Raw genomic sequence first — 56094 nt, 5'->3', positions numbered from 1 at the left:
ACGGGCAGCCCACCGTCAGCTTCGACGGCGGTGACTACCTGACCAGCAGCCTGTGGATAGGCCAGAACTACTCGCTCTTCGTTGTCGGCCAGATGACCGGCACGCAGAACGGGCGGCTGGTGTCCTCGTCCACCGACAACGCACTGATTGGCTGGCACAGCGGTTACCAGGACCAGCTCTACGGCCAGAACTGGGTCTCGCAGACCAACGGCACCATCCAGCCCGGCACGCCCATCCAGTACACGGCCAATGACCAGGTCGGCTCGGGCACGCTCTACAAGAACGGCGTGGCGATCCCTGCGACCGGCAGCACCAGCGACGGCTGGCTGGGCAAGATCCAGCTCTCCGGCTACGGCGGCACCAACAACGAACTCAGCCGCGGTGCGGTCTCCGAGTTGCTGGTGTTCGACCATGTGCTCTCGCCCGGCGAGCAGCGCGTTATCGAGAACTACCTGGCCACCAGATGGGGCGTGGGCACGCCCGCCAACCTGACCGGCGGCGCACTCGGCACCGTCGGGCTGGACGCGATGTGGACGGGCGCCAAGATCCAGTTCGGCACATCATCTGCTGAGACGATGACGGCCACCTACAACGGCGCGTCGGCACGCGGCACGGGCCGGGTCGATGCGGTTGTCTTCGGCGGTGACGGCAACGACACGATGAACGGTGCCGCGCGCGTGGATGCCCTCTTCGGGGGCAATGGCAACGACACGCTGGACGGCAAGGTCGGCGCCGACTGGATGGCCGGCGGCGCGGGCAATGACACCTACACGGTGGACGACGTGGGCGACACCGTCGTTGAGGAAGGCAGTGCCGGCACCGACCTCGTGCTGACTTCGGTCAGCCACACGTTGACCGCCAACGTCGAGAACCTGACTTTGACGGGGACCGGCGCCATCAATGGCGCCGGCAACGCGCTGGCCAACGTCATCCTCGGCAACAGCGGCGCCAACCGCATTGACGGCGGCGCCGGCGCCGACACCATGACCGGCGGCGCCGGCAACGACGTCTACTTCGTCGACAACGCCGGCGACCTCGTCAACGAGAACGCCAGCGAGGGCACCGACGCGGTCTACGCCTCCTCCAGCTACGCGCTGGGCGCCAACGTCGAGAACATCTACTACGTCGGCCGCTCGGCCGGCACCATCACCGGCAACTCGGCCAACAACCAGCTGTACGCCAGCGTCTACAGCGGCATCGCCACGACGATGGCCGGCGGCACCGGCAACGACGACTACTACCAGCAGGCCGACAGCTTTGGCAACTTCTCGCTGAACCTCGTCGTCGTCGAAAACGCCGGCGAGGGCACCGACACCGTCTACCTGCAACGCACGACGAACAACGCGACCCTTCTCAACTACACGCTGGCCGCCAACGTCGAGAACCTGGATCTTCAGTCCTCGTACAACATCAACGTCACCGGCAATGCGCAGGACAACGTCATCACCGGCCCCTCCAACGCCGGCAATCCCAACGCCACGTTCATGGCCGGCGCGGCGGGCAACGACACCTACAACGTCTACCTGCCATTCACCACCGTCATCGAGAACGCCAACGAGGGCACCGACCTCATCCAGGCCAACATCGATTTCCGCCTGCCGGCCAACATCGAGAACCTGAGTGCGCTGAGCCAGAACAACCTCAAGCTCCTCGGCAATGCGCTGAACAACACGCTGACCGGCACCGTGGCCAATGAACGCCTGGACGGCGGCGCCGGCAACGACACGATGGTAGGCGCGGCCGGTGACGACACCTACGTGGTGGACAGCGCGTCCGACGTCATCACCGACACCCTCGGCCTGGACAGCGTCGAGACCTCGCTCGCCACCTTCACGCTGGCCACCGGCCTGGAACGCCTGAGCTTCACCGACACCGGCGCCCACACCGGCACGGGCAACGCGCTGGCCAACCTCGTCGTCGGCAACGGCGGCAACGACGTGCTGGCCGGCATGGACGGCAACGACACGCTCTACGGCGGCGGCGGCGCCGACGCGCTCAACGGCGGCAATGGCGACGACATCCTTGTCTCCGGCAGCCGCCCGAACTACTTCGCCGGCCTCCAGCAGGCCGGCCTGCGCGCCGAGTACTGGAACAACACCAGCTGGCTGGGCAACCCGGTGCTGACGCGCCAGGACGCCAACATCGCCTTCAGCTGGGGCTCCGGCTCGCCAGCGACGGGAATCGTGAACACCGACAACTTCTCGGTGCGCTGGAACGGCTACCTCAACATCGCCGCAGCGGGCAACTACACCTTCCGCATCAGCTACGACGACAACATGGCGGTCTACATCGACGGCCAGTACGTCGTCGGCATGAACGGCTACATGAGCAACATCGATTCGGTGTCGTTCGCACTCGGCGCGGGTTTGCACAGCATCGTCGTGCAGATGAGCGAAGGCGGCGGCACGGCGACGGCGCAACTGGCCTGGCTGACGCCGGGCGCGCCGTCCTTCGTGGCGGTGCCGTCGACGGTGTTCAGCTTCGGCGACGCGGCGGCCACCGACGCCGCCGGCGACACGCTCAACGGCGGCGCCGGCAACGACACGCTGATCGGCGGGCCGAACGTGGACACGCTGGCCGGCGGCACGGGCGACGACACCTACGTCGTCACCAACACCGCCGACACGCTGACCGAGAACGTGGGCGAGGGCACGGACACCGTGCAGTCCAGCGTCAGCTACACGCTGCCCAGCCTGCCCAACATCGAGAACCTCACGCTGACCGGCAGCGCCGCCGTCAACGCCACCGGCAACGCGGGCAACAACGTGCTGACCGGCAACGCTGCGGCCAACACGCTCGATGGCGGCGACGGCAACGACACGCTGATGGGCGGCGGCGGCGCCGACACGCTGCTGGGCGGCAACGGCAATGACACGCTCACCGCGGACGGCGGCAGCACGCTGCAGGGCAACGACGGCGACGACGTGCTCAGGCTGGGCAACGTCGCAGCCTGGACGCCGACCCAGCTCTCCAACCTGACCGTGTGGCTGGATGCCGCCGACCTGGACGGCGACGGCGTGCAGGAAGGCATTGCCGAGAGCGGCCACACCGCCGACGGCCGCGTGACCGTCTGGCGCGACAAGAGTGGCGGCGGCCGTGACGCCACGGCCAGCAACGGCAGCTATGAGCCGACGCTGGTGCTGGACGGCATGAACAACCTGCCCACCGTGCGCCTGGACGGCCAGGACGACCGCCTGAGCATCAGCCTGGCCACCATCGCCTCGGGCGGCAGCCTGTACTGGGTGCAAAAGTCGGGCGACAGTTTCTCCATGCCCATGTCCACCAACGTCAGCGGCAGCAGCTGGCTGCTGATTGCCGGGCAGGGCGACAACGGCACCGACGTGGTGGGTGGCTCCAACACCAACCTCAAGTCGGCCTGGACCGTCGACGGCACCTTGCAGGTCTGGAACACCCGCGCCAACGTCTACACGGCGCTGGCCGAGGCCACGCACGTGGTGTCCACCGTCAACCAGTCGCTCAACTTCAACGGCGCACTGACGATCGGCACCGGCTGGGGCAGCCAATGGAACACCAGCGCGGACTACAGCGAAGTCATCGTCACCGGCACCACGTTGTCGGTGGCCGACCAGCAGCGCCTGGACGGCTATCTCGCCTGGAAGTGGGGCACCGTCAACCAGCTCGCCGCGGCCAACCCGTACAAGACGGCGGCTCCCACGGTCTTCGTCGTGGCGAACACGGGCGGCTCGCTGTTCGGCGGCCTCGGCAACGACACGCTGACCGGCGGCAACGGCGACGACCTGCTCGACGGCGGCGCCGGCAATGACACGATGGCCGGCGGTGTGGGCAATGACGTCTATGTCGTCGACTCGGCCACCGACACCGTCACCGAGGCCGTCAGCGAAGGCAGCGACACGGTCCAGGCCAGCGTCACGACCACACTCGGCCTCAACGTGGAGAACCTGACGCTGACCGGTGCCGCCGCCATCAATGGCACCGGCAACACGCAGGACAACGTGCTGACCGGCAACGGTGCCGCGAACGTGCTGACCGGCCTGGGCGGCAACGACACGCTGGATGGTGGCGCAGGCGCCGACACGCTCATCGGCGGCGCGGGCAACGACAGCTATGTCGTCGACAACGCCGGCGACGTGGTCACGGAAGCCTTTGGCGAAGGCACGGATTCAGTCGCCGCTTCCGTCAGCACCACGCTGGCGGCCAACGTCGAGAACCTGACGCTGACGGGCAGCGCCAACCTCAACGGCACCGGCAACGCGCTGGACAACGTGCTGACCGGCAACATCGGCGACAACCAGCTCGACGGCGGCGCGGGCGCCGATGCGCTGGCGGGCGGCGCGGGGAATGACACCTACTTCGTCGACAACGCCGGCGACGTCGTCAGCGAGGCGGTCAATGCCGGCCTGGACATCGTGCAGGCGTCCATCAGCTTTGCGCTGCCGGTCAACGTCGAGCAGCTCATCCTGACCGGCTCGGCCGACCTCAACGGGACCGGAAATGCCTTGAACAACCAGCTCACCGGCAACGCGGGCGACAACCTTCTGGACGGCGGCACGGGCGCCGACGCTATGGCCGGCGGCGCGGGCAACGACAGCTACGTCGTCGACAACGCCGGCGACACCGTCACCGAAGGCGCGACTGCCGGCACCGACAGCGTGCAGGCCTCGGTCACGCACACGCTGGCCGCCAACGTCGAGCACCTGACGCTGACGGGTGGCAGCGCCATCAACGGCAGCGGCAACGCGCTGGACAACAACCTCACCGGCAACAGCGCCGCCAACACACTGACCGGTGCCGACGGCAACGACACGCTGACCGGCGGCGGCGGCGCGGACACGCTGCTGGGCGGCAATGGCGATGACACGCTGATCGCCGCCTCGCCTGCCGATCTGACCTCGGCCGACGGCGGCGCCGGCATCGACCTGCTCAAGTTCACGACCAGCGGCGCGAGCTTCGACATCGCCTCGCTCATCAACGTGGCCCACAACATCGAGGCGCTGGACCTGCGCAACGGCGGTGCCGGCGGCATCGACCTGTCCAGCCTGGGCATCACCAGCATCACTGACGCCAACCATGCGCTGACGCTGAAGCTGGACAGCGGCGACGTCATCAACGTCGCGGCCGACACGCAGCTGCAGCAGCTGTCCACCGGCAGCGACGTCTACGGCAATGCGCTCACCGACTACGCGGTGATGGAGCAGCAGGGCGTCATCTGGGTGCAGACGGCCACGCTGCACGTGGTGGTGGGCGGGGGCGGCTGAGGGCACGCCCTGGTGCTGAATCTAGGCTGAGGGGTCCGGCGTCTTCACTGGTGCTGGCATGGCCTCTTCGGTGACCGCCGGCGTCTTGGACAACTTCCAACGCCCACCACCCAGCAGCTGCAGCACCCGGCGGTGGAAGCCCGCGACGGCGGCGCGGTGGGCGATGCTGATCAGCGTGGTGCCGCGGTCGCGCAGGCGCTCGTACAGGCGCTGCTGGTTGGCGTCGTCCAGCGCGCTGGTGGCCTCGTCCAGGATGGCCACCTTCGGCGCATGCACCAGCAGCCGCGCAAAGGCCAGGCGCTGCTGCTCACCGCCGCTGAGCAGCTTCTCCCAGTCCTCGCTGCGGTCCAGGCCGGCATCGGTTTCGGCCAGGTGGCGCAGCTGCACGTCGTCCAGCACCTTCAGCAGCGCCGCATCCTCCAGCTCGGTGTGGGTGCTGGGGTAGATGAGCTGGCTGCGCAGCGAGCCCACCTGCAGATAAGGGCGCTGCGGCAGGAAGAACACGTCTTCATGCGGCGGGTGGTCGATGCTGCCACTGCCCTGCGTCCACAGCCCGGCGATGGCGCGCAGCAGCGAGCTCTTGCCGCTGCCGCTGGCGCCGGTGATGAGCAGGGACTCGCCGGCCGCCACGCTCAGGGACAAGTCCTTGACGAAGACGCGGTCGCTGTCTGGCGCCTTCACCGTCACGTGGGAGAGCGTCAGGTCTTGCGCCGGCTGCAGGTTGATGCCGGCGGCGGGCGGCGCTTCCTCCAGCTTGGCGGCCATGACGTGCAGGCGGTCGATGCCGGCCACGAAGCGGGAGAGGCTCTCGAAGTTGTCAACGATGAGGGACACCGCGCTCAGCACCGCCGCAAACGCGCCGCCGGCCTGCACGGCCTGGCCCACTTCCAGCTCGCCCGACAGCACCTGGCCAGCCAGCACGACGAAGGGCACCAGCAGGCTCAGCTGGCTGAAGGAGCGCTGGAACAGGTTCAGCATGAACTGCGCGCGGATCATTCGCTTGGTGTTGAGCAGCGTCGCGCGCAGGCGCTGGTCCAGTTGGTGGCGCTCCTGCTTCTCGCCGCGGTAGAAGGCGATGGACTCGGCGTTCTCGCGCAGGCGCATCAGCCGAAAGCGGAAGTCCGCCTCGCGCTTGAGCTGCCAGAAATTCAGCCGGATCAGCGGCCGGCCGAACAACAGCATCGACAGGCCGGTGCCCACCACCGCATAGACGATGAGGAAGCCCACCAGCATCTTTGACAGCCCCCAAAGCACCGTGCTGAAGGCGACCAGCTGCATGGCCGAGCCGAGCAGGATGAGCAGGAAGTTCAGCGAGCGACCGGTGAAGGTGTTGACGTCCTCGGCGATGCGCTGGTCGGGGTTGTCGACGCCGACGAGGCGGAAGTAGGCGCGGTCGCCGAGATAGGCGTCCAGGAAGCGGTGCGTGAGCCAGCGCCGCCAGTCGTTGGCATAGGCGTCGCGCGAGGCGTAGTAGATGGCGTAGACGGGCACCGCGAAGCCCACCACCCACAGCATGTTGCGCACGGCCTCCCAGAAGCGCTCTTCATCGCGCGCCGACAGCGCCGAGGTGAGCTCGCCGGTCTGCCGGTTGACGAGCACGGCGAGCTGCGTGTCCAGCAGCATGAGCACGACCAGGCCCACCAGCACGGCCCAGGCGACACGTTTTCGGTCGCCCATCCAGTAGGGGCGGGCGACGATGAGAAAGCGCCCCCAGGCCGAGGGGCCTTTGGGGGCGGTGGCGACTGGGTCGGCAGCAGTGGCGGCGGCGGTGGGCGGCATGGTCGGGACGCAGAAGATGCGTGTAGACCAAGCCTAGGGGGCACCGGCCGACGCTGGTGTCGGACGGCACGCCGCTTGCCCGTGGCCGCCGCTCCGAAGCGGCGGCCTGCGTCAGAACTGGTAGCGCGCGCCCACCAGGTATTCGCGGCCGGTCACGGTGTTCTGCACGGGGCTGTTGCGCTGGCTGCTGGTGTACTGGTCGTTGGCCTGGTTGGTCAGGTTGACGGCCTCGAAGCTGAAGCTGAGCTGGGGCGTCCACTTGAACGACATCGAGAAGTCGACATTGGTCGTGCCGTTCTTGCCGTCGACGTCGTTGGTGGGCGTGGCGCCCGGCACGGCCTGCAGATAGCTGGCGCGGTTGGCCACCGACACGCGGGCGCTGAAGCGGTTGTCGTCGTAGTAGAGCGAACCGTTCCAGGAGCGCGGCGACATGTTCACCAGGTCGGCCACGATGGGCGTCGGGTTGGTGGCCGACGTGACGTAGCTGATCTTGGACTTGATGAAGGTGTAGTTGGCCACCAGGCCGAAGTTCCTGCCCCAGGCGGGCAGGAAGCTGAAGGGCTGCTGGTAGTTGATCTCCACGCCCTTCAGCTTGCCGCCCGGCGTGTTGAAGCTGGAGCTGAGCGCATAGGTCTCGTCGCCGGTGAAGTTGGCGGGCAGCAGGCTCAGCGGCAGGCCGGTGTCGCGGTAGCGGATGTTCTGCGTGGCGCGCTGGATGTAGGAGCTGATGTCCTTGTAGAAGAAGCCCACGCCGAGCAGCGCGCTCTTGGCGAAGTACCACTCGGCGCCGAGGTCGAAGGTCTTGGCGCGGAAGGGCTGCAGGAAGGGGTTGCCCGTCGTGATGGCAAGCTGGCCGACCGAGCTGACCGAGCCACCGGGGTTGAGCGCGCCCAGCGTCGGCCGCGTCATCACCTGCGCGGCGCCGGCGCGCAGCAGCAGGTCCTTCGTCAGTTCGGCGGTCACGTTGGCCGAGGGCAGCATGTCCTCGTAGCGGGTCTTCACCGTTACCTCGGTGCCGCCGCCGGTGGCGAGGTAGCCGGTCGTCGTCACGTCGGTCTTCACGAAGCGCGTGCCGAAGTCGGCACGCACCGGGATACCGCCGACGCGGCCGTTGACGTCGACCTGGAAATACCAGCCGCGGTCGACCTCGGTGACCGAGCGGTTGTTGCCGCGCGCATTGCCGTTGGTGGTGGAGGTGAGCGTGAAGTCACCCGGGCCGCCGGCCGGGCCGCTCTTCAGGCAGTTGCAGTAGATGTCGTAGGCGGCCGAGATGGCGTCCAGGTTGGGAATCACCCAGGACGTGGCCGTGCCGGCCGGCAGGCTTTGGCCCTTGCCCACGCCGCTGATGGTCTGCATCAGGCTGGCCGCCGTGGTGCCGGCGGGCGGCGCGTACATGACCTCCGTCGCGCGGCGCGACTCGAAGGTGCGGAAGTCGAACTTCTTGTAGCTGGTGCCGCCCTTGAGCGTGACGGCGTCTGACACTTCCCAGGCCAGGTTGACGCTGAACGTGTCGCTCTGGTTGTCCGTGCCGTTGGGGCGCAGGCGGATCTCGCTGGGCAGGGCGTTGGGGATGGACGTGGCGGCGCCGTTCTGCGGCACGCCGACGAAGCCCAGCGCGCCGCCCGGCTGGGTGACGTCAAACGGGTAGGTGATGAGCGGCTTGCGGTCGTCGCCGCGGAAGTCGATCTCGTAGCCATTGACGTTGGGCGCGTCCAGCGTCGTCGTCGTCTGGATGGGGTTGCGGAACTTGGAGTCCGCGCGGCCCAGCAGCGCAGTCAGCTTGACCGAGTCGCCGATGTCCTGCTCCAGCGTCAGCGTGGGCTGCTTGAAGACGGTGCTGAGCTTGTCGAAGCGCTGTTCTGAGCGGATGTCCACGCCGTTGAACTTGCCGTATTGCAGGCCGCCGTTGCTGTCGAACTGCGCGGCCACGACGCTCGTCTGCGGCTTGCCGCCGGAGCTGAGCGCGCGGCTGAAGGAGATGGCCTCCAGGTAGTTCTCCTCGCGCGTGGCGTCGAGCTTGGCGTAGAGCAGGTCCAGTGTCAGCAGCGTGCTCTGCGTGGGGCGCCACTGCGCGGCGGCCGTCACGCCCAGGCGCTCCTGCTCGTGCTCCAGCCGCATGTAGCGCGGCAGGCGTGGGTGGAAGTTGGTGGCCAGCGACGCGGTGTTGTAGGCGGCGATGTTCTCCGGCGTGTTGGGCAGGCGCGCCACGCCCTGGGCAGCCGGACCGCAGGTGGTGGCCGTGGTGCCGGCGGGGAGCGTCGTACCCGGGGCGATGGCAGCGCCCTGCGGCGGGCACCAACCGCCCGAGGACACGCCGTTGTCGAAGCGGCCCGAGCCGAAGCCTTCCTCGAACAGGCTGCGCTTGGAGTAGGCGCCCGACAGCAGCAGGCCGAAGGTCTTGTTGGCAAAGGTGTCGCCCACCAGGAAGGACACGCGCGGCGTCGTCTTGCCGGAGAGGTCGTTGTACGAGCCCTTGGCCGAGACCATCGCGGTGAAGCCCTTCCGCAGGTCAAAGGGGCGGCCGGTGGTCAGGTCCAGCGTGGCGCCGAGCGAGCCCTCGTCCACCTCGGCGGCGGCCGTCTTGCGCACGGTGATCTGGTTGAACAGCTCGGAGGCGAAGACGTTGAAGTCCATCGTCCGCGAGCGGTTGTTGCCGCCGGAGCTGTCGGCGCCGCCGGTGGTGGCCACGCCGTCGATGCCGTTGATGCGGGTGCGGGTGAAGTCGCCACCCAGGCCGCGGACGGTGATGGTGCGGCCTTCGCCGGCATCGCGGTCGATGACGACGCCGGGCACGCGCTGCAGCGACTCGGCCAGGTTCGTGTCGGGGAACTTGCCCAGGTCCTCGGCGCGGATGACGTCGACGACGCCGGTCGCCTCGCGCTTCTTGTTCAGCGCGCTTTCCAGGGAGGCGCGGATGCCGGTGACGACGACGGTCTCCAGCGCCTGGGCAGCGGGGGCTTGCTGCGCCTGAGCCTCGGCCAACAGACCGAGCACGGCGATGGCGATGGCGGGACGGACAAAAACCGGGGTGGCGCGGCGATGCGTCGAAATCATGGTGGGTCTCCGTGTCAGCGGTGGAAGCGGCCGGCTGGCGGTCCTGCGGCGCGGGCAGTATAGGAATCAGAATTAGAAAACGAAACACTGGTTCACTAAATGGAAACCATGATTCCAACCTTGGGATGGCGCTGCGCGGCTGACCTTCGTCAGACCGCTGTCAAGGCCGGATACTGGTCGCCCCCACACCGGAGACAAGCCCCATGAAGACCTGGCTCATCGCCACCCTTGCCCTCGCCGCCGCTGCCGGCGCGCATGCCCAAGCCGCCGACCCGCTGAAGGCCGCCGTCGCCGCCGACCACCGCACGGTCGGCAACGTCGCCCGCGACGCGCACCGCCACCCCTACGAGACACTGGCCTTCTTCGGCATCAAGCCGACCGACACCGTCGTCGAACTCTCCCCGGGCGGTGGTTGGTACACGGAGATCCTGGCGCCCTATCTGCGTGAAGGCGGCCAGCTCTACGCCGCTGCCGGCGAGGGTGGCCGCTTCAAGGCCAAGATGGACTCGATGGGCGTCTACGGCAAGGTGAAGCTCACGGTGTTCGACCCCGCCAAGGGCCTGCTCGACATCGCGCCGCCGGCCAGCGCCGACGCCGTGCTGACCTTCCGCAACGTGCACAACTGGATGAGCATGGGGCCGGAGAAGACCCAGGCCGTCTTCAACGCCGCCTTCAAGGCGCTCAAGCCCGGCGGCGTGCTCGGTGTGGAGGAGCACCGCCTGCCGGCATCGCGCACGCAGGACCCCAAGGGCGGTAGCGGCTACGTGCAGGAAGCCGTCGTCATCAAGTTCGCCGAGGCTGCCGGTTTCAAGCTCGCCGGCAGGAGCGAGGTCAATGCCAACCCGAAGGACACGGCCGACCATCCGGAAGGCGTCTGGACGCTGCCGCCCTCCTATGCGCTGAAGGACAAGGACCGCGCCAAGTACCAGGCGATCGGTGAGAGCGACCGCATGACGCTGAAGTTCGTCAAGCCTTAAGCGGCCGCATGACCCACGCCGTCATCGGCCATGGCCGCCTGGCGCGCGCCTTGGTGCCGGCGCTGCGGACGGCCGGCGAGGAAGTTCTCGTCGGCCGCCGCTCACCCGGTGACGGCGAGCTGACGATGGCCGCTGCGGCGCGGCAGGCCGACTGGGTCTGGCTGACCGTCCCCGACGACCACATCGCCGCCACCGCTGCCGCCTTGCCCTGGCGGCCTGGCCAACTCGCGCTGCATTGCAGCGGCGCGACGCCGCTCACCGCCTTGGCTGCAGCGCCGGCCGCAGCCGGCTTTCATCCACTGAAGCTGCTTGCCGGTGACGCTGATCTTGCCGGCGTGCATGTCGGCATCGAGGCCGATGCGAGGCACCGGCCCGAATTGCAGGCGCTGGCCGGGCGCCTCGGCCTCATTCCGCTGGCCCTGCCGTCGCCCATGAGTGCGCTGGCCCGCGCCGCGTATCACGCCGCCGCCAACCTCGCCGCCAGCGGCGTGCTCGGCGTGCTGGCTGAAGCGTCTGCGTTGTGGGCCGCCGCTGGCCTGGCGCCAGACGAGGCCTTGTCCGCGCTGCTGCCGCTGACGCGCGGCGCGCTGGACACGGCCGCTGTACGCGGGCTGGCTGGCGCCGTGGCGGGCCCCATTGCCCGGGGCGATGCCGGCGTGCTGGCCCGCCACCTGGACGCGCTGGACGCAGCCGGTTTGAGCAACGATCTGCTGCTCGCCCTTGGCCGGCGCCAGCTCGCGCTGGCTGAGGCTGCGGGGCGGCTGGATGCGGCGCACGTGACCGCATTGCGTGCCCTGCTGGCGCCGCCATGAACACGTTTGCATCGGCCGTGACAAAGGCCTCGCTCGCCTCAAGCCTGCATCTCAGCCGCGGCGAAGGCGCTCCTAAACTGCCTCGGCCCTGTCGCTTGTGAACGGGGGTCGCCAGGGAGCCCCCAATGTCAGATGCGTCCATTCAGGCCTTGATCCGAGCCGACGCCGCCCAGATCCTGCACACCGTCGTCGAGGAACTGCCTGATGCGCGCGAGCGTCTGGCCTATGTGCGCAGCATGACGGAGCAGGCCGCCACCAAGGTGCTCACCCTGGTCGAGGCGGCGCAGGATGATGCCGAGGCCGTGCGCAAGAAGGGCCGCGAACTGTCTGACGCGCTGAACCGCCTGGCCCTGTCCAGCAACATCAGCCCCGACCGCGCCCGTGCGCTGATGAAGATGTGCGCCGCGTACGCGGCCGACGCGGCCAGCTTCGCCGCGCGTGAGAAGTCGCTGCACACCGAGATCATGATGTCGCAGGACTTTCAGGATCTCTCCGGCCAGGTCATCAACAAGGTCAGCAAGATGCTGGAGCGCGCCGAGCCGCCGCTCAAGGATCTGGTCGCGTCCCTGCCCAGGCCTGCCGCGGCCGCGGTGTCCGAGGAACTCGGCGGCGTGCAGACGCCCGACAAGGCGCTGAAGCAGGACGACGTGGACGACCTGCTCGCCAGCCTGGGCTTCTGAGCCGGCCCAATTCAGCGGCTCAGGCCCAGCCCGCCGGATCGAGCCGGTAGTAGCCGCTCAGCTCGCCATACAGCGCCGGGTGCCCGGCCGCCAGCTCGATGGGCCGCTCGAAGAACAGCTCGCTGATGACGGCGAAGAACTCCGCCGGATCGGTCGCGCCGTAAGGGTCGATGAGGCCGGGCCCGAATTCATCCGGGCGCGCCAGCCGCCAGCGAAGCGCATCGAACTCGTTCTGCATGACCGTCGACCAGCGCCGGTAGGCCTCGGCGGTCGGCAGCGCGGGTGCACCGTTGGCCGGGCCACCCGCCTGGTCGAGCTGATGCGCGAACTCATGGATGACGACGTTGTGGCCATCGCCCGGCGTCGACGCGCCGCGCCTGACTTCATCCCAGGCGAGCAACACCTGGCCCTGGCTCCAGCTCTCGCCAGCCAGCACGCGGCGCTGGTCCGACTGCACACCGCCCTCGGTCACCGGCCGGTCGACGACAAAGGCGCCGGGGTAGAGCAGCACCTGGCGCAGATTGGGGTAGACGCCGCGCGCCGCGCCCAGCAGCGGCAGGCAGGCCAGCGCGGCGATGGTGACGCGCATCTCGTCCGTCACGCGCAGGCCGCCGCAGCCGAGGATGGGTTTCTCGGCCAGGAAGACCTGCATCAGTCCCTTGAGCTTGAGCTGCTGGCGCGCCGGCAGCCGCGACACCAGCGGCACATGGCGCCGCAACAGCCGCCGCCAGGCGCTCGGGAAAGGTCGGCCGGCGATGCGCTCGCGCCGCCACCGCACCCACAGCGGCCACAACGCGATGGCCGCAGCGGCGAGCAGGACGAGAGCGAAGCAGATGAGCAGCGGCATGGCGGGAAGCTGGGCCCGGCGGTGCGCTTTGCAAGGCCGCCGGCAACAAATGAAACCCACCGGGATGCAGGGTGCAACGGCGTTGATACGGCGGCTGCGGAGACTGCGCAGCGTCAACAGCCAACACCCCGAGGAAGCCATGATCCGTCCGCTGATGCTCGCGCTCGCCCTGTGCGCCAGCTCCTTTGCTCACGCCGCGCCGCTGTACGTCCAGGCGCCGGTCGAACCCAATGTCGGCTACGCGTGGAACTCGCAGCACCGCGTCAACGACGGCGGCTGGCTGGCCCATGACGATTTCACGCTGGCCAGCAACGCCAGCGTGCAGCGCGTCACCTGGCGCGGCATCTACCTGACCGTCAACGACGCCGGCCAGACCATCGACGGCAGCCCCAACACCGACACCTGGACACTCAAGTTCAGCAGCGACAACGCCGGCGCTCCGGGTGCCGATCTCTACGCCAGCACGGTGGCCGCAGCCCAGGTGACGCGCACCGAGTCTGGCGACGTCGGCTACTTCGGCGCGCTGCCGGTCAAGGTCTACGACTTCTCGATGGACCTCACCAGTGACTTCGATGCGCTGGCCGGCACCCACTACTGGCTGAGCCTGGAGTCCACAGTCGGCCCCGGCGGTTGGTATCCCGCCTTCGCTTGGACCATGGGGGAGGGTGCAGCCGACGCCACCAGCTACCAGCAGCGCCTGGCTGCCGATCACAGCGTGGCCTTCGGCACCGAGCGGGCCGGCAACCGCGCCTTCGCGCTGTTCGGCGAGGCGCGCGACCTGCCCGAGCCGGCCAGCCTGGCGCTGGTGACCCTGGCGATGCTGGTCATGGGCATGACGCGCCGTCGCGCGCGCTGAACGGCGGTTAATCTGAGGGCATGCCCGAGCTCGCTGAGTCGCCCTCCCGACCGTCGCGCCTGCAAGCCTGGCAGGTGCTGCTGGGCGGTGTCTGCGCGCTGGTGCTGACCATTGGCCTGGCGCGCTTTGCCTACACGCCGCTGCTGCCGCAGATGCACGCCCAGGCCGGGCTCGGCGTGGCCGACGGCGGGCTGCTGGCGGCCATCAACTACGCCGGCTACATGAGCGGCGCGCTGTTCGCTGCATGGATAGAAAGCCCGACCTGGCGCCAACGCCTCTACGTCTGGGCGCTGCCGCTGGCCCTCGTCATCACCGTGTTGATGGGGCTGAGCACGTCATTCGGCACCTGGGCGCTGTCGCGCTATGTCGGCGGCCTGTGCGGCGCGGCCGGCATGCTGCTGGGCTCGGGCCTGGTGCAGGGGTGGCTGATCCGCTCGGGCCGCCGGCCGGAGCTGGGCCTGTACTTCATCGGCCTGGGCCTGGGCATCGTCGTGTCGGCCGTGGGCGCCATGGGCATGACGGGCCTGAACCTCGACTGGGCCGCGCAGTGGCAGGGCTTTGCCTTGCTGGGCCTGGCCTTCCTGATTCCCGCTTGGGTTTGGCGCCCGCCGGTGCCGCCGCCGCTGATCAAGTCTGCGGCCGGTGCTGCACCCAGCCGGCGCTGGATGGCGCTGATGGTGGCGGCCTACTTCTGCGCCGGCTGGGGCTTCGTCATCAATGCGACCTTCACCGTCGCCATCGTCGAGAAGCAACCGCTGCTGGCTGGACAAGGGCCGTGGGCCTGGTTGCTCGTCGGCCTGGCGGCCACGCCGGCGGTGTTCGTGTGGGACCGAATCGCCCGGCGCACCGGCGACGTCGGCGCACTTCTGATCGCCTTCGGCGTGCAGATCGTCGGCGTGCTGCTGCCCGCGCTTGTCGAAGGCCTGGCCGCAGCGCTGCTGGGCGCGCTGCTCTACGGCGCGACCTTCATCGGCATCGTCAGCCTCACGCTGGCCCTCGTCGGCCGGCGCTCACCCGCCAACCCGGGCAAGGCGATGGCGCGCCTGACGCTGAGCTACGGTGTCGCGCAGATCAGCGCGCCGGCGCTGACGGGCCGCATGGTGGAGGCCAGCGGCAGCTTCAACGCAGCACTCTGGTTGACCGCCGCTGTGATGCTCGTCGGCATGCTGCTGCTGGCGGCCGTGCTGCGTGAGTCGCGAGCGACGCGCTGATCAGGACCCGCGCCCGGGTGTCGTCGCTGCACCTGGCTTGACGTTTTCTCCGATGGCCTCGGCGGCTCGCCGGTCGGCCTCGCGCTGCGCCGCGGAGCGGCAGCGCGTGGTCGGCAGATTGCTGCCGACGCGCGTCTCGCGCTCGCAGGTCGTGTCGGCCGTGACGGCATCGTGGGTCTGGGGCGCCGCGACGCAGCCCGCCAGGCCGGCGAGCAGCGTTAGCAGGACCAGTTTCATGCTCAGCTGCCCCCCGGCTTCGTGACCGCCGCGCCGCGTCGCGACACCTCTTCCAGGTCGCCGACATTGCGCTTGTCCTGTTCCCGCTGGGCGGCGGTGCGGCAGCGCATGCCGGTGAAGCGGGTGCCGGTGGGCTCGGAGCGCTCGCAAATGGTGTCGCCCGCTGCGGCGGCCGCCTTTTCTTCGACGGGCGGCGGGCCGGCGCAGCCGAGCAAAGCGGCGGGCAAGAGGATGAGGAGAAGTTGTTTCATGATGCCCTCAGGAATTCGAAGCTTGCAGGATATCGGGGTATGAACAGGGCGTAACTCTCTGTGACCCCGTCATCCAGGTGACGCGCCAGATGGTTAAGGGCAGGCGGCTGCATCCTTGCAGCCTGGAGTTGCCTCATGAAACGACTGGCCATGGCCATTGCCCTCATCACTTCCGCCGCGCTTCTGTCGGGCTGCATCATCGTGCCGCACCGCCATGGCGGCTATCGCGGCGGTGACCGCCACCACTACAGCGACTCGCATGACCGCAGCCCCGGCTACTACCAGCCCGGCCGTCGCTACTGATTAGGGCCTGCTGCCGTCGTGTGAACAGGCCCTAGACGCGCTCGATGACGGTGGCGATGCCCATGCCACCGCCGACGCACAGCGTCACGACGCCGGTCTGAAGATCGCGCCGTTCCAACTCATCCAGCAGCGTGCCCAGCAACATGGCGCCGGTGGCGCCCAACGGGTGGCCGAGGGCGATGGCGCCGCCATTGACGTTGACGCGGTCCATGTCCAGCCCGAGGTCGCGCGCTGTCTTCATGGGCACGGCGGCAAAGGCCTCGTTGATCTCCCACAGGTCGACGTCGCGCGCCTGCATGCCAGCCTGCTTCAAGGCCTTGAGGCAGGCCGGCGTCGTGCCCGTCAGCATGATGGTCGGCTCGCTGCCGGTGACGGCCGCGGCGCGGATGCGCGCGCGCGGCTTCAGGCCCGCAGCCTCGCCGCCGGCCTTCGATCCGACCAGCACAAGCGCTGCGCCGTCGACGATGCCCGATGAATTGCCGGCGTGGTGGCGGTGGTCGATGGCTGCTGCGTGCGGGTACTTGCGCAGCGCCAGCGCGTCGAACCTGGCACCCAGCTTGATGAAGGCCGGGTTCAGCGCGGCGAGCGTGTCGACAGTCGTCTGCGGGCGGATGGTTTCGTCCTCGGCCAGCAGCAGCGCGTCGTTCTCGTCATGCACGGGCACCAGGGCGCGTGCAAAGCGCCCCTCGGCGCGTGCGGCCGCTGCGCGTTGGTGGGACCGGGCCGCGTAAGCGTCGAGGTCGCCGCGCGAAAAGCCTTCCAGCGTTGCGATCAGATCGGCGCCTATGCCCTGCGGCACCAGGCCGATCGCCTGCACGACGCGCTCGTCCAGCAGCCAGGCGCCGCCGTCGCTGCCCATGGTCACGCGGCTCATGCTCTCCACGCCGCCGGCCACCACCAGCCGCTCGAAGCCGCTGGCCACCTTGGCCGCCGCGAGGTTGACGCTCTCCAGCCCCGACGCACAGAAGCGCGACTGCGTGACACCGGCGACGGACTCCGCCCAGCCCGCGTCCAGCACGGCGATGCGCGCGATGTCGCCGCCTTGTTCGCCCATCGGCGTCACACAGCCGAGCACAACGTCGTCGACCAGCGCCGTGTCCAGTGCGTTGCGGTCGCGCAGGGCCTGCAACAGCGTGCGCACCAGCCAGATCGGCGTGGCTGCGTGCAGGCTGCCTTCGGGCTTGCCCTTGCCGCGCGGCGTGCGGCAGTGATCGAAGAGATAGGCGTCGAATGTCATGCGATGCCGACGGCTGCTTCGAGCGCAGTGATCTCTTCGTCGACATAGGCAGCAAGCCGACCGAGATTGGGCAGAGCATCGGTGGCAATGAAGCCAAAGGACAGCGTGCCGGCGTAGCTGAACAGCGTGATGTTGAGCAGGTGCGTGGCCGGCAGCGTGGACACCGGGTGCATCTCCGTCAGCTCCGCGCCCTTCAGGTAGAGCTTGGTGGCCGGTCCGGGCACGTTGGACACCAGGGTGTTGCCCAGCGGTGTGACGACATCGGCGAGCTTGAGCATGCCGGCGATCTGGCCGAGCAGCCCGGTGAGGATGGTGTAGGTCTCGACCGCCTCCGGCGAGACCGAGTCGATCATGGCGCGCACATTGCGCAGCGAGTAGCCGACGTTACGCAGGCGCACGTAGGCGTCGTCGGTAGGCGGCGACAGGTCGACAAGGATGATGCCGATCTTGTTGCCACCGTCCTTCTCGCCTTCGCGGCGCAGGTTGACCGGCATCTGGATGGTGATGGGCCGGTCGAGTTCAATGCCTTCATCCGCCAGGTAGCGGTGCATGGCGCCGTCCAGGCAGGTCAGCGCGACATGGTTGAGCGTGGCGCGGGCCACCTTGCGGATGCCGTCGATGCGGGCCATGGGCACGGCGGCGGTGGCGAACTGGCGGCCCGGTGTGGCATTGCCGGTGAAGGGCGTGGCGCCGCTGGCCATGAAGGGCAGGGCGATGGCGTTCTTCGTCAGCTTGATGGCCTCCAGCGCCAGCATGGCCGTGAGCCGGCCGATGCCGACGGCGCGCTTGCTGTTGGCGGTGAGCTGCTTCCACACGGTGCCGGCGACGGCCTGATCCAGCCGCTTCTTGCGCCCGTGGCCGCCACGCCGCGTGTGATCAAACGTCCAGACCGGCGTGACCGTCAGGTCATCAGGCGTGGTGCGCAGCGAGCCCATGCCCCAGCGCATCATCGTGATGCCGTCGGCGACCGCATGGTGCATCTTGTAGTAGACGGCGAACTGCCTGTCCCACAGCCCTGAGATGACGTGCACCTCCCACAGCGGCCGGCTGCGGTCGAGCAGGGGTTCGTGCAGTTGGGATGTCAGCGCATAGAGGGCGTCGCGGTCGTTGGCGCCGGCTTTGAGCTTGTGAAAGAAGACGTGCTTCTTCAGGTCCACCGCCTCGGCAGCGGACCAGCTCGGCATCAGCCCGGCTGACAGGAAATGGATGACCTGGTCAAACGGCGGCTGGACGTCGGTCTGCTCGAGGAACTCCTCATACAGCTGCTTCGCAAAGCTGGCCGTGCCGCCTTTCGGAATGCGGTGGATGTGCAGCCCGGCCACATGCTTGGGGCTGGCCTCGCTCTCGGCGATGAAGAAGGCGAGGTCCAGCAGGGAGAGGCGCGTCATAGGGCCAGCATAGGCCGGCACCCGGGCCGGTCAAACCCGGGAAATCACGCCTCGCCGCTGGACGCCTTGCGCCGGCCGCTGCGCTTGATCTTCTCGGCTGCCTGCGCGGCTTCGCGCTCGTCGGCCTTGCGGGCTTCCTCCTCGGCGGCCTCACGGCGCCAGGCGGCCATCTCGTCGGGCGTCTCCAGCGTGATGCGGCCGAGCAGCCCCTGCCGATAGTCGATCAGCAGCGCCTCGGCGGCCTTGTGCATCTGCACGCCGCCGCCGCGCACCTTGGCGCCGCGTTTCAGGCCGATGGCCTCCAGCACGGCGTCGTCGGCGCCGAGTTCGGTCAGCCCGTATCGGGCCTGGAGCTGTTCGGGGTAGCGGCGCTTGAGTGTGGCGATCAGCTCCAGCGCCACCTCTTCTTCGTCGAAGGCATTGCGGCCGATGGCGCCGCTGGCGGCGAGGTTGTAGCCGCTCTGCTCGATGGCGATGCGCGGCCACAGCATGCCGGGCGTGTCGAACAGATAGAAGCCGTTCTCCAGCACGAACTTCTGTTCGAGCTTGGTGATGCCGGGCTCGTCCCCGGTCTTGGCGGCCTTCTTGCCCACCAGCGTGTTGATCAGCGTGCTCTTGCCCACATTGGGAATGCCGCAGATCAGCACGCGCAGCGGCTTGTGGATGTCGCCGCGCAGGGGCGCCAGCTCGCGGCAGGCCTTGATGAGGGCGCGTGCTGGCGCCTTGTCGCCCGCGTCCAGCGGGATGGCGCGGGTGTGCGGCTGAGCGTTGTAGAAGGCCAGCCACGCTTCCGTCTGCACCGCGTCCGCCAGGTCCTGCTTGTTCAGGACCTTCAACGACGGCCGGCCGGTGGTGAGCGCCGCCAGCAGCGGGTTGCTGCTGGAGCCAGGCAGGCGCGCGTCGAGCAGCTCGATGACCACGTCCAGCCCCGCCTTCACGCGATCCTTGATCGCCTGGCGGGTGGAGTTCATGTGGCCGGGAAACCAGTTGATCGGCATGCGTGCAAGGGTTGAGAGAAGGCCGGGATTGTCGGGGGCTTACATCCGGTTGCCCGCCCTGCTGCCGTTACCCCCAAGATCTTGGGCTTGTGCGGCAGAGGTCTTTATGCGATTCGAAGGTGTCTTGAGTGCCTGGAACCCGGATGCCGGCTACGGCAGCATCCGCCCGGTGGGCGGCGGGGACGAGGTGTTCGTCGGGCTGGGCGCTTTCCCGACCGACGGGGAAGGTCCTCGACTGGATGAGCCCTTGAGCTTTGAAATTGTCACGGGCCGTGACGGTCGCAAGCAGGCGGTGGGCCTGAAGCGTCTGGCGTCGGCCACCCGCGGCTCGGCCCTGCGGGAGGCCACGGGCTTGGGCCAGGCACGCGTACAGCGCGCCCAAAGAAAACGGCGCCTGGGCCTGGTGGCCGGCGCCGTGGTCGCGGTGATGCTGGTGCTGGGCGGGCTGTACGGGTGGCCTGCGGAGAAGACAAGCGCCGTGCCGTCTGTGGCGAGGCGCTGAGCGTCAGACTGCGGGCCGAGCGCCGGGCCGCCCCCAAGCCGGCCCGCAGGCGATGTGCTTGCGGCTCAATGCAGCGAGCATCGCCGTCCCCTCGGGGGACAGACCAGGCCTGCCGCGTTCAGCGGTGCAGGACTGGGCGAGGGGCTTTCAATCTTCAGTCCTCGTTCTTGAAGACCAGCTTCACTTCGTGGCTGGCTTTTTCGCCCGGCTCGAACTTCCATTCCATCAACGCCGCGATCACCGCGCGGTCGAAGACGCGCTTGGGCTCGGCTTCGATGATTTCGACGCTGCTGACCTTGCCGTCGGCTTCGATGTTGAGCTTGGCCTTGACGGAGCCGGTCGAGATGCCTTTCTTGGCGGCCTCGTTGGGGAACTCCGGCGGCACTTTCTTGACCACCTTGGGCACGGCGTGGGCGGCCATGGCCAGCATCAGGGTGGCGATGAGGACGGTGGCGGAACGCAGGAAGGACATGGCGAACCTTTGCAGTTGAGAGTGAGGTTCAGGCCGCGCGGAAGAAGCCGACAGCTTCGATCAGGCGGGTGGAGCTGTCGCGCAGCGCGTCGGCCGAGCGGCTCAGGTCGCCGACGAGCGTGGTGTTCTGCTGCGTGGCGCGGTCCAGTTCGTTCATCGCGCCGTTGACGACGCCCACGCCCGTGGCCTGCTCCTGGGCCGAGTGCGAGATCTCCTCGATCAGCTGGCCCATGTTGTTGACCTCGTCGACGACGCTGCGGATGGTCACGCCGGCGTTGTTGACCAGCGTGGTGCCGTTCTCGACCTTGACGGTCGATTCCTGGATCAGCACCTTGATTTCCTTGGCGGCGCCGGCCGAGCGCTGGGCCAGCGCGCGCACTTCGGAGGCGACGACCGCGAAGCCGCGGCCATGCTCGCCGGCACGGGCGGCTTCAACGGCCGCGTTCAGGGCCAGGATGTTGGTCTGGAAGGCGATGCCGTCGATGACGCCGATGATGTCGCCGATCTTCTTGGAGCTGGCGCTGATCTCTTCCATCGTCTCGACGACCTTGGAGACGACGGCACCACCGTTGCTGGCGGCCTGGCGGGCCGTGATGGCGATGCCGGCGGCGCGGCGGGTCAGGTCGCTGGCGCCCTTGAGCGTCGAGGCGATCTCTTCCACCGAGGCAGCCGTGTTCTGCAGGCTGGCGGCGGACCGGTTGGTGCGGTCGGCCAGGTTGGTGTTGCTGTCGGCGATGGTGCCGGAGTTCTGCGCCACCTCGCTGGCGGCGGCCGACACGTCGCGCACGACGCCGGAGAGCGCTTGCTGCATGTCCTTCATGGCCTGCAGCATCTGGCTGAGTTCGTCGCGGCCGTCGACCTGGATGTCCTGTGTGAGGTCGCCGTCGCGGATGGCTTCCGCGGCCAGTTGGGCGCGGCGTGCCGGGCCGACGATGGAGCGCGAAATGACGAGGCCGCCGCCAATGCCAAGAGCCGCTGCAACGATGACCAGCACCGCGGTCACCATCACCGAGAAGCGGGCGCGTTCGTTGCCGGAGATGGCAAGCTCCTTGCCGCTGTCGAACTGCATGTCGACAAGCTTCTTGAGGCCCTCCTGCAGCGCGGATTGCGCGGGGCGCAGGTCGGTGATCAGGCTCTCACGTGCCTCGTCGGGGCTGCCGTCGGCCTGGATCTTCTGGAACTTGGCAAGTGCGGCCAGGAACTTGGTCTTCTGCTCGCGGACTTCGCCGACGACCGACTTTTCCTTGTCGTCGGAAGAGGCGGCGTCAAGGCTCGTCAATTGCTTTTCGGCTTCGTCCACCGCGCCGACGATGGCGGCTTTCTGCTTCTTGATGGCGCCCGCCGTGTCCAGCAGCAGCAGGTCCCGGACGGCGCGCGAGATGATGTTGACCTGGCTCTCCAGCGCATTCGCAGCACCAATCTTAAAAAGGCTGGAATTTGCGGTGCGGTCCAGGTCGTTCGCCAGGCGCCGGGCGTTGGAGGCGCCATAAAAGCCGATGGCGACCAACAACAGGATCAGCAGGCCGAAGCTCACAGCCAGTCTTTGGCCAATGCGCAGTTGCGTCAGGAAGTTCATTCGGATCTATTCCTTGTCTTGGTCTTCGGGTATCGGCGGCCGGCTGCCGCTGTGGAGTTCGAAGTGAACTTTAGGCCCGCATGTCCTGTTTGGACTGCCCCAGCGACGGGCCGCCGCGCAGTGTGTCGCGACCTGTGACGATTTGCTTCCTGTGTCTTCACCCCCGCCGTGAAGTCGTTCACGACGGCCCCTCGCCCTGGGGCTTGGTAGATCAGTGTGAAGTAGTGGCCGAGCGCAAACGCAGCACTTCGACGGCGTCGATTTCGCCTGCGCGGTGCCCGAAAGACTGGCGCAGGTGGCTGGCCAGCGCGGCCAGATCGTTGGCGCCGAGCACGCCGGCAAACGGTGGCATGCCGTAGGGCTGCGAGTGGCCCGGCGTGGCCGGCGCGAAGCCGCCGCGCTCGATGAGCCGGATGAGGTTGGCCGCGCTGGCCTGGGTGACGAGACGGCTGCCGGCCAGCGCCGGGTACGCCAGAGCGCCGGCCTCGTCGCGCCGGCCCTCGCCGTTGGCGCCATGGCAGGCGGCGCAATGCTCCCGGTAGAGGCCGGCGCCAAGCTCGCGGCGGCGCGGGTCGGGCTCGGCGCCATCCGGCGGGGCCACCGTCCGCTCGGGCAGCGCGCGCAGATAGGCCGTCATGGCGGCCAGGTCGCTGTCGTTCAGCGCTGCCGTGCTGCCCAGCACGACCTCGGCCATCGGGCCCTGGGCGGTGTGGCTGTCGACGTGGCCGTCGCGCAGCAGGCGCTGCACGGTCTCGGATGACCAGCGCTGCACGCCGGCTTCAGCCGGGTCCAGCAGCGACGGCGCCACCCAGCCGATGCCGGCGAGCAGCCCACCGCGAAAGTCTGCCGCACCCCGGTCGCCGCCCAGCGCGTCGCGCCCGGCGTGGCAGGCGCTGCAGTGGGCCAGGCCCTGGCTGAGGTAGGCGCCGCGGTTCCAGGTGGCGTCGTGCGCGGGATCGGGTTGGTAGACGCCGGGGCTGAAGTAGAGCGCTCGCCAGGCGGCGATGGCCAACTGGCTGCCGTAGAGGCCGCGCAGCTCGTGTTCGCGGCGCGTGGCGGCCACGCCGGGCTGGGCTCGCAGCCAGGCGTGCAGCGCGTCGGCGTCCTCGCGGCTGACGAGCGTGGTGTTGGTGATCGGGTGGGCCGGCACCAGCAGGCGGCCGTCGCGGCTCTGGCCCAGGTGCAGGGCGCGCCAGAAGTCATCGGCGCTCCAGCCGGCCAGGCCGGTGGCGTCAGGCGTCAGGTTGGTCGAGAAGACGGTGCCGAAGGGCGTCGGGACGGCGCGGCCGCCGGCCAGGCGCTCGCCGCCGCGCGCCGTGTGGCAGCCGGCGCAGTTGCCGACGGCCGCAAGGTAGGCGCCGCGCTCCAGGCTGACGGGGGCGGTGGACGGCGGCGTGGCGTCGGACAGATTCCGCTGCCAGGCCAGCAGCGCCCAGGGCGAGCCCAGCGCCAGCACGACGACCGCGATGAGCAGGAGACGCTTCACGGCAGCCCCCCGCAGCGGACCGGCGCGGGCGCGGCCATCGTGGCGGCGGGGTGGGTGTCAGCCGGCATGGCCTGGCCGGCCAGGAACTGCGTCACCGCATTGATCTCCGCGTCGGTCAGCGCCTTGGCGATATCGGCCATGCAGTCCGGCGCCTGCGCACGGCGCTGGCCGCTGCGCCAGGCGCCGAGCTGGCCGTTCAGGTAGTCGCGCGACAGGCCCAGCAGCCCCGGCACGGCCGGCTGGGTGCCGGTCAGGCGCTCGCCGTGGCAGGCGGTGCAGGCGGGCAGCCGGCGCGCGGCGTCGCCATTGCGGATGAGCTTTTCAGCGCGGGCCAGTTCGGGCGCCGGAAGCGTGGGCTTCTGCGGCGGCGGGTAGGGCAGGTCCAGCGCTGCGAAATGGCCGGCCAGCTCCTTCAAGTAGGCGTCGGACAGCGGGGCAATCAGCTCGCTCATCAGCCCGTAGTCCCGCCGGCCGTCGCGGAAGTTCAGCAACTGGTTGTGCAGATAGCCGGCCGGCTTGCCCGCCAGGCGCGGGTAGTAGCCGTCCGGCGCGGCGCGTCCCTCCTTGCCGTGGCAGCCGGTGCAGGCCAAAGCTCGCTGCGCGAGCGTGTTCGGGACGGGTTGCGCCCGGGCCGCCGTAGCGGCCATGGCGAACACGGCCAAGGCAAGCCACCAGATCCTCATGTCCGCGCTCCGAAAATGGCCGAGCCCACGCGCACCATTGTCGAGCCGGCACGGATGGCGTCTTCGAGGTCGGCGCTCATGCCCAGCGACAGCGTGTCCAGCGCCAGGCCCTCTGCCCTGAGCGCCTCGAACAACGCGGCCATCGCCTGGTGCTGGGCCAGCGCGCCCGGGCCCGGCTCGGGCACGGCCATCAGGCCGCGCAGCGTCAGCCGGGGCAGGGCGGCGACCTGGTGGGCCAGCCCGGCCACGTCGGCCGGCAGCAGCCCGCTCTTGCTGGCCTCGGCGCTGATGTTGACCTGCAGGCAGATGTTGAGCGGCGGCATCCCGGCGGGGCGCTGCTCGGACAGGCGCTCTGCGGTCTTGAGTCGGTCCACCGAATGCACCCAGGCGAAGGCTTCCGCGACCGGCCGCGTCTTGTTGGACTGGAGCGGGCCGATCAGATGCCATTCGATGGGGAGATCGGCCAGTTCCTGCGCCTTGGCAAGGCCTTCCTGCACGTAGTTCTCGCCGAAGGCACGGGCGCCAGCGGCAAAGGCTTCACGCACGGCCGAGGCGGGGAAGGTCTTGCTGACGACGAGCAGGCGAACCGCCTCGGCTGCACGGCCGGCTGAGACGCATGCCGCAGCAATGCGGTTTTTGGTGACTTGGAGGGAATCCGAGATGGCCATAATCAGTCGAGCTTTACAGGTACACCATGGACATCACTCAGCTGCTGGCATTTTCGGTCAAGAACAAGGCGTCGGACTTGCACCTTTCGGCTGGGCTGCCACCCATGATCCGCGTGCATGGCGATGTGCGCCGCATCAACGTCGAGGCGCTGGACCACCGCGCGGTCCACGACATGGTGTACGACATCATGAACGACACCCAGCGCAAGATGTACGAGGAGGCGCTGGAAGTCGATTTTTCCTTCGAGATCCAGGGTCTGGCGCGTTTTCGCGTCAATGCCTTCAACCAGAACCGCGGCGCGGGCGCCGTGTTCCGGACGATTCCCAGCAAGATCCTCAGCCTGGAGCAGCTCAACGCGCCCAAGATCTTTGCCGACCTGGCGCTCAAGCCGCGCGGCATGGTGCTGGTGACCGGCCCGACCGGCTCGGGCAAGAGCACGACGCTGGCCGGCATGGTCAACCACCTCAACGAGAACGAGTACGGCCACATCCTCACCATCGAGGATCCGATCGAGTTCGTGCACGAGTCCAAGAAGAGCCTGATCAACCAGCGCGAGGTCGGCCCGCACACGCATTCGTTCGCGAACGCGCTGCGCTCGGCGCTGCGCGAAGACCCGGACTGCGTGCTCGTCGGCGAAATGCGCGACCTGGAAACCATCCGCCTGGCGTTGACCGCGGCTGAGACGGGTCACCTGGTGTTCGGCACGCTGCACACCTCGTCGGCCGCCAAGACGGTGGACCGCATCGTCGACGTCTTCCCCGCCGCCGAGAAGGAGATGGTGCGGGCGATGGTGTCGGAGTCCCTCGTCGCCGTCATCTCGCAGAGCCTGTGCAAGCTGAAGGACGGCAGCGGCCGCGTCGCGGCCCACGAGATCATGTTGGGTACGTCGGCCATCCGAAATCTCATCCGCGAGAACAAGGTGGCGCAGATGTACTCGTCCATCCAGACGGGCAACTCGCAGGGCATGCAGACGCTGGACCAGAACCTGACGGATCTGGTGAGGCGCAACATCATTTCCCCCGCCGAGGCTCGCTCGAAGGCGAAATTCCCGGAAAACTTCCCAGGCTGACCGCCCAAGGACACGCACCATGGAACGCGATCAGGCATCCAAGTTCATCAACGACCTGCTGCGGCTGATGCTGTCGCGCAAGGGCTCCGACCTCTTCCTGACGGCCGAGTTCCCGCCCGCCATCAAGGTGGACGGCAAGCTGACCAAGGTGTCGCCCCAGCCGCTGACCGGCCAGCACACGCTGCAGCTGGCGCGGGCCATCATGAACGACAAGCAGGCGGCCGAGTTCGAGCGCACCAAGGAGTGCAACTTCGCGATCTCGCCGCACGGCATCGGCCGCTTCCGCGTGAACGCCTTCATCCAGCAAAGCCAGGTCGGCATGGTGCTGCGGACCATCCCGTCCGTGCTGCCCACCATCGAGTCGCTGGACCTGCCGCCCGTGCTGCGGGAGGTGGTGCAGCACAAGCGCGGCCTGGTCATCGTCGTCGGCGCCACGGGCTCGGGCAAGAGCACGTCGCTCGCCGCGATGATCGACGAGCGCAACGAGACGACCTATGGCCACATCGTGACCATCGAGGACCCGATCGAGTTCGTGCACCCGCACAAGAACTGCATCGTCACGCAGCGCGAGCTGGGCCTGGACACCGACAGCTGGGAGGCCGCGCTGAAGAATTCGCTGCGCCAGGCGCCCGACGTCATCCTGATGGGCGAACTGCGCGACCGCGAGACGATGGAGCACGCGGTGGCCTTCGCCGAGACCGGCCATCTGTGCATGGCCACGCTGCATGCCAACAGCGCCAACCAGGCGCTGGACCGCATCATCAACTTCTTTCCCGAGGAGCGCCGCCAGCAGCTGCTGATGGACATCTCGCTGAACCTGCGCGCCCTCGTCAGCCAGCGCCTGCTGCCACGCCGCGAGGGCAAGGGCCGCGTGGCGGCCGTCGAGATCCTGTTGAACTCGCCGCTGATCTCCGACCTGATCTTCAAGGGCGAGATCACCGAGATCAAGGAGCTCATGAAGCGCTCGCGCGAACTCGGCATGCAGACCTTCGACCAAGCCCTGTTCGACCTCTACGAAGCCGGCAAGGTGACCTATGAAGACGCGCTGCGCAATGCCGATTCCGTGAACGACCTGCGTCTGCAGATCAAGCTGAACAGCGAACGCGCGCGCAGCGGCGACCTGTCCTCCGGCACCGAGCACCTGACGATTCTTTGATCCTCTGATTCATTCCCCATGAGCACCCGCAGCTACGACCCCGTTCCCTCCCGCCGAGTCGCCTTCCTGGGCCTGGGCGTCATGGGCCATCCGATGGCCGGCCACCTGGCGCGTGCCGGGCACCAAGTCACCGTCTACAACCGCACCGCCGCCAAGGCCGAGGCCTGGGTGAACGAATACGGCGGCGCCTTGGCCGCAACGCCGGCCGAGGCTGCGCAGGACGCGGAGTTCGTGTTCTGCTGCGTCGGCAATGACGACGACCTGCGTTCGGTCGTGCTTGGGGAGTCGGGGGCGTTCCACGGCATGGCGCCGGGCACGGTGTTCGTCGATCACACGACGGCCTCGGCCGAGGTGGCGCGTGACCTGCACTCGGTGGCCGCCTTGCAGGGCCTGCATTTCATCGATGCGCCCGTCTCCGGGGGCCAGGCCGGTGCGGTCAATGGTGCGCTGACCGTCATGTGCGGCGGCGACGCGGCGGCCTTTGAGGCGGCCAGGCCGCTCGCGCTCGCCTTCGCCAAGGCCGTCACGCTGCTCGGCGGCACGGGTTCCGGCCAACTGGCCAAGATGGTCAACCAGATCTGCATTGCCGGCCTCGTGCAAGGCTTGGCCGAGGCCGTGCGCTTCGGTCAGAACGCGGGCCTGGACATGGCCCAGGTGCTTGACGTCATCGGCAAGGGCGCCGCCCAGAGCTGGCAGATGGACAACCGCGGCAAGACCATGGTCGAGGGCAAGTTCGACTTCGGCTTCGCGGTCGACTGGATGCGCAAGGACCTCGGCCTCGTGCTCGACGAGGCCCGCCGCAACGGCTCACGCCTGCCGGTGACGGCGCTGGTGGACCAGTTCTATGCCGACGTGCAGGCCATGGGCGGCAACCGCTGGGACACGTCCAGCCTGATCAAGCGCCTCAGCCCTGCGCCCGCCGACCGCCGCACCCAGCCCCGGTAGGTCTGATTCGGCAGGCCGGGTTCCGACCCGACCTACTTCTTCGGAAGCGTGCGGGCGAGTTCTTCCTCGCTGATGATCTCGAACGCCCGCACGACCTTCTTGACGCCGCCGATCTGGCGCGCAATCTCCGTTGCGCGTTCGGCTTCGCGTTCGGTCACGCGGCCCATCAGGTAGACCTGGGCGCGCTCGACGACCACGTAGAAGGCGTTGCTGTGCAGGTCGCGCGCGTCGATGAGCTTGGCCTTGACCTTGCCTGCGATGACGACGTCGCTGGAGCGGCTGCCCAGCGAGCTGGCCGCGCCGACGGCGACTTCGTTCAGCACCTTCTGCACGTTCTCCACGCCGCCGACGACGCTGTCCAGCGCCGCGCGAGATTCTTCGGAGTTGGCCTCACCGGTGATCAGGGCGACGCGGTTGTAGCTGTTGACATTGACGTGCACCTTCTCCCCGAGCTGCTCGCGCACGCGGGCACCGGCCTTGACCTCGATGGTCTCGTCTTCCAGCTGGGCGCCCGAGGTGCGGCGATCGGTGGCGACGTTGACGCCGCCGACCATCGCGCCGCCGATCAGCAATGGCGCGCAGCCGGTGGCAAGCGTGCTGGCGAGGATGGCGGCGGTCAGGGTGAGGGAGAGCTTCTTCATCGGGTTTCCATCGAATGGGTTATTCGTCGCTGCCCAGCAATTGCAGGTCGACAGCATCGGCCAGCGCATGCAGCAGCACGCGCTGGGCTTCGACAACGCGCGGCTCACGGCCGTGGCTGACGCGGATCTGGATATCGGTGTCGAGCAGCACGCCGCGCCACTCGTCGGCCGAGCCCGGCGGCTGGGCGGTCAGGGCGATGATGCTCATCTCCTGTGCATGGGCTGCTGCCAGCGCGGGCTGCCAGGCGTCGCGCTGTTCGCGCAGCGGCTCAATCATGATGAGCACGTCGCCCGGGTGGCCGTGGGCTTGCAGCAGCCGGGTCAGGTCCAGCCCGGCCGCGTCGCGCACCTGGGCGGACAGGCTCCAGGCCGCCAGGCCCGGGCGCTCCTGCTCGAAGCGGCCGGCCAGGCGGGCGGCAAGGTAGTCGGCGTCCATGCTGGCAAGGCCCTGGCCGGCGCACAGGATGCGGTTGCCGCCGGTGATGGCGTCCACCACCATCTGTGCTGCCATCGCCAGGGGGCGGGCCAGTTGCTCGGCGGCCTGGTAGAGCAGGTCGGCGCTCTCGAAGAATTGCTGCTGGATGCGTTGCTCGATCATTGGGCGGCGATCATAGTCAGCGTCGCGGGCCGAGCGCCGGGCCGCTCCCAAGCCGGCCCGTCCTGGCGATGTGCGCGTGGCTCAACGCCCCGAGCATCGCCGTCCCCCAGGGGACCGCCCAAGGTAAGTCCTTGGGCGAGGGGCCCGATGTCAACCCGCATCGAAGGCGGCTTGCAGCCAGGTCAGCGTCTCGCCATCGATGGCGACCACGTCGAACCGGCAAGGCGGCGGGCTGGCATAGCGCAGCAGGTAATGCTGGGCGGCGTAGATGAGGCGTTGCTGCTTGCGTGCCGTGACGCTTGCGGCCGCGCCGCCGTGCGAGGCATCGGCCCGCGCCCGCACTTCGACGAAGACCAGCGTGCCGTCGCTGTCCAGCAGGATCAGGTCGACCTCGCCGGCGCGGCGGCTGGGGCCGGCGCCGACTCGATAATTCCGCTCCAGCAGCCGCAGGCCGGCGCGTTGCAGATGCGCCAGCGCAGCGTCCTCCGCCGCGTCACCGCGCGTCTTGGTAGCCGGTTTTGATCGAGAGCCCCACTTGAACATTGACGCCTCATTGCTTTGCCAGGCCGCAGCGGCCGCAGCCGGCGGCCAGCAGTATCCGGCCGCCACGCTCTATCTCGTCGCGACGCCCATCGGCAACCTGGCCGACCTGAGCCTGCGCGCCATCCATGCCTTGAGCCTGGCCGATGCGCTGGCCTGCGAGGACACGCGCATGGGCGGCGGCCTGCTGCGCCACCTGGGCCTGCACAAGCCGCTGATCGCGCTGCACCAGCACAACGAGCGCGAAGCGAGCGCGACGGTCTTGGCGCGACTGGCCGCGGGCGAGCGCGTGGCCTATGCATCGGACGCCGGCACGCCGGCCATCTCTGACCCCGGCGCGGTGCTAGTGCAGGCCGTCGTGGCGGCCGGCTACCGCGTGCTGCCACTGCCCGGCCCGAGCAGCACGGTGACGGCGCTCAGCGTCGCCGGCGACACCGCCGCGACGAGCTTTGCCTTCGCCGGCTTCCTGCCCACCAAGGCCGGCGAGCGCCGCACCGCGCTGCAAGCCGTGCTGGCCGTTGAGGGGCAGAGCCAGGTCGTCTTCGAAGCGCCGCATCGCATCGTCGAAGTCATCGCGCTGCTGTCCGAGCTGGCACCGACGCGCCGCGTCACGGTCTGCCGCGAGCTGACCAAGCAATTCGAGAGCATCCACACCGCTGAGGCCGGGACACTGCCGGCCTGGCTGGCCGCCGATTCGCAACGCCAGCGCGGCGAGTTCGTGCTGGTGCTGCATGCGCGGCTGCCGCAGCCGGTGGCAGACGACGACCTTCCCCCGGAGCCGCTGCGCGTGCTGGCGCTCCTTGTCGCCGAACTGCCGCTGAAGCAGGCCGTGGCCCTGGCCGCCCAGATCACCGGCGCGCCGCGCAACCGGCTTTACGACGCTGGGCTCAGGCTCAGGAACGGCGGCGACGAGTGAGCAGGCCGCCGGCCGCCAGGCCCAAGGCCAGCAGCAGGGCCGGTGCGGGCTCAGGCACGGCCGCCGCAAGCAGGTAGACCCTGCCGTTGCCCACCGCATAGAGGGCGCCGTCGCCGCCCTCGCCGAAGCTGGTCAGCTGGAAGCCTGCGAAGGGCGAATCCAGCGCCGTCGTGCTGACCGTGCCGCCGCTCTCGCTCAGGCTCCAGATGCGGCCCGAGACGAAATCGCCGAACACGTATTTGCCGTCCAGTGCGGCATCGGCGCCGCCGCGGTAGACATAGCCGCCGATGACCGTGCCGCCGACGTCACGGCCGTAGTCGAACAGCGGGTTGGTCAGGTTGGGCGGTGTCGGGTCGCCGATGCCCGGCGTGGCGATGGAACCTTCGCGCACGCGCCAGCCGTAGTTGGCGCCGCGGCCCAGGCCGGACGCGGCGGACGCGAAGTCGACCTCCTCACGCGCGCCCTGGCCTACATCGCCGATCCACAGGTCGCCCGTCTGCCGGTCGAAGCTGCTACGGAAGGGATTGCGCAGGCCATAGGCCCAGATTTCGTCATTGCCGGCCACGCCGACGAAGGGGTTGTTCGCCGGCACCGTGTAGCCGCCATTGGCATTGGGCGTGACGCGCAGCAGTTTGCCCAGGTTGCTGTTCAGGTTCTGCGCGTTGTTGTCGGGGTCGTTGCCGCTGCCGCCGTCACCGGTGGCGATGTAGAGGTTGCCCGGGTCGGCGGCGCTGAAGCCGATCCAGCCCGCCTTGTGGTTGCTGAGGTTGGCGGGCTGGTTCACGGTAATGATGGTGCGCGCGCTCGTCGGGTCGACCACGCCGGAGGGGTTCGCCGTGTAGCTGGCGACGACCGTGTTCAGCGACGTCTTGTCGATGTAGTTCACATAGAAGCGGCCGTTGCTGGAGAAACCGGGATCGAAGGCCAGACCGAGCAGGCCTCGCTCGCCGCCGGTGTCGACCTGCGCTGACAGGTCGAACCATGTCGACACCGTGTTGCCCTGCTGCACCTTGATGAGGCCGCCTTTTTCCACCACGAACAGGCGGCTGTCGCCCATCGGAGCCGTCAGGAAAAGCGGATCTGTGTAGCCGGAGCCGATCTCGGTGGCCGCCATCGCAGGGGCTGCGCCAGCGGCGATGACGAGGGACAGCGAGGTGAGCAGGGGCTTCATGAAGTCTCCAGATTGTTGGTTTGCACGATGCTCGCGGCCACGGCCTTTGCGTCGCCACCCCTAGTTGGCGCGGACTTGTGAAAGCTTGTAAATGACCCACGGCCGCCCGCCCCTGCGCACGGCGTGGTCAGCGTCACGCGGGCGGGCGCCGCAGGTTCCTAGAATGAACCCATGATCGCCGTCGAACCCACCCTGGCCCGCCTGGCCACCGCCCGCTCGCAACTGCTGGAGCCCTTCGGTCTGACCGAAGCGTCGCTCGCCCAGGCGCTGCGCCTCATCACGGAGCACCGCATCGACGACGCGGACCTCTATTTCCAGACCACGCGCGCCGAGGGCTGGAGCCTGGAGGAGGGCATCGTCAAGAGCGGTTCCTTCAGCATCGACCAGGGCGTAGGCGTGCGCGCCGTGGCCGGCGAGAAGACGGCGTTTGCCTATTCCGACGACATCTCGCTGGACTCGCTGTTGGACGCCGCCCGCACCGCGCGCACGATTGCGGCGGCAGGCCAGAGCAAGAAGGTGAAGGTGCCGGGCACCAACCGCGTGGCCGGCAGTCGTGAGCTTTACGGCGTGACCGACCCCATCGCCAGCCTGGACAGCGCGGCCAAGGTCGCGTTGCTGGAGCGTGCCGAGAAGATGGCCCGCGCCAAGGACCCGCGCATCGCCCAGGTGATGGCCGGTTTGGCAGCCGAGCATGAGGTCGTGCTGATCGCCCGGGCCGACGGCACGATTGCCGCGGACGTGCGCCCGCTGGTGCGCCTGTCCATCACTGTCATCGCCGAGAGCAACGGCCGCCGCGAGGTGGGTTCGGGCGGCGGCGGCGGGCGCTTCGGCTTGGCGTACTTCACCGACGAGATGATCGCGACCTACGTCGAGCAGGCCGCGCATGCGGCGCTCACCAATCTGGAAAGCCGCCCGGCGCCGGCTGGCGAGATGGTTGTCGTGGTCGGCCCGGGCTGGCCCGGTGTGCTGCTGCACGAAGCCGTCGGCCACGGCCTGGAAGGCGACTTCAACCGCAAGGGCTCCAGCGCCTTTGCCGGCCGCATCGGCCAGCGCGTGGCGGCCAAGGGCGTGACGGTGCTGGACGACGGCACCATCCCCGACCGGCGCGGCTCGCTGAATGTCGACGACGAAGGCTGCGCCAGCCAGCGCAACGTGCTGATCGAGGACGGCATCCTGAAGGGCTACATCCAGGACGCGATGAACGCCCGCCTGATGAAGACCGCGCCCACCGGCAACGGCCGCCGCGAGAGCTATGCCCACGTGCCGATGCCGCGCATGACCAACACCTACATGCTCGGCGGCAAGGACGACCCGAAGGAGATCGTCGCCTCCATCAAGAAGGGCCTGTACGCCACCAACTTCGGCGGCGGCCAGGTCGACATCACGAGCGGCAAGTTCGTGTTCTCGGCCAGCGAGGCCTACTGGGTCGAGAACGGCAAGATCCAGTACCCGGTCAAGGGCGCCACCATCATCGGCAACGGCCCGGACGCGCTGACTCGCGTCAGCATGATCGGCAACGACATGGCGCTGGACACCGGCGTGGGCGTCTGCGGCAAGGAAGGCCAGAGCGTGCCGGTGGGCGTGGGCCAGCCGACGCTGCGCATCGACGGGCTGACGGTGGGCGGCACGGCCTGAAAGCTTGGCTTGGCGTCTCACGAAAGCCCGTTCTCGCCAGCGTGCTAGATTCCGCACCCATGTCCCGCGCTACCTTTTTTAGCTTTTGGTTTTTCTCCCGCCCCGGCGGTGGAGAGTCCTGAGCGCGCGCGCTGAACCCAGACTCCCTACAAACCGCCGGGCCTCCAAAGCCCGGCGGTTTTTTGTTTTTTAAGGTGCCAACGATGAACGCCAAAGTCTCTTCCGTCGAACCCGAAGCCCAGCGCTGGTACTCCCAGGACGACAAGACCAGCGCCACCGATGACGAGCGCATCCTCGACATCACGCCGCTGCCGCCGCCGGAGCACCTGATCCGCTTCTTCCCCATCCGCGGCACCGCGATGGAAGGCCTGATCAGCAACACGCGCCAGCGCATCCGCAAGATCATGAGCGGCGAGGACGACCGCCTGCTCGTCGTCATCGGGCCCTGCTCCATCCACGACCCCAACGCCGCGCTGGAGTACGCCCGCAAGCTCAAGATCGAGCGCGAGAAGTACGCCGACACGCTGGAAATCGTCATGCGCGTCTACTTCGAGAAACCGCGCACGACGGTGGGCTGGAAGGGCCTGATCAACGACCCCTACCTGGACGAGAGCTACCGCATCGACGAAGGCCTGCGCATCGCCCGGCAGTTGCTGCTGGAGATCAACCGCCTGGGCGTGCCGGCCGGCTCCGAGTTCCTGGACGTGATCTCGCCGCAGTACATCGGCGACCTGATTGCCTGGGGCGCCATCGGCGCGCGCACGACCGAGAGCCAGGTGCACCGCGAACTGGCCTCGGGTCTGTCGGCGCCCATCGGTTTCAAGAACGGCACGGACGGCAACATCAAGATCGCGACCGACGCCATCCAGGCCGCCGCGCGTGGCCACCACTTCCTGTCGGTCCACAAGAACGGCCAGGTCGCCATCGTGCAGACCAGCGGCAACGAGGACTGCCATGTCATCCTGCGCGGCGGCAAGGCACCGAACTATGACGCCACCAACGTTGCCGCAGCCTGCGCCGACCTGGCCAAGGCCAAGCTGCCGCAGCGCCTGATGGTGGACTGCTCGCACGCCAACTCCAGCAAGCAGCACCAGCGCCAGGTGGACGTGGCGCGCGACATAGCCGGCCAGATGCGCGAGGGCGGCAAGAACATCTTCGGCGTCATGGTGGAAAGCCACCTGAACGACGGCGCCCAGAAGTTCACGCCGGGCCAGGATGACCCGGCCAAGTTGACCTACGGCCAGAGCATCACCGACGCCTGCCTGGGCTGGGACGACTCGCTGGCGGTGCTGGACGTGCTGAGCGAAGCCGTGAAGGCGCGCCGGGGCTGACAAGATGTGGGCCCCTCGTCCGGCCTCGCCACGCTGAGCGCGGGCGAGTCCGACCGGTCCCCCGAGGGGACGGCGATGCTCGCGGCATTGGGCCGCGAGCACATCGCCCGACGGGCCGGCTTGGGGCAGCCCGGCGCTCGGCCCGCGGCGCGGAATAATCCTGGCTCTTGAAATCTGCATCGCGCGGCCCAATATGGGCCGCGTTTTCGTTCACGGACTTCCCCTCACCATGACCAAGCAAACCCACGCCTTCCAGGCCGAAGTCAAGCAGATCCTCCACCTCGTCACACACTCGCTGTACTCCAACAAGGAGATCTTCCTGCGCGAGCTGGTGAGCAACGCCAGCGACGCCTGCGACAAGCTGCGCTTCGAGGCGCTGGACAACGCGGCGCTGTTCGAGGACACGCCCAACCTGGAAGTGCGCGTCAGCTTCGACGAAGACGCCAAGACGCTGACCATCAGCGACAACGGCATCGGCATGAGCGCCGAGGAAGCCGCGTCCCACCTGGGCACCATCGCCAAGAGCGGCACGCGCGAGTTCATGGCCAAGCTGGAGGGCGACCAGAAGAAGGACGCCCAGCTGATCGGCCAGTTCGGCGTGGGCTTCTATTCCGGCTTCATCGTCGCCGACCGCATCACGGTGGAGACCCGCCGCGCCGGCCTGCCCGCTGAAGCTGGCGTGCGCTGGAGCAGCGAAGGCACCGGCGAGTATGAGCTGGAGACGATCACCAAGCCGGGCCGTGGCACGGACGTCATCCTGCACCTGCGCGACGGCGAGGAAGAGTTCCTCAAGACTTGGCGCGTCAAGTCGACGATCAGCAAGTACAGCGATCACATCTCCCTGCCCATCCTGATGAAGAAGGAGACCTGGGACGCGGACAACGCCAAGCAGGTGGTCACCGACGAGTGGGAGCCGGTCAACAAGGCGTCGGCGCTGTGGTCGCGCAGCAAGAGCGAGATCACGGAAGAGCAGTACCAGGAGTTCTACAAGACGATCAGCCACGACAGCGAGGCGCCGCTGGCCTACACGCACAACCGCGTGGAAGGCCGCAGCGAGTACACCCAGTTGCTCTACATCCCGCAGAAGGCGCCGTTCGACCTGTGGAACCGCGACAAGCGCGGCGGCGTGAAGCTCTACGTCAAGCGCGTCTTCATCATGGACGACGCCGAAGCGCTGATGCCGGTCTACCTGCGCTTCGTCAAAGGCGTCATCGACTCGGCCGACCTGCCGCTGAACGTCAGTCGCGAGCTGCTGCAGGAAAGCCGTGACGTGAAGGCCATCCGGGAGGGTTCCACTAAGCGCGTGCTCGGCATGCTGGAAAGCCTGGCCAACAGCGAAGAGCAGGCCGACAAGGACAAGTACGCCGCCTTCTGGACCGACTTCGGCCAGGTGCTGAAGGAAGGCATCGGCGAGGACCACGCCAATCAGGAACGCCTGGCCAAGCTGTTCCGTTTTGCCTCCACGCATGCCGACGCGAACGTGAGTCTGGCGGACTACGTCGGCCGCATGAAGGACGGCCAAGACGTCATCTACTACATCACCGCCGATTCGCTGGCTGCCGCCAAGCACAGCCCGCAGTTGGAGATCTTCCGCAAGAAGGGCATCGAGGTGCTGCTGCTGGTTGACCGCGTCGACGAGTGGATGCTGAGCCACCTCTACGAGTTCGAAGGCAAGACGCTGCAGTCCGTCGCCAAGGGCGCCGTCGACCTCGGCAAGCTGCTGGACGAGGACGAGAAGAAGAAGGCCGATGAGACTGCCGAGAGCCTGAAGCCGCTGCTCGACAAGCTGAAGGACGCGCTCAAGGACCGCGCCAAGGACGTGCGCGTGACGACCCGCCTGGTCGACTCGCCCGCCTGCATCGTCGTGGAAGAGGGCGACGTGAGCGGCCATCTGGCGCGCCTGCTGAAGCAGGCCGGCCAGACGGCGCCCGAGAGCAAGCCGACGCTGGAGATCAACGCCGAACACGCGCTGGTCAAGAAGCTCGATGGCAGCGCCCACTTCGACGACCTGGCCCAGGTGCTGTTCGACCAGGCCGTGCTGGCCGAGGGCGGCCATCTGGAAGACCCTGCGGCTTATGTCCGCCGTGTCAACGCGCTGCTGATTGGCTGAGGTTCTTCAACTCAAGGCCAAGCCCGGGTCATCGAGATCCGAGCTCGTCCAGGAGGCCGACGGCACCTGGACCGCCTGGCTGAAGTCGCCACCGGTGGACGGCAAGGCCAACGCCGAGTTGATCGCGCTGGTGGCGAAGCACTTCGGCTGCGCGAAGTCCGCAGTCAGCATCCACAGCGGCGGCGGCTCGCGCTTCAAGCGGGTGCGCGTCGAAACCGCCGATTAGCTGAAGAAGAACCGCATCATCTCGGCGCTGGCGTCCGGCCCGCGGGCGTCGGCGTAGGAGCCTGCCGGGTCGCCGCCCGACCAGGCGTGGCCGGCGCCACGCACCGTCCATTGCTCGGTGACGACGCGGCCCTGCGCGTCCTTGTGCAGCCGGCGCGTGCAGGTGCGCCCGCCTCGGGTGAACTGGGCCGCCTCGGGCGCGCCGACCGCCCCGGCGCCGTGGGCGGACGCCACGCCTTCAGCATTGCTCACGTGAACGGTGGCATCGGCGTCGCCATGGAAGACGATCATGCGCACGCCCGACCTGGGCTTGCCGGCCGCTGCGGGTGAGCTTTGGCCTTTCATCGCCGCCAGTGCGCCCGGCAGATCGCGGGCCGCACCGGCCGGCAGGCCCGAGTGCACGCCGGCTGCAGCGAAGACGTCGGGGTGCGTCGCCGCCAGGATCGCGGCCATCGCGCCGCCCGCCGACAGGCCCGCTACGTAGATGCGCGCGGGGTCGACGCCGTGGGTCTCGGCGATGTGCTTCGTCATCGCGGCCAGCAGCGCCGGCTCGCCGCGCTCGCGGCCCTGGTGGTTGTGCTTGAACCAGTTCCAGCAGCCCTGTGCGTTGGCCTGGCGCGTCTGCGCCGGGTAGAGCACCAGCGCGTTGTGCTGGGCGCCGAGCGCGTTCATGCGTGTGCCCTTGGCGAAATCGTCGGGGTTCTGCGTGCAGCCGTGCAGCATGACAACGAGGGCGCGCGGCTTGTCGGCCTGGGTGGCAGGGACGAACAGGCGGTAGTCGCGCGCACCGGCGCGGTGGCTGAAGTGGCCCGAGACGAATTGTTCCGCCGCATGGACCTCCGCCATCGGCGCCGCGGCTTCGCTCTCGACGACGCGTGCCTCCACGTCGACGATGTTGGCGTCGGCTGCGGATACCGGCGCTTCTTCAGGGCGACGAGCCAGCGCGGTGGAAATGGCGGCCATTGCGGCGCGGAGGTCGCCGGCGCGCGTGTGCGCCGTGGCGTCTTTCATCAGCTGGGTGAACTGCGTTTGCATGGGAACTTTCATGAATGGTTTACAGCAGCCGACCGACGAGGGCAGCCTTCACGGCGGGACTGGCATGCAGCGCTCCCAGCACGGTCAGCGATTCGATAGTGGCCAGCGCCAGCTCCGGCGTGACGTCGGGTGCGATGACGGCCAGGCCGAGCACGCGGATCTGCAGCTTTTCGCCGGCCGCCTGGGCTTGAGTGAGGTCCGCCGCGCTGAACTGCTGGATGCCCAGCACGATGCTCTTGCGGGTGACGACCTGGCGAACCACCTCCGCGTGGTTGGCGATCTGGTTGCGGATTGCCGTGCGGATCAGGTCACTGCGGTTGGCATAGAAGCCCTCCTGCACGAGCAGGTCGATCTGACCCAGATCGACGCAGCCGATGTTGATCGTCAGCTTTTCATCAACGGGCTTTGCCGCCTTGGGCGAGAGGAGAGGAGTAGCAGGCATGGCTGTATCATCGGCCATCCACTTGGAATCCACTAGACCTATTTGGTATGTGATCGTTACGCGGCCGGGGTGGCCGGCCGGCATCTTTACGAAGCGCTCCTCGGGATTTGTGACGGCAATGCGACAACCCCGCCGGCCCGGGGCTTCCGTTGCGGGCGGTGCGCGGATACCCTGCTAGGGTTTTCACCGAGCTAGCGTCGTACATGGTTACCAGTGAGTTCTGCGCGCCTGTTCCTGCCGTGCCTGCGGCCATGGTGACCCATCGCCTCGTGCTGCGGCCACCGCGGGAAAGCGATCTCCAGACGCTGATCGCGCTGTATGCCGACCCCGCCGTCAATCGCTTCTGCGCCGCAGCCACGCCGCAGGGCCCTGCCGCTATCGAGGCCCAGTTGCAGGGCTGGATCGCCCACTGGCAGAAGCTGGGTTTCGGCCACTGGGCCATTGCCGAGCGCGACAAGCCCGAGGTGTTGATCGGCTTTGGCGGCCTGATGCACCGCAGCGTTGCGGGCCACGCCGGCCTGTATCTCTACTACCGCATCACGCCTCAGGCCTGGGGCCGCGGCCTGGCTTCGGAAATGGCGTTGCATGCGATGACACAGGCTTTCGAGCAGCGCCGTGAGGGCACGGTCGTCGCCGCCGTGCTGCCCAGCAATGCGCCGACGCGCAAAACGCTGGAATGCCTGGGCCTGCGCCTCAAGGGCGCGCTGGCCGACGGCCCGGGCAGCGCTGCGGCACTGCTCTACGAGCTGAGCGCCGAACGCTGGGCCAGCCTGCCGCGCGGCGAGCCGGAGGCCATCGCCTTCGCCGCCTAGTCCAGCGGCCAGACCGGCCGGGGCAGGTGCTTGTAGGGCAGCCTGCCCAGGTCCGAGGCCAGGCTTCCTGGCGTGTCGGCGTAGACGACCGCCGCCGCCATCGCGTCGAAGCCCGAGCGGAAATGCTGCGTCGACTTCACGACGACCAGCCGCTTGGCCTTGGGGTCAATGCCGAGTTCGGTAAAGCATTCCGGTGAGAACACCTGCTGGCGGGTGCTGTTGAGCACGATGGCGATGCCCTGCGCGCGCACGGCGACGGCGGCACCGAGCGGATCCTTGCCGCCCGGCGTGAGGCTGCGCTGGCAGGCATCGCTCCGGCAGGCCAGCACCTCGACGTCGAGGTCCACCGTATCGCCCGACATCGGCCCCACCTTGCCGCCGATGCGCAGCGGCAGGCGCGCGCCGACGCCAGCCGAGGTCGCGATGGCCACGGCCTGTGGGTCCCAGATCATGCCGAGCGCCACGTCCTGCACGCCACGCCGCAGCAGCTCGCGCAGCACGAAGGTGCTGTCGCCGGCCGCGCCGCCGCCGGGGTTGTCGGCCGTGTCGGCCAGCACCACGGGGCGCCCATCGGCCCGCTGCATGGCGGCCAGCGCCTCGTCCAGCGCCGCATCCAGCGGCAGGCGGTTGGCAGCGGCGCGTTCGCGCAGGCCGTAGAAGCTCTCGGCGAGTTCGCCCAGCAGTTGCGTGGCCGCCTTGGCCGCGGCCGGCGTGTCCTGCGCCAGCACGAGCACGGCTGCGCTGGTGTGCGGCGTGTCCGACCACGGAAAGCCGTGCAGCACCGACAGCGAGAGGACCCCCGGCACCGTCTGCTCGCTGACCTGCAGCTGGCGTACGAAATCGCTCATCGGCGGCTGCGTCGTGCCGAAGATGCCCAGCATGGGCACGCGCCGCCACTGGGCGCGGATGGCCAGCTCGCCGCGCGCCATCGCGCCCAGCATCGCGTGCAGTTCCTCGCCACGGGCGGCGTAATCGATATGCGGGTACTCCTTGCAGGCCACCAGCACCGCGCCCGAGTCGACCATGGTCGGGCTCAGGTTGCAGTGCAGGTCCAGCAGCGCGCCCAGCGGCACGCGCGGGCCGATGAGCTCGCGCACGCGGGTCAGCAGGTCGCCTTCGCAGTCGGGGTAGCCGTCGGCCAGCATCGCGCCGTGCAGCACCAGCAACACGGCGTCCACGGGGCCCAGGCTCAGGGACGCGCGCAGGTCGGCCAGCAGTTCATCGCGCAGCTGTTCGTAGTCAGCGCGGGACAGCGGCCCGGATGGCTGTGCCTCGGCGTACAGCCCCGGCAGCAGCGTGTCGCCCTGGCGCGCGGCGGCGGCGATGACGCCCATCAGCGTCGGCTGGGCGACGATCTTCTGCAGCGCGCGCGCGTCGCTGCGGTGGATCAGCACGCCGTCGCTGAAGGAGTGCACGCTGGTGGGCAGCGGCGAGAAGCTGCTGGTCTCGTGCACCAGCCCGGCGAGAAAGAGCTTCATGGCTTGCCGCTCAGTAGTGCTGGTTGAAACCGATCAGGTGGTGGTACAGCGCCACCACCACCAGCACGGCAAAGGCCAGCGTCCAGACGGTGGCCAGGGCCTTGGCGGCCTTGTTGCCGGCCTTCAGCACACTGCGCGCATGCAGGCCGGCCACCACCAGGCCGCCGATGGCCGACACCGCCAGCACCAGCTGCGCCATCGGCAGCAGCACGGACGCGTCGCCCAGGCTCTCCAGCAGCGAGACCACCCAGGCCCACAGGCCCAGCCCCAGCAGCGCGCCGACGCTGGCGATGCGCACCCGCGTGACCTGCTTCGGCGGCGGCACCGCCACGTGATAGCGGCGGCGCAGCACGGCGGCCACGGGCCACAGCAGCGCCGTCAGCAGCAGCGTGACGAGGGCCAGGCCCGTCAGCACCAGCACCGTCGGGCTGGCCATGAAGGGGACGGGCTCGAAGATGAAGGCGAACACGAAAGGCTCCAGCCCCCAGTGCTTGACCTTGCCGTTCTCCACGGTGGCCTGCAGCCGGCGCTTGCCGTGCTCCTCTTCCCAGAAATAGGGCTTCACCTCGCGGTAGACGCTGCGCGCGCCGGCCAGGTCGATGGCGAGACGGCCGTCGTCAAGCGCCTGCACCTTCAGCGGGCTCAGCAGCTGCAGCACGGACAGCCAGGTCGAGTCCTCGCGGCGCGTGTTGCGGTAGGCGCCGGCCATCTGCTGCGCATGCTGCTTGGCCGTGGCTTCGTCCACCTCGGGCTTGGTGGCCGGGCGGGCGTCGGGCAGGTAGCGGTCGGCGAAGGCCTCGAACAGCTTGTCGCGCAGCCAGGCGCCCTGGCGCTCGTGGCCGGCGCCGTTGACCGACACGTACAGGCCGATGCCGTCGTCGACGAACAGCAGCAGGTCGCTGTGGAACAGCACCGTGTCGCCGCCGTGGGCCAGCACGCGGTGGCCATTGATGTTCTGTTCGTAGAAGCCCAGGCCGATGCCGGACAGGTCGGGCATCGGCCGCGTCAGCTGGCCGAACATCTGCTTGACCGTCTCGGGCTGGAGCAGCTGCGTGTCGCCCAGCTTGCCCTGCTGCAGGAAGGCCAGCATGAAGCGGCCCATGTCCGCGCCCGGCGCCGACATGCTGCCGGCCGGCGGCATGCTGATGATCTCGAAGCCGAGCGGCTTCTCGTCCTGCGTCATGTAGCCCTGCGACATCTGGCCCTTCAGCGCGTCCGGCAGCGGCTGGCGGAACGTCGACTGCTTCATGCCCAGCGGCGCGAAGACGTGTTGCTCCATGTAGTCGTCGAAGGACTTGCCGCTGGTGCGCTGCACGATGTAGCCGGCCAGCGCGGTCGCGTAGTTGGAATAGCCGGGCGTGGTGCCGGGGTCGTAGACGTAGGGCGGGATATAGCCCTTGAGCACTTTGCCGAGGTCCGGCGTCACGGGCGCGTAGGTCAGCAGGTCGCGCGCCGTTTCCTCCAGGCCGGTCGTGTGCGTCATCACGTGGCGCAGCGTCAGCCCCTTGCCGTTGCGGCCCGGCATCGTGAAGTCCAGGTATTTGTTCAGGTCGGCGTCGAGGTCCAGCTTGCCCTGCTCGACGAGCTGCATGACGGCTGTCCACGTGAACAGCTTGGACACCGAGCCGGGGCGGAACAGCGTCTTCTGCGGGTCCACCGGCAGGTGCTTGTCCCAGTCGGCATAGCCGTAGCCCTTCTGCACCAGCGGCTGGCCGTCCTTGACGAGCACGACCACGGCGCCCGGCACGCGGGCGGTGCGCAGCGCGGTGGGCATGAGGCCGTCGAGGAAGGCTTCGGCGTCGACGGCGGTGAGTGCCACTGCCGCCTTGGGCTTGGGCATGGCCGTCGTGGCTTCCGGTGCGGCAATGGCTGCGGGCGGCGTCAGGGCCGGCGCCGGGCCGGTCTGCGCCCACGCGGGCGCCAGCGCGCCCAATGTGAGGGCCAGCGCGTGCAGGCGGGTGAACAGCTTCGTCATGCGAGGTCCCGTGATCAGAAGTTCAGGGTCAGGTTGGCACCGATCGTGCGCGGTGCGACCGTCGTCACGTTGAGCGGCAGGCCGAAGGCGGTCAGGCCCGTGTCGGCGCCCAGGATGGCGCGCTTGTCGGTCAGGTTGCGCACGAAGGTGGAGAGCTGCCAGCGGCCGATCTCCACGCCCCATTGCGCATCCACCAGCGTGTAGCCCGGCTGGCTGAAGTTGGGCACCGAGCCGCCGACCGTGTCGAAGCCGGCATTGCGCTGGCCGACGCGGCGCACGCTCAAGCCGGCATAGGAAGGGTGGTTGACCAGATCGAAGGCATAACGCGCGCCCAGCGTGAAGGCGAGCTTGGCGCTGTTGGGCAGGCGCGAGCCGGCCGGGCCGAGTGCCGGGGCGTCCTCGGTCAGCTTGGGGTCCGTCCAGGCCAGGCTGCCTTCCAGCTGCCAGTGCGCGTCTGCCTGGTAGCGGGCGGCCAGTTCCAGGCCGCGCACGCGCGCCTTGCCGGCGTTGACGACGATCTGGCTGGCGCCGATGGCCTTGGGCTGCTGCAGGTCCTTCCAGTCGATGTTGAACAGCGCCGCTTCGACGTTCAGGCGCTTGTCCAGCAGGTCGGCCTTGTAGCCCAGCTCGTAGCTCCACAGCGTGTCGTGGCCGAAGGTCGCCGGCGTGCCGGGAATGACCTGGCCGTTGGTGTCGATGGCCGGCGAGTTCGGGCCGCCGGGCCGGTAGCCGCTGGCGGCGCGGAAGTAGACGTTGCTCGTCTTGTCGATCGCGTAGCGCAGCGTGGCGAGATAGGTCTTCGCCGTGTCCTCGCTCGGCGCCGAGGAGTTCAGCACGTCGTTGACGAACACGGTGTAGACCTGATCGTTCTTGGCCACGCGGGCACCGAGCGTCAGAGACCACGTCGGGTCGATGTTCCAGGTCAGGTCGCCGTAGACGGCGCGCTCGCGGTACTCGGAGGGCTGGCCGGTCGTCGTCAGCACCATCTCGCCGCCGCCGCCCGCTGCCTGCGCCCACAGGCGCTGGCCGACATGGCCGGTCTCCTTGGTGCGGAAGTAGCCCAGCAGCCATTCGACGGTGCCGCGCTGCGAGGTCAGGCGCAGCTCCTGCGTCTGCTTGCGCAGGCCGTAGGCGTTGTTCAGCGACACGAAGTCGAAGGCCGGGTTGTTGCCGAGCAGGGCCGTGGCGTCCTGGCCGGTGGCGCCGTCCTGGCGCTGCGTCGACGCGATGGCGTTGAAACGTGCCCAGCCAAGGTCGTATTCGAAGTCGGCCGAGCTCAGGCGCGTCTTGAGCTTGTAGGCCTCGCCGGTGTCGAGGTGGCGCGTCCGCTCGCCGTAGATCGGCCGGCCGGTGGCGATGTCGTACTCGACGACGTTCAGGCCGTTGCGCCGGATCTCCTGCTGCGTGTGGGCCAGGCGCAGCTTCATCCTGGCCACGGGCTCGATCAGCACCGACACCCGTGCGCCGCGCGTGTTGCCGTCGTTGATGTGCTCGCCGGCCGCCTTGCCGACGGCGTCGATGTAGCCGCCCTCGTGGTCGTTGAATGCCGCCACGCGCAGGGCCGCCACGTCCTGACTCAGCGGCACGTTGAGTACCGCATGCTCGGTGTGGCCGAGCCCGCCGCCGCGTGCCTGGCGCACACCCAGGCCGACCTTGCCGGAGAACTGCGAGCTGTCCGGCTCGTTCGTCACGTACTTCAGCAGGCCACCCATGGCGCCCGCGCCGTACAGCGTGCCTTGCGGGCCGCGCAGCACCTCGATGTGGCGCAGGTCCAGCAGCGACAGGTCCAGCGCCGTGTTGGCGCCGCCGACGAAGGCGCTGCTGGAGCCGAAGGCGACGTCGTCGACATACATGCCGACGGTGGCGATCTGCTGCTCCCCGACGCTGACGCCGCGCATCGTCACGGCGCCGCGGCCGGGGCCGCCGCTCGTCTTCACGTCCACGCCGGGCAGGCCGCCGACGTAGTCACTCAGCGAGGCGGCGCCCGCGCGCTCCATCGGCTCGGCGCCGAGCGTCTCCACACGCAGCGGCACGTCGCGCACCGGCTCGCGGCGGCGCGTGGCCGTGACGGTCACGACGTCGAGCTTCTCGACGTCGCGCTGGGCCTCGGGCGCCGCTGCGGCAGTGGACTGCGCCCACAGTGGCGACGCGCACAGCGCAGACAGTGTGGCGAGGCCGGGCACCAGCAGGGCTGCCAGCCGGTGACGCTTGTGGCGTTGGGGCAGCGCGCCTGGGCGAGCGACGCGGGAGGACCGGCTCATGGCTTCTCCTGGATCAGAGTTGGGTTGCTTGATGAGTGAAGTTTCCAATTTGGAAAAATCTTTCCCATCGGTGTAAACCTTATATGAAATACCCAACTTGTCTAAGGGCAACTGTGGAGGCGGCCGGCGAGGGGGCGTGACCTAAGATGGAATCGGATTTCCTCCACCCCCATGGCCAGCTCCAACATCACTCCCGGCGAACACATCCGCAGCGTCCGCAAGCGGCTCGGCCTGACGCTGAGCCAGGTGGGCGAGTGCACCGGCATGGCGGTTTCCACGTTGTCCAAATTGGAAAAAGGCAACGTCTCGCTGTCCTACGACAAGCTGATGCTGCTCAGCCGCGGCCTGGGCGTGGACATGGCCGAGCTGCTGCACGACACCCAGGGCGCGCGGCCCGCGCCGAGCGGCGGCGGCCGGCGCGTGGTGCACCGCGCGGGCGACGGCCAGGTGGTCGACACGCTGAGCTACAAGCAGAGCTATCTCGCGTCGGAGCTGCTGAACAAGCGCTTCACGCCGCTGGTCGTCGAGGTGCGGGCGCGCACGCTGGAGGAGTTCAAGGCCGAGTTCGGCGACCTGATCCGCCACCCGGGCGAGGAGTTCGCTTTCGTTATCGAGGGCGAGGTCGCCTTCCACTCCGAGCTGTACGCGCCGGTGCTGCTAAAGACGGGCGACTCCATCTTCTTCGACAGCGAGATGGGCCACGCCTATCTCAAGGCCTCCGACGCCCCGTGCCGCCTCGTCGCCACCTGCGCGCCGCGCAATGGCCACGGCGACGTGATGACACATCACTTCGTCGAGGCCTCGCAGCGCCTGGCCACGCCGGTGCCCGCACCCGCCGCGCCGGACCGTGCCGCCCGGCCAAAGGTGAAGGCTACGCGACGCTAGACGCTCGCGCGCTTTCCACGCGCCGCAGTGCCGGCCGCAGCGACAGCAGCGCCACCGCAGCGGCCCCGGTGACCACCGCCAGCAGGACGAAGAAGCCAGCGGCGCCCAGCGGTTCCAGCCAGCGCCCCACCACGCCCGACAGCAGGTTGCCGCCGAAGGACGCGAGGAACCAGGCCGCGACGAAGGTGCCGCCCATGCCCCTGGGCGCCAGCCGCGCGAACAGGCCCAGGCCCACGGGCAGGATGTAGAGCTCCGCCACCGTGTAGACGACGAAGAAGGCCACCAGCCACAGAAGGCTCACAGGGGCGTTGCCTGCGGCCAGCAGGGCCAGCATCAGATAGGACAGCGCAACGCCGGCCGCGCCCGTCGCCATCTTGGCCAGCGACGACGGCTCCCGCCCGCGCTCGGCCGCGCGGCGCCAGCCGGCCACGACGAAGGGCGTGAACATGAAGACGAACAGCGGGTTGAGTGACTGCATCCACGTGACGGGGATGGTGTAGCCCCACAGTGCGCGCTGCACGCCGGTCTCGGCCCACACGGCCAACGTGTTGCCGCTCTGCTCATAGCCGCTGCGGAACACGACGACCGCCAGGCCCACCAGCAGCAGCGGCACGATGGCGCCGGCCGAGAGTCCCGCAGGCCGGCCGGTGGCGGGCTCCGCGGCGCTCGGCCGATCGGGCGGCAGGTGGCGCCTGCCGAGCACGTAGATGACCAGCCCCACGCACATGCCGATGCCCGCGGCGCCGAAGCCGTAGTGCCAGCCGTACAGCTCGCCCAGCGTGCCGCAGACCAGCGGCGCCAGCAACGCGCCCAGGTTCACGCCGACGTAGTAGATGTTGTACGAGCCGCCGCGGCGCGGGTCCTTCTCGTCGTAGAGGTCGCCCACCTGGCTGGGCAGGTTGGGCAGGAAGAGGCCGTTGCCCAGCGCGATCAGCACCAGGGCCGGGAAGAAGGCCGATTCGAACGCCAGCGTGAAGTGCCCCAGCGCCATCAGCGAGCCGCCGATGAGGATGGCGCGGCGCCGGCCCAGCCAGCGGTCGGCGAGGTAGCCGCCGAAGATGGGCGTCAGGTAGACGCAGCCGGTGTAGGCGCCGTAGATCAGCGACGCATCCGCCTGCGGAAAGTTCAGGTGCCGGATCATGTAATAGATCAGCAGCGCCTTCATGCCGTAGAAGGAGAACTTCTCCCACATCTCGGTCAGGAAGAGCACCACCAGGCCACGCGGCTGGCCGAACCACTGCGCGGTCGGGCGCGGGTGCAGCGGAGGTTGCAGGGAAGCGTCCACGAGATCTCCTAGAACGGCGCCGGAAGCGTTGATTTCAGCATTGCTCAACGATTTTCGTGATGGTACATTTATTTTCCGTTTTGGAAAATTCATAAGCCAGCCATGGGCCAAGAGACAACGAAGAACGTGGACTGCCTCGTCATCGGCGCCGGTATTGCGGGGGCTTCCGTGGCGGCTTCGCTGGCAGGCGAGGCGAGTGTGGCCGTGCTCGAAACCGAGCCTCATGCGGGTTACCACTCCACCGGCCGCTCCGCGGCGCTCTACTCGGCGCTGTACGGCAACGCGACGATCCGCGCATTGACGCGGGCCAGCCTGGGCTACTTCCGCACGCCGTCGCAGGGCATGGTCAAGCAGGCGCTGCTGCGCGAGCGGCACACGCTGTTCCTGGTCGGCGCCGGGCAGGAGGGGCTGGTCGACAGCTTCACCGCCGATGCCGATGTGCGCGAGCGGACGACCGCGCTGAGCGTGGACGAGGTGCTGGCCCTGGTGCCGCTGCTGCAGCGTGACCGCATCGCCGGTGCATTGCTGGATGCGACCTCCGCCGACATCGACGTCGACCTGCTGCACCAGGGCTTTCTGCGCACGGCTCGCGCGGCCGGTGCCCAGCTGCACTTGGGCACCGGCTTGCAGGCGCTGGAGCGCGAGGGCGGCAACTGGCTCGCCCACACGGCCACCGGCAGCTTTCGCGCCGGCGTCGTCATCAACGCGGCCGGCGCCTGGGCCGACGGCGTGGCGGCCATGGCCGGCATCGCGCCGGTGCCGCTGCGGCCGCTGCGTCGCACCGCCGTCCTCATCGAGCTGCCGGACGGCGTGGATGCTGCGTTGTGGCCCGCGGTCGTCGCCATCGACGAGAGCCAGTACTTCAAGCCCGATGCCGGCCTGCTGCTGATCTCGGCTGCCGACGAAACGCCCAGCCCACCCTGCGACGCCCAGCCCGAGGAGCTGGACGTGGCCATCGCCGTGGACCGCTTCGAGACGCTGACCGGCCAGGCCGTGCGCCGCGTGCGCCACCGCTGGGCGGGGCTGCGCGTGTTCAGCCCCGACCGCTCGCCCGTCGTCGGCTTCGACGCCTCTGCGCCCGGCTTTTTCTGGTGCGCCGGCCAGGGCGGCTACGGCATCCAGACCTCGCCGGCCCTGGGCCGTGCCGCCGCGGCGCTCGCGCTGGGCCGGGCGCTGCCGCAGGATCTCGCCGACATGGGCATCCTGGCGCAGCAGCTGTCGCCGCAGCGGTTCCGGCCCTAGGCCGCCGGAGGCTGGAACCGTCGGAGTCCCGGCAGGTCCAGCACCCGCAGGCCGCCGTACTCGATGCGGATCAGGCCCGCATCGCTCAAGCGGTGCAGCGCCAGGTTCACGCGCTGGCGCGACAGCCCCACCAGATAGCCCAGTTCCTGCTGCGTGATGCGCAGCCAGTTGCCCACGCCCGGGTAGAGCGTCGGGTGGAAGAGGGCGCCCAGGTTGCGTGCGACGCGCACGTCGGGGTCGTGGATGCGGTCGGTCTCGCGGGCGCCGATGAACTGGCCCAGGCGCTCGTTCAGCTGATCCAGCACGAAGCGGTTGAAGGCGATGCTGCCGTCCAGCAGCGCGTGGAAGCTGTCGATGGGGAGGCCGGCCACGACGCTGGGGCGCAGGGCCTGGATGTTGTAGCGGTAGACCTCGCGCTTGAGCAGCGTGCCTTCTCCAAACCAGCCGCCCGGCGGAATGCCGGTGAAGGTGACGGCCGCGCCCAGCGAGTCGTCGTTGTTCATCTTGAGCAGGCCGTCGACGACGCCGAACCAGAACGTAGCCGGCCGGCCGATGCGGCACAGGCGCTCGCCGGGTTCGGCCTCAGCCACTTCCAGCGTGCTGACGGCCAGTTCGCGCTGACCGCCGTCGAGCAGCTTCAGCCAGGGGATGGCGTCCAGTTCGGCGGGCGTGGCCCGGCGGGCGCGTTGGCGCAGGGATGTGTCGGCCATGCGGGAAAGTCTGGGCCGTGAAGACCCGCAAATTGTCGTCGTACCGACAGATCGGCGTCAAAGTCCTGCTCAGAATGGGGCACACAGACGCGGGCCAACCCCATGCACCCGCGCAACGGAGACCGGCTTGACCACCTTTCCCAGGCTCTTGCTCGACCATGCGGCCCGCCGGCCGGACGCGCCGGCGCTGCGCGAGAAGGCGTTCGGCGTCTGGCAGACGCTGAGCTGGACCCAGCTCGCGGCACTGGTGCAGCAGCTGGCGCTGGGCCTCGCGGCCGCAGGGCTGAAGCGCGGCGAGCATCTGGTCGTCATCGGCGAGAACCGGCCGCGCCTGTACGCCAGCATGCTGGCCGCGCAGGCGCTCGGCGCCGTGCCGGTGCCGCTCTATCAGGACGCCGCAGCGGCGGAGTACGTCTTCCCGCTCAACAACGCCGAGATCGCCTTTGCGGTGGTGGAGGACCAGGAGCAGGTCGACAAGCTGCTGGAGCTGCGCGGCCAGTGCCCGCAGCTGGCGCACATCTGGTTCGACGACCCGCGTGGCCTGCGCCACTACGACGAGCCGGGGCTGGCGTCGCTGGATGCGCTGATCGAAGCGGGTCGCGCCGGGTCGCCGTACTTCTACGCCACCGAGGTCGCCGCCGGCCAGCCCGGCGACGTGGCAGCGCTGTTCTTCACGTCGGGCACGACGGGCAACCCCAAGGGCGTCATGCACACGCATGCCTCGCTGATCGACCGCGCCCAGGCCGGCCAGCGCTTTGACCAGTTGACCGACCGCGAGGAAGTGCTGGCTTATCTGCCACCGGCCTGGGTGGGCCAGAACATCTTCAGCTACGCGCAATGGCTGGCCGTGGGCTATGTCGTCAACTGCCCGGAGTCGGCGTCCACGGTCAGCATCGACCTGAAGGAAGTGGGCCCGACCTATTACTTCGCGCCGCCGCGGGTGTTCGAGGGCCTGCTGACGACGGTGATGATCCGCATGGAAGATGCGTCGGCACCCAAGCGCTGGCTGTTCGACCGCTTCATGGCGCTGGCCCGCCGCGTCGGCCCGCGCCGCATGGACAGGCAGCCGGTCGGCCTGCTGGACCGGCTGGTTTACGCGCTGGGCGATGTGCTGGTCTACGGCCCGCTGCGCAACACGCTGGGCTTCTCGCGCGTGCGTGTGGCCTACACGGCGGGCGAGGCCATAGGCCCGGACCTGTTCAGCTTCTACCGCGCTATCGGCATCAACCTCAAGCAGCTCTACGGTTCGACGGAGACGGCCGTGTTCGTCTGCCTGCAGCCCGACCACGAGGCCCGCGCCGACACCGTGGGCGTTCCCATCGACGGCGTGGAGATCAAGCTGACCGACAGTGGTGAATTGCTGGTGCGCTCGCCCGGGCTGCTCAAGGGCTATTACAAGAATGACGCCGCGACGGCCGAGGCGCTGACGGCCGACGGCTGGTATCACACCGGCGACGCCGGCTTCCTGACGCCCGGCGGCCACCTGAAGATCATCGACCGCGCCAAGGACGTGGGGCGCTTGATGGGAGGCGCCTTCGACGGCGCGATGTTTGCGCCCAAGTACGTCGAGAACAAGCTGAAGTTCTTCCCGCACATCAAGGAGGCGGTGTGCTTTGGCGACCGGCGCGACCGGGTTTGCGCCTTCATCAACATCGACTTCGAGGCCGTGGGCAACTGGGCCGAGCGGCGCAACCTGCCTTACGCCGGCTACACCGACCTGGCCCAGCGCGCCGAGGTCTACGCGCTCATCCTTGACTGCGTCGAGAAGATCAACGCCGACCTGGCGCAGGACGAGTTGCTGGCCGGCAGCCAGATCAGCCGCTTCCTGGTGCTGCACAAGGAACTGGACGCCGACGACGGCGAGCTGACGCGCACGCGCAAGGTCCGCCGGGGCGCGATTGCCGAGAAGTACGGCGTGCTCATCGATGCGCTCTACGCGGGCAAGGTGTCGCAATACATCGAGACGCAGGTGACGTTCGAGGATGGGCGCACGGCCCTGATCGCGGCCGACCTGCGCATCGTCGAGGCGCGGACCTTTCCCGCCGTGAAGGCGGCCGCATGAAGAAGATCGGCGACGTCGTCCTGGATGTGAAGAACATCTCGCTCGCGTTCGGCGGCGTCAAGGCGCTGACCGACATCAGCTTCGACGTGCGCGAGCATGAGGTGCGCGCCATCATCGGCCCCAACGGCGCGGGCAAGAGCTCGATGCTGAACTGCATCAATGGCGTCTACCAGCCGCAGCAGGGCGCCATCACCCTGCGCGGCAAGACCTTCAAGGGCATGAGCCCCCGCCAGGTGGCGGAGATGGGTGTGGCGCGCACCTTCCAGAACCTGGCCCTGTTCAAGGGCATGAGCGTGCTGGACAACCTCATGACCGGCCGCAACCTGCGCATGAAACGCGGCCTGTTCTGGCAAGCCCTGCACCTCGGCCCCGCGCGGCGCGAGGAGACGGAGCAGCGCGAGGCAGTGGAGCGAGTCATCGACTTCCTCGAGATCCAGGCCTGGCGCAAGACACCCGTCGGCCGCCTGCCTTACGGCCTGCAGAAGCGCGTCGACCTCGGCCGCGCGCTGGCCATGGAGCCGAGCCTGCTGCTGCTGGACGAACCCATGGCCGGCATGAACGTGGAGGAGAAACAGGACATGTGCCGCTTCGTCCTCGACGTCAACGATGAGTTCGGCACGACCATCGTGCTGATCGAGCACGACATGGGCGTCGTCATGGACATCTCGGACCGCGTCGTCGTGCTGGACTACGGCCGGAAGATCGGTGATGGCGCGCCGGACGAGGTGCGTGCCAACGAGGACGTGATCCGCGCCTATCTCGGAGTGAGCCACTGATGGGCCAGTTCATCGAAACCCTCATCGGCGGCCTGATGTCGGGCATCCTGTATTCGCTGATTGCACTCGGCTTCGTGCTGATCTACAAGGCCAGTGGCGTCTTCAACTTTGCGCAGGGCGCCATGGTGCTGTTCGCTGCACTCGCGATGGCGCGCTTCGCCGAATGGATACAGAAGTACACGGGCCTGGACGGCAAGATCGTCGTCAACGGGCTGGCCTTTGCCGGCGCGGTGGGCGTGATGGTCATCGTCGCCTGGCTGGTCGAGCGGCTGGCCTTGTCCAAGCTGGTCAACCAGGAAGGCATCACGCTGCTGATGGCCACGCTGGGCATCGCCTACCTGCTCGAAGGCGCGGGCCAGATGATCTTCGGCAACGACATCTACAAGATCGACATCGGCCTGCCCAAGGACCCGATGTTCCTGTTCGAGCAAAGCTTTCCGGGCGGCATCCTGGTCAGCAAGGAAGACCTGTACGCGGCGCTGATCGCGGCGGCGCTGGTGGCTGGCCTGAGCCTGTTCTTCCAGAAGACCGCCACCGGCCGCGCGCTGCGTGCCGTCGCCGACGACCACCAGGCCGCGCAGAGCATCGGCATCCCGCTGTCGCGCATCTGGGTCATCGTCTGGAGCGTGGCCGGCTTCGTCGCACTGGTGGCCGGCATGATCTGGGGCAGCAAGCTGGGCGTGCAGTTCTCGCTGTCTCTCGTCGCGTTGAAGGCGTTGCCGGTCGTCATCCTGGGTGGGCTGACGAGCGTGCCGGGCGCCATCGTCGGCGGGCTGTTGATCGGGGTCGGTGAGAAGCTGTCCGAGGCGTATCTCGGGCCGATGCTTGGGGGCGGCATCGAGTATTGGTTTGGGTACGTGCTGGTGCTCGTTGTCTTGCTCGGCAGGCCTCAAGGGCTGTTCGGGGAGAAGATCATTGATCGAGTCTGATGACCTCGCGGGAAAGACCGCCCGAGCGAAGCGAGTAGCTCTGTCCTCAACTGACTAAGAACATGCTGTACAGAGAAAACGGCCAGTTCAAGACCACCTACCCGGCGGACAGCCAGATCCTGCCCATCCGGCAGGACCGCATCGGCATGGCGCTGCTGCTCGCCGTCGCCTTCATCGTCATCCCGATGGCGTCAAGCGAATACCTGCTGCGCGCCGTCCTCATTCCCTTCCTCATCCTCTCGCTGGCAGCGCTGGGGCTGAACGTGCTGGTCGGCTACTGCGGCCAGATCTCCCTGGGTTCCGGCGCCTTCATGGCCGTGGGCGCCTACGTGGCCTACAACTGCCAGGCGCGTGTCGAGGGCATGCCGCTGATCGTGTCGCTGCTGGCCGGCGGCCTGGGTGCGACGGTGCTGGGCGTCGCATTTGGCCTGCCGTCGCTGCGCATCAAGGGCCTGTATCTCGCGGTGGCGACGCTGGCGGCGCAGTTCTTCGTCGACTGGGCCTGCCTGCGCCTGCCGTGGGTCACCAACGGCTCGTCGTCGGGCTCCGTCAGCATCGCGGGCCTGAGCATCGCCGGCTTCAGCGTCGAGTCTCCAGCGGCGCGCTACCTGCTGTGCCTGTCCTTCGTCGTCGTCTTCGCGCTGGCTGCCAAGAACCTCGTGCGCGGTCACATCGGCCGCTCGTGGATGGCCATGCGCGACATGGATGTGGCGGCCGCCGTCATCGGCATCCGGCCCATGCAGGCCAAGCTCAGCGCGTTTGCCGTCAGCAGCTTCATCATCGGCGTGGCCGGCGCGCTGTGGGGCTTCGTGCACCTGGGCTCGTGGGAGCCGGCGGCCTTCGGCATCAACCGCTCCTTCGACCTGCTCTTCATGGTCATCATCGGCGGCCTGGGCTCCATCTCGGGCGCCTTCTTCGGCGCGGCCTTCATCGTCGTGCTGCCGCTGCTGCTGGATAAGCTGCCCTACTGGACGGGCCTGCCGATGGACACGGCCACCGCCTCGCATCTGGCGCTGATGATCTTCGGCGCGCTGATCGTCTTCTTCCTCATCAAGGAACCGCACGGCCTTGCGCGGCTCTGGGCAACGGCAAAAGAAAAGCTCAGGCTCTGGCCCTTCCCTCACTGATTCGATACCCACAACGACAGGAGACAGCCTCATGAAGACTTTCATCGCTTGCACGGCTCTGGCCGCTCTGCAACTCGCCAGCCCGGCCGCCGAGGCTCAGGCCAAGGAGCAGTTCTTCCCGTTGCTGGTTTATCGAACGGGCCCCTACTCACCCAATGGCACGCCCTGGGCCAATGGCAAGCAGGACTACATCAAGCTCATCAACGCGCGTGACGGCGGCGTCAACGGCGTCAAGCTCACGTTCGAGGAATGCGAGACCGGCTATGCCACCGACAAGGGCGTGGAGTGCTACGAGCGCCTCAAGGGCAAGGGGGCGACGCTCTTCGACCCGCAGGCCACCGGCATCACCTTCGCGCTGACCGACAAGGTTCCCAACGACAAGATCCCGCTGATCACGCTGGGCTACGGCCTGTCGGCCTCGGCCGATGGCGGCGTGTTCGCGTGGAACTTCCCGCTGATGGGCAGCTACTGGACGGCAGCCGACATCCTCATCCAGCACATCGGCAAGAAGGAAGGCGGGTTGGACAAGCTCAAGGGCAAGAAGATCGGGCTGGTCTATCACGACAGCCCCTTCGGCAAGGAGCCCATTCCGCTGCTGGAAGAGCGCAGCAAGACGCATGGCTTCGAGCTGGTGAAGATCCCGGTCACCGCGCCGGGCGTCGAGCAGAAGAGCGCCTGGCTTCAGGTGCGGCAGGCGCGGCCGGACTACGTGCTGCTGTGGGGCTGGGGCGTCATGAACTCCACCGCGCTGAAGGAGGCCCAGGCGACGGGCTACCCGCGCGAGAAGATGTATGGCGTCTGGTGGTCGGGTGCCGAGCCCGATGTCAAGGACGTGGGCGAAGGCGCCAAGGGCTACAACGCGTTGAACCTGAACACCTCGGGCCAGTCACCCAAGGTCATGCAGGACATCCTCAAACTCGTGCACGGCAAGGGCCAGGGCACGGGGCCGAAGGACGAGGTCGGATCGGTGCTGTACACGCGCGGCCTGGTCATCCAGGCGCTCGGCGTGGAGGCCGTGCGGCGGGCGCAGGAGCGCTTCGGCAAGGGCAAGGTCATGACGGGGGAGCAGGTGCGCTGGGGGCTGGAGAACCTGGCACTGGACGACAAGAAGCTGGCTGCTCTTGGGTTGACTGGCGTGATTCGGCCGATCAGCACGAGCTGCTATGACCACCAGGGGTCGACCTGGGCGCGCGTGCACACCTGGGACGGTGCGAAGTGGAGCTTCAGCAGCGACTGGTACGAGGCCGACGCGCAGATCATCAAGCCGATGGTGAAGGCGGCGGCGGACAAGTACGCGGGGGAGAAGAAGCTCACGCGTCGCACGCCGGCTGAGTGCCAGAGCTGATCGGGGGCGTGACGTGACTGCGGTGAAGGTTGCTTTGGCGGAGGGCTTTGCTCATCGGGAGATTGCCGGGAGTCCGTCCCGGCGGCCGGGTAACTTTCTTCTGCGGGGCCAGAAGAAAGTCACCAAAGAAGAGGCCCT

General features: G+C 68.4%; 48 protein-coding genes (1 of these 48 only partly in view). 24 read left to right on the top strand and 24 right to left on the bottom strand.

What is annotated here, in order from left to right; all coding sequences use genetic code 11:
• Nucleotides 1-5237, top strand: the 3' portion of a protein-coding gene (locus AC0IZJ_RS23305; RefSeq protein WP_471853958.1) for a PA14 domain-containing protein. Its footprint begins 11347 nt before the window's first position; 5237 of the gene's 16584 nt are visible here — the last part of the coding sequence; its start codon lies beyond the left edge, outside the window; the stop codon is at nt 5235-5237.
• A 21-nt stretch (nt 5238-5258) separates the two neighbouring features.
• On the opposite strand, the gene AC0IZJ_RS23300 is transcribed toward AC0IZJ_RS23305, so the two are convergent.
• Nucleotides 5259-7016, bottom strand: a complete 1758-nt coding sequence (locus AC0IZJ_RS23300; protein ID WP_471853957.1) for an ABC transporter ATP-binding protein/permease — start codon at nt 7014-7016, stop codon at nt 5259-5261.
• A gap of 111 nt (nt 7017-7127) precedes the next feature.
• A complete protein-coding gene (locus AC0IZJ_RS23295; protein WP_471853956.1) occupies nt 7128-10070 on the bottom strand; it encodes a TonB-dependent receptor in 2943 nt (980 codons plus the stop codon).
• A 203-nt stretch (nt 10071-10273) separates the two neighbouring features.
• Between AC0IZJ_RS23295 and AC0IZJ_RS23290 the strand changes: the two genes are divergently transcribed.
• From AC0IZJ_RS23290 to AC0IZJ_RS23280, 3 genes are all read left to right on the top strand, one after another.
• Nucleotides 10274-11047, top strand: a complete 774-nt coding sequence (locus tag AC0IZJ_RS23290; protein ID WP_471853955.1) for a class I SAM-dependent methyltransferase — start codon at nt 10274-10276, stop codon at nt 11045-11047.
• Nucleotides 11048-11055: 8 nt separating this feature from the next.
• On the top strand, nt 11056-11859 hold the full coding sequence (locus tag AC0IZJ_RS23285) for a DUF2520 domain-containing protein (RefSeq protein ID WP_471853954.1): 804 nt from the start codon (nt 11056-11058) through the stop codon (nt 11857-11859).
• Between the two features lie 125 nt (nt 11860-11984).
• Nucleotides 11985-12539 (top strand): protein phosphatase CheZ, encoded by a 555-nt coding sequence (locus AC0IZJ_RS23280; RefSeq protein ID WP_471853953.1) that lies wholly within the window; start codon nt 11985-11987, stop codon nt 12537-12539.
• A 19-nt stretch (nt 12540-12558) separates the two neighbouring features.
• Here AC0IZJ_RS23280 and AC0IZJ_RS23275 read toward each other — a convergent pair whose 3' ends face one another.
• Nucleotides 12559-13386 carry a M90 family metallopeptidase gene (locus AC0IZJ_RS23275; protein ID WP_471853952.1) on the bottom strand — a complete coding sequence of 276 codons (828 nt, stop codon included), beginning with the start codon at nt 13384-13386 and terminating at the stop codon, nt 12559-12561.
• A gap of 139 nt (nt 13387-13525) precedes the next feature.
• Here AC0IZJ_RS23275 and AC0IZJ_RS23270 point away from each other — a divergent pair, with 139 nt between their 5' ends.
• A complete protein-coding gene (locus AC0IZJ_RS23270) occupies nt 13526-14242 on the top strand; it encodes a PEP-CTERM sorting domain-containing protein (protein ID WP_471853951.1) in 717 nt (238 codons plus the stop codon).
• Between the two features lie 20 nt (nt 14243-14262).
• Nucleotides 14263-15453, top strand: a complete 1191-nt coding sequence (locus AC0IZJ_RS23265) for a YbfB/YjiJ family MFS transporter (protein WP_471853950.1) — start codon at nt 14263-14265, stop codon at nt 15451-15453.
• On the opposite strand, the gene AC0IZJ_RS23260 is transcribed toward AC0IZJ_RS23265, so the two are convergent.
• Both AC0IZJ_RS23260 and AC0IZJ_RS23255 read right to left on the bottom strand, forming a co-directional pair.
• A complete protein-coding gene (locus AC0IZJ_RS23260; protein ID WP_471853949.1) occupies nt 15454-15690 on the bottom strand; it encodes a hypothetical protein in 237 nt (78 codons plus the stop codon).
• 2 nt (nt 15691-15692) lie between these two features.
• Nucleotides 15693-15941 (bottom strand): hypothetical protein, encoded by a 249-nt coding sequence (locus AC0IZJ_RS23255; protein WP_471853948.1) that lies wholly within the window; start codon nt 15939-15941, stop codon nt 15693-15695.
• A 135-nt stretch (nt 15942-16076) separates the two neighbouring features.
• Here AC0IZJ_RS23255 and AC0IZJ_RS23250 point away from each other — a divergent pair, with 135 nt between their 5' ends.
• Entirely contained in the window at nt 16077-16244 is a 168-nt protein-coding gene (locus AC0IZJ_RS23250; protein WP_471853947.1) for a hypothetical protein, read from the top strand.
• A 31-nt stretch (nt 16245-16275) separates the two neighbouring features.
• Here AC0IZJ_RS23250 and AC0IZJ_RS23245 read toward each other — a convergent pair whose 3' ends face one another.
• From AC0IZJ_RS23245 to ylqF, 3 genes are read right to left on the bottom strand one after another with little or no spacing between them, the layout of a single operon-like run.
• Nucleotides 16276-17481, bottom strand: coding sequence for an acetyl-CoA C-acetyltransferase (locus AC0IZJ_RS23245; protein WP_471853946.1), 1206 nt, complete (start codon nt 17479-17481; stop codon nt 16276-16278).
• The gene (locus AC0IZJ_RS23240; RefSeq protein WP_471853945.1) at nt 17478-18869 is read right to left on the bottom strand and encodes a wax ester/triacylglycerol synthase domain-containing protein; all 1392 of its coding nucleotides are present in this window, start codon (nt 18867-18869) and stop codon (nt 17478-17480) included. The genes AC0IZJ_RS23245 and AC0IZJ_RS23240 overlap by 4 nt, the downstream gene beginning before the upstream one ends.
• Nucleotides 18870-18913: 44 nt before the next feature.
• Nucleotides 18914-19867 (bottom strand): ribosome biogenesis GTPase YlqF, encoded by a 954-nt coding sequence (ylqF, locus tag AC0IZJ_RS23235; protein WP_471853944.1) that lies wholly within the window; start codon nt 19865-19867, stop codon nt 18914-18916.
• A gap of 124 nt (nt 19868-19991) precedes the next feature.
• Between ylqF and AC0IZJ_RS23230 the strand changes: the two genes are divergently transcribed.
• The gene (locus AC0IZJ_RS23230; protein ID WP_471853943.1) at nt 19992-20369 is read left to right on the top strand and encodes a cold-shock protein; all 378 of its coding nucleotides are present in this window, start codon (nt 19992-19994) and stop codon (nt 20367-20369) included.
• Between the two features lie 154 nt (nt 20370-20523).
• Here the strand turns inward: AC0IZJ_RS23230 and AC0IZJ_RS23225 are convergent, their stop codons facing one another.
• From AC0IZJ_RS23225 to AC0IZJ_RS23205, 5 genes are all read right to left on the bottom strand, one after another.
• On the bottom strand, nt 20524-20841 hold the full coding sequence (locus AC0IZJ_RS23225) for an energy transducer TonB (RefSeq protein ID WP_471853942.1): 318 nt from the start codon (nt 20839-20841) through the stop codon (nt 20524-20526).
• 28 nt (nt 20842-20869) lie between these two features.
• Nucleotides 20870-22417, bottom strand: a complete 1548-nt coding sequence (locus tag AC0IZJ_RS23220) for a methyl-accepting chemotaxis protein (RefSeq protein ID WP_471853941.1) — start codon at nt 22415-22417, stop codon at nt 20870-20872.
• A 211-nt stretch (nt 22418-22628) separates the two neighbouring features.
• A complete protein-coding gene (locus AC0IZJ_RS23215; RefSeq protein WP_471853940.1) occupies nt 22629-23903 on the bottom strand; it encodes a c-type cytochrome in 1275 nt (424 codons plus the stop codon).
• Complete coding sequence (locus AC0IZJ_RS23210; RefSeq protein WP_471853939.1) at nt 23900-24586, bottom strand: c-type cytochrome; 687 nt, start codon at nt 24584-24586, stop codon at nt 23900-23902. Before AC0IZJ_RS23210 ends, AC0IZJ_RS23215 begins: the two co-directional genes overlap by 4 nt.
• Nucleotides 24583-25254, bottom strand: coding sequence for a YggS family pyridoxal phosphate-dependent enzyme (locus tag AC0IZJ_RS23205; RefSeq protein WP_471853938.1), 672 nt, complete (start codon nt 25252-25254; stop codon nt 24583-24585). The genes AC0IZJ_RS23210 and AC0IZJ_RS23205 overlap by 4 nt, the downstream gene beginning before the upstream one ends.
• Nucleotides 25255-25280: 26 nt before the next feature.
• On the opposite strand from AC0IZJ_RS23205, the gene AC0IZJ_RS23200 reads away from it, so the two are divergent.
• Genes AC0IZJ_RS23200 through AC0IZJ_RS23190 form a run of 3 tightly spaced genes read left to right on the top strand, consistent with a single transcriptional unit; the run spans nt 25281 to nt 28425 of the window.
• On the top strand, nt 25281-26324 hold the full coding sequence (locus AC0IZJ_RS23200) for a type IV pilus twitching motility protein PilT (protein WP_471853937.1): 1044 nt from the start codon (nt 25281-25283) through the stop codon (nt 26322-26324).
• A gap of 19 nt (nt 26325-26343) precedes the next feature.
• Nucleotides 26344-27480, top strand: coding sequence for a PilT/PilU family type 4a pilus ATPase (locus tag AC0IZJ_RS23195; RefSeq protein ID WP_471853936.1), 1137 nt, complete (start codon nt 26344-26346; stop codon nt 27478-27480).
• Nucleotides 27481-27498: 18 nt separating this feature from the next.
• Entirely contained in the window at nt 27499-28425 is a 927-nt protein-coding gene (locus AC0IZJ_RS23190; RefSeq protein ID WP_471853935.1) for an NAD(P)-dependent oxidoreductase, read from the top strand.
• Between the two features lie 32 nt (nt 28426-28457).
• Here the strand turns inward: AC0IZJ_RS23190 and AC0IZJ_RS23185 are convergent, their stop codons facing one another.
• From AC0IZJ_RS23185 to AC0IZJ_RS23175, 3 genes are all read right to left on the bottom strand, one after another.
• Nucleotides 28458-29066 (bottom strand): BON domain-containing protein, encoded by a 609-nt coding sequence (locus AC0IZJ_RS23185; protein ID WP_471853934.1) that lies wholly within the window; start codon nt 29064-29066, stop codon nt 28458-28460.
• A gap of 19 nt (nt 29067-29085) precedes the next feature.
• Entirely contained in the window at nt 29086-29664 is a 579-nt protein-coding gene (locus AC0IZJ_RS23180) for an SIS domain-containing protein (protein WP_471853933.1), read from the bottom strand.
• 150 nt (nt 29665-29814) lie between these two features.
• Nucleotides 29815-30207 (bottom strand): YraN family protein, encoded by a 393-nt coding sequence (locus tag AC0IZJ_RS23175; RefSeq protein WP_471853932.1) that lies wholly within the window; start codon nt 30205-30207, stop codon nt 29815-29817.
• Between AC0IZJ_RS23175 and rsmI the strand changes: the two genes are divergently transcribed.
• Complete coding sequence (gene rsmI, locus AC0IZJ_RS23170) at nt 30200-31120, top strand: 16S rRNA (cytidine(1402)-2'-O)-methyltransferase (RefSeq protein ID WP_471853931.1); 921 nt, start codon at nt 30200-30202, stop codon at nt 31118-31120. The genes AC0IZJ_RS23175 and rsmI overlap by 8 nt on opposite strands.
• Here rsmI and AC0IZJ_RS23165 read toward each other — a convergent pair.
• The gene (locus AC0IZJ_RS23165) at nt 31098-32291 is read right to left on the bottom strand and encodes a PQQ-dependent sugar dehydrogenase (protein ID WP_471853930.1); all 1194 of its coding nucleotides are present in this window, start codon (nt 32289-32291) and stop codon (nt 31098-31100) included. The two genes, rsmI and AC0IZJ_RS23165, sit on opposite strands and share 23 nt — an antisense overlap.
• A 171-nt stretch (nt 32292-32462) precedes the next feature.
• Here AC0IZJ_RS23165 and tldD point away from each other — a divergent pair, with 171 nt between their 5' ends.
• The 4 genes from tldD to AC0IZJ_RS23145 all read left to right on the top strand — a co-directional run bounded on the left by tldD (nt 32463) and on the right by AC0IZJ_RS23145 (nt 37593).
• Nucleotides 32463-33926, top strand: a complete 1464-nt coding sequence (tldD, locus tag AC0IZJ_RS23160; RefSeq protein ID WP_471853929.1) for a metalloprotease TldD — start codon at nt 32463-32465, stop codon at nt 33924-33926.
• A 203-nt stretch (nt 33927-34129) separates the two neighbouring features.
• Entirely contained in the window at nt 34130-35257 is a 1128-nt protein-coding gene (locus AC0IZJ_RS23155) for a 3-deoxy-7-phosphoheptulonate synthase (RefSeq protein WP_471853928.1), read from the top strand.
• Between the two features lie 229 nt (nt 35258-35486).
• Nucleotides 35487-37367, top strand: a complete 1881-nt coding sequence (gene htpG, locus AC0IZJ_RS23150) for a molecular chaperone HtpG (RefSeq protein ID WP_471853927.1) — start codon at nt 35487-35489, stop codon at nt 37365-37367.
• Nucleotides 37360-37593: a DUF167 domain-containing protein gene (locus AC0IZJ_RS23145; protein WP_471853926.1), complete on the top strand. Its 234-nt coding sequence runs from the start codon at nt 37360-37362 to the stop codon at nt 37591-37593. Before htpG ends, AC0IZJ_RS23145 begins: the two co-directional genes overlap by 8 nt.
• On the opposite strand, the gene AC0IZJ_RS23140 is transcribed toward AC0IZJ_RS23145, so the two are convergent.
• A complete protein-coding gene (locus AC0IZJ_RS23140; RefSeq protein ID WP_471853925.1) occupies nt 37590-38627 on the bottom strand; it encodes an extracellular catalytic domain type 1 short-chain-length polyhydroxyalkanoate depolymerase in 1038 nt (345 codons plus the stop codon). The genes AC0IZJ_RS23145 and AC0IZJ_RS23140 overlap by 4 nt on opposite strands.
• Before the next feature lie 19 nt (nt 38628-38646).
• Nucleotides 38647-39069 carry a CopG family transcriptional regulator gene (locus AC0IZJ_RS23135; protein ID WP_471853924.1) on the bottom strand — a complete coding sequence of 141 codons (423 nt, stop codon included), beginning with the start codon at nt 39067-39069 and terminating at the stop codon, nt 38647-38649.
• A gap of 251 nt (nt 39070-39320) precedes the next feature.
• Here AC0IZJ_RS23135 and AC0IZJ_RS23130 point away from each other — a divergent pair, with 251 nt between their 5' ends.
• Nucleotides 39321-39881 (top strand): GNAT family N-acetyltransferase, encoded by a 561-nt coding sequence (locus AC0IZJ_RS23130; RefSeq protein WP_471853923.1) that lies wholly within the window; start codon nt 39321-39323, stop codon nt 39879-39881.
• Here the strand turns inward: AC0IZJ_RS23130 and AC0IZJ_RS23125 are convergent.
• The 3 genes from AC0IZJ_RS23125 to AC0IZJ_RS23115 are packed head-to-tail and all read right to left on the bottom strand — an operon-like array spanning nt 39878 to nt 45595.
• Nucleotides 39878-41359 carry a M81 family metallopeptidase gene (locus AC0IZJ_RS23125; RefSeq protein ID WP_471853922.1) on the bottom strand — a complete coding sequence of 494 codons (1482 nt, stop codon included), beginning with the start codon at nt 41357-41359 and terminating at the stop codon, nt 39878-39880. The two genes, AC0IZJ_RS23130 and AC0IZJ_RS23125, sit on opposite strands and share 4 nt — an antisense overlap.
• A 10-nt stretch (nt 41360-41369) precedes the next feature.
• A complete protein-coding gene (locus tag AC0IZJ_RS23120) occupies nt 41370-43334 on the bottom strand; it encodes a serine hydrolase domain-containing protein (protein ID WP_471853921.1) in 1965 nt (654 codons plus the stop codon).
• A gap of 14 nt (nt 43335-43348) precedes the next feature.
• A complete protein-coding gene (locus AC0IZJ_RS23115) occupies nt 43349-45595 on the bottom strand; it encodes a TonB-dependent receptor (RefSeq protein WP_471853920.1) in 2247 nt (748 codons plus the stop codon).
• A gap of 171 nt (nt 45596-45766) precedes the next feature.
• Between AC0IZJ_RS23115 and AC0IZJ_RS23110 the strand changes: the two genes are divergently transcribed.
• Nucleotides 45767-46480, top strand: a complete 714-nt coding sequence (locus AC0IZJ_RS23110; RefSeq protein ID WP_471853919.1) for a helix-turn-helix domain-containing protein — start codon at nt 45767-45769, stop codon at nt 46478-46480.
• Here AC0IZJ_RS23110 and AC0IZJ_RS23105 read toward each other — a convergent pair.
• Nucleotides 46467-47765, bottom strand: coding sequence for a peptide MFS transporter (locus AC0IZJ_RS23105; protein ID WP_471853918.1), 1299 nt, complete (start codon nt 47763-47765; stop codon nt 46467-46469). The genes AC0IZJ_RS23110 and AC0IZJ_RS23105 overlap by 14 nt on opposite strands.
• Nucleotides 47766-47867: 102 nt before the next feature.
• Here AC0IZJ_RS23105 and AC0IZJ_RS23100 point away from each other — a divergent pair, with 102 nt between their 5' ends.
• Entirely contained in the window at nt 47868-49007 is a 1140-nt protein-coding gene (locus AC0IZJ_RS23100; protein WP_471853917.1) for an NAD(P)/FAD-dependent oxidoreductase, read from the top strand.
• Here AC0IZJ_RS23100 and AC0IZJ_RS23095 read toward each other — a convergent pair.
• A complete protein-coding gene (locus tag AC0IZJ_RS23095) occupies nt 49004-49717 on the bottom strand; it encodes a Crp/Fnr family transcriptional regulator (RefSeq protein ID WP_471853916.1) in 714 nt (237 codons plus the stop codon). The two genes, AC0IZJ_RS23100 and AC0IZJ_RS23095, sit on opposite strands and share 4 nt — an antisense overlap.
• A 127-nt stretch (nt 49718-49844) precedes the next feature.
• On the opposite strand from AC0IZJ_RS23095, the gene AC0IZJ_RS23090 reads away from it, so the two are divergent.
• The 5 genes from AC0IZJ_RS23090 to AC0IZJ_RS23070 all read left to right on the top strand — a co-directional run bounded on the left by AC0IZJ_RS23090 (nt 49845) and on the right by AC0IZJ_RS23070 (nt 55956).
• Complete coding sequence (locus AC0IZJ_RS23090) at nt 49845-51779, top strand: AMP-dependent synthetase/ligase (RefSeq protein WP_471853915.1); 1935 nt, start codon at nt 49845-49847, stop codon at nt 51777-51779.
• Entirely contained in the window at nt 51776-52555 is a 780-nt protein-coding gene (locus AC0IZJ_RS23085) for an ABC transporter ATP-binding protein (protein ID WP_471853914.1), read from the top strand. The genes AC0IZJ_RS23090 and AC0IZJ_RS23085 overlap by 4 nt, the downstream gene beginning before the upstream one ends.
• A complete protein-coding gene (locus tag AC0IZJ_RS23080) occupies nt 52555-53484 on the top strand; it encodes a branched-chain amino acid ABC transporter permease (protein ID WP_471853913.1) in 930 nt (309 codons plus the stop codon). The genes AC0IZJ_RS23085 and AC0IZJ_RS23080 overlap by 1 nt, the downstream gene beginning before the upstream one ends.
• A 62-nt stretch (nt 53485-53546) precedes the next feature.
• The gene (locus tag AC0IZJ_RS23075) at nt 53547-54611 is read left to right on the top strand and encodes a branched-chain amino acid ABC transporter permease (RefSeq protein WP_471853912.1); all 1065 of its coding nucleotides are present in this window, start codon (nt 53547-53549) and stop codon (nt 54609-54611) included.
• A 31-nt stretch (nt 54612-54642) separates the two neighbouring features.
• Nucleotides 54643-55956, top strand: coding sequence for an ABC transporter substrate-binding protein (locus AC0IZJ_RS23070; RefSeq protein ID WP_471853911.1), 1314 nt, complete (start codon nt 54643-54645; stop codon nt 55954-55956).
• Nucleotides 55957-56094: the final 138 nt, after the last annotated feature.

It is taken from the genome of Roseateles sp. AC306 (assembly GCF_979253795.1).
This window is presented reverse-complemented; position numbering and strand designations above follow the sequence as displayed.

What these genes read in the sequence shown, in the direction of transcription:
- AC0IZJ_RS23300 (WP_471853957.1), bottom strand. Translation starts at nt 7,016, where the DNA reads ATGCCGCCCACCGCCGCCGCCACTGCTGCCGACCCAGTCGCCACCGCC.
- AC0IZJ_RS23295 (WP_471853956.1), bottom strand. Translation starts at nt 10,070, where the DNA reads ATGATTTCGACGCATCGCCGCGCCACCCCGGTTTTTGTCCGTCCCGCC.
- AC0IZJ_RS23290 (WP_471853955.1), top strand. Translation starts at nt 10,274, where the DNA reads ATGAAGACCTGGCTCATCGCCACCCTTGCCCTCGCCGCCGCTGCCGGC.
- AC0IZJ_RS23285 (WP_471853954.1), top strand. Translation starts at nt 11,056, where the DNA reads ATGACCCACGCCGTCATCGGCCATGGCCGCCTGGCGCGCGCCTTGGTG.
- AC0IZJ_RS23280 (WP_471853953.1), top strand. Translation starts at nt 11,985, where the DNA reads ATGTCAGATGCGTCCATTCAGGCCTTGATCCGAGCCGACGCCGCCCAG.
- AC0IZJ_RS23275 (WP_471853952.1), bottom strand. Translation starts at nt 13,386, where the DNA reads ATGCCGCTGCTCATCTGCTTCGCTCTCGTCCTGCTCGCCGCTGCGGCC.
- AC0IZJ_RS23270 (WP_471853951.1), top strand. Translation starts at nt 13,526, where the DNA reads ATGATCCGTCCGCTGATGCTCGCGCTCGCCCTGTGCGCCAGCTCCTTT.
- AC0IZJ_RS23265 (WP_471853950.1), top strand. Translation starts at nt 14,263, where the DNA reads ATGCCCGAGCTCGCTGAGTCGCCCTCCCGACCGTCGCGCCTGCAAGCC.
- AC0IZJ_RS23260 (WP_471853949.1), bottom strand. Translation starts at nt 15,690, where the DNA reads ATGAAACTGGTCCTGCTAACGCTGCTCGCCGGCCTGGCGGGCTGCGTC.
- AC0IZJ_RS23255 (WP_471853948.1), bottom strand. Translation starts at nt 15,941, where the DNA reads ATGAAACAACTTCTCCTCATCCTCTTGCCCGCCGCTTTGCTCGGCTGC.
- AC0IZJ_RS23250 (WP_471853947.1), top strand. Translation starts at nt 16,077, where the DNA reads ATGAAACGACTGGCCATGGCCATTGCCCTCATCACTTCCGCCGCGCTT.
- AC0IZJ_RS23245 (WP_471853946.1), bottom strand. Translation starts at nt 17,481, where the DNA reads ATGACATTCGACGCCTATCTCTTCGATCACTGCCGCACGCCGCGCGGC.
- AC0IZJ_RS23240 (WP_471853945.1), bottom strand. Translation starts at nt 18,869, where the DNA reads ATGACGCGCCTCTCCCTGCTGGACCTCGCCTTCTTCATCGCCGAGAGC.
- ylqF (WP_471853944.1), bottom strand. Translation starts at nt 19,867, where the DNA reads ATGCCGATCAACTGGTTTCCCGGCCACATGAACTCCACCCGCCAGGCG.
- AC0IZJ_RS23225 (WP_471853942.1), bottom strand. Translation starts at nt 20,841, where the DNA reads ATGTCCTTCCTGCGTTCCGCCACCGTCCTCATCGCCACCCTGATGCTG.
- AC0IZJ_RS23220 (WP_471853941.1), bottom strand. Translation starts at nt 22,417, where the DNA reads ATGAACTTCCTGACGCAACTGCGCATTGGCCAAAGACTGGCTGTGAGC.
- AC0IZJ_RS23210 (WP_471853939.1), bottom strand. Translation starts at nt 24,586, where the DNA reads ATGAGGATCTGGTGGCTTGCCTTGGCCGTGTTCGCCATGGCCGCTACG.
- AC0IZJ_RS23205 (WP_471853938.1), bottom strand. Translation starts at nt 25,254, where the DNA reads ATGGCCATCTCGGATTCCCTCCAAGTCACCAAAAACCGCATTGCTGCG.
- AC0IZJ_RS23200 (WP_471853937.1), top strand. Translation starts at nt 25,281, where the DNA reads ATGGACATCACTCAGCTGCTGGCATTTTCGGTCAAGAACAAGGCGTCG.
- AC0IZJ_RS23195 (WP_471853936.1), top strand. Translation starts at nt 26,344, where the DNA reads ATGGAACGCGATCAGGCATCCAAGTTCATCAACGACCTGCTGCGGCTG.
- AC0IZJ_RS23190 (WP_471853935.1), top strand. Translation starts at nt 27,499, where the DNA reads ATGAGCACCCGCAGCTACGACCCCGTTCCCTCCCGCCGAGTCGCCTTC.
- AC0IZJ_RS23185 (WP_471853934.1), bottom strand. Translation starts at nt 29,066, where the DNA reads ATGAAGAAGCTCTCCCTCACCCTGACCGCCGCCATCCTCGCCAGCACG.
- AC0IZJ_RS23180 (WP_471853933.1), bottom strand. Translation starts at nt 29,664, where the DNA reads ATGATCGAGCAACGCATCCAGCAGCAATTCTTCGAGAGCGCCGACCTG.
- AC0IZJ_RS23175 (WP_471853932.1), bottom strand. Translation starts at nt 30,207, where the DNA reads ATGTTCAAGTGGGGCTCTCGATCAAAACCGGCTACCAAGACGCGCGGT.
- AC0IZJ_RS23165 (WP_471853930.1), bottom strand. Translation starts at nt 32,291, where the DNA reads ATGAAGCCCCTGCTCACCTCGCTGTCCCTCGTCATCGCCGCTGGCGCA.
- tldD (WP_471853929.1), top strand. Translation starts at nt 32,463, where the DNA reads ATGATCGCCGTCGAACCCACCCTGGCCCGCCTGGCCACCGCCCGCTCG.
- AC0IZJ_RS23155 (WP_471853928.1), top strand. Translation starts at nt 34,130, where the DNA reads ATGAACGCCAAAGTCTCTTCCGTCGAACCCGAAGCCCAGCGCTGGTAC.
- htpG (WP_471853927.1), top strand. Translation starts at nt 35,487, where the DNA reads ATGACCAAGCAAACCCACGCCTTCCAGGCCGAAGTCAAGCAGATCCTC.
- AC0IZJ_RS23140 (WP_471853925.1), bottom strand. Translation starts at nt 38,627, where the DNA reads ATGCAAACGCAGTTCACCCAGCTGATGAAAGACGCCACGGCGCACACG.
- AC0IZJ_RS23135 (WP_471853924.1), bottom strand. Translation starts at nt 39,069, where the DNA reads ATGCCTGCTACTCCTCTCCTCTCGCCCAAGGCGGCAAAGCCCGTTGAT.
- AC0IZJ_RS23130 (WP_471853923.1), top strand. Translation starts at nt 39,321, where the DNA reads ATGGTGACCCATCGCCTCGTGCTGCGGCCACCGCGGGAAAGCGATCTC.
- AC0IZJ_RS23125 (WP_471853922.1), bottom strand. Translation starts at nt 41,359, where the DNA reads ATGAAGCTCTTTCTCGCCGGGCTGGTGCACGAGACCAGCAGCTTCTCG.
- AC0IZJ_RS23120 (WP_471853921.1), bottom strand. Translation starts at nt 43,334, where the DNA reads ATGACGAAGCTGTTCACCCGCCTGCACGCGCTGGCCCTCACATTGGGC.
- AC0IZJ_RS23115 (WP_471853920.1), bottom strand. Translation starts at nt 45,595, where the DNA reads ATGAGCCGGTCCTCCCGCGTCGCTCGCCCAGGCGCGCTGCCCCAACGC.
- AC0IZJ_RS23110 (WP_471853919.1), top strand. Translation starts at nt 45,767, where the DNA reads ATGGCCAGCTCCAACATCACTCCCGGCGAACACATCCGCAGCGTCCGC.
- AC0IZJ_RS23100 (WP_471853917.1), top strand. Translation starts at nt 47,868, where the DNA reads ATGGGCCAAGAGACAACGAAGAACGTGGACTGCCTCGTCATCGGCGCC.
- AC0IZJ_RS23095 (WP_471853916.1), bottom strand. Translation starts at nt 49,717, where the DNA reads ATGGCCGACACATCCCTGCGCCAACGCGCCCGCCGGGCCACGCCCGCC.
- AC0IZJ_RS23085 (WP_471853914.1), top strand. Translation starts at nt 51,776, where the DNA reads ATGAAGAAGATCGGCGACGTCGTCCTGGATGTGAAGAACATCTCGCTC.
- AC0IZJ_RS23080 (WP_471853913.1), top strand. Translation starts at nt 52,555, where the DNA reads ATGGGCCAGTTCATCGAAACCCTCATCGGCGGCCTGATGTCGGGCATC.
- AC0IZJ_RS23075 (WP_471853912.1), top strand. Translation starts at nt 53,547, where the DNA reads ATGCTGTACAGAGAAAACGGCCAGTTCAAGACCACCTACCCGGCGGAC.
- AC0IZJ_RS23070 (WP_471853911.1), top strand. Translation starts at nt 54,643, where the DNA reads ATGAAGACTTTCATCGCTTGCACGGCTCTGGCCGCTCTGCAACTCGCC.